58 protein-coding genes (2 of these 58 running past the window's edge) are annotated in these 53,789 nt (G+C 71.9%); 42 read left to right on the top strand and 16 right to left on the bottom strand.

Going from position 1 to position 53,789, the window contains the following annotated elements; genetic code table 11:
• The 6 genes in view from lnt to GON04_RS25075 are tightly spaced (at most 10 nt apart) and all read left to right on the top strand, a layout consistent with a single transcriptional unit that may run on beyond the window.
• Window positions 1-1,472, top strand: partial view of an apolipoprotein N-acyltransferase gene (lnt, locus tag GON04_RS25100; RefSeq protein WP_181653759.1) — the 3' portion only. 61 nt of this gene lie to the left of the window's left edge; 1,472 of the gene's 1,533 nt are visible here — the last part of the coding sequence; its start codon lies off the left edge, out of view; its stop codon occupies window positions 1,470-1,472.
• 10 nt (window positions 1,473-1,482) lie between these two features.
• The gene (gene glyQ / locus GON04_RS25095; protein ID WP_157400673.1) at window positions 1,483-2,412 is read left to right on the top strand and encodes a glycine--tRNA ligase subunit alpha; all 930 of its coding nucleotides are present in this window, start codon (window positions 1,483-1,485) and stop codon (window positions 2,410-2,412) included.
• Window positions 2,412-4,556, top strand: coding sequence for a glycine--tRNA ligase subunit beta (gene glyS, locus GON04_RS25090; RefSeq protein WP_157400672.1), 2,145 nt, complete (start codon window positions 2,412-2,414; stop codon window positions 4,554-4,556). Before glyQ ends, glyS begins: the two co-directional genes overlap by 1 nt.
• Window positions 4,553-5,119, top strand: coding sequence for a D-glycero-beta-D-manno-heptose 1,7-bisphosphate 7-phosphatase (gene gmhB, locus GON04_RS25085; protein ID WP_157400671.1), 567 nt, complete (start codon window positions 4,553-4,555; stop codon window positions 5,117-5,119). The genes glyS and gmhB overlap by 4 nt, the downstream gene beginning before the upstream one ends.
• Window positions 5,120-5,121: 2 nt before the next feature.
• Complete coding sequence (locus tag GON04_RS25080; protein WP_157400670.1) at window positions 5,122-5,856, top strand: lysophospholipid acyltransferase family protein; 735 nt, start codon at window positions 5,122-5,124, stop codon at window positions 5,854-5,856.
• 10 nt (window positions 5,857-5,866) lie between these two features.
• Complete coding sequence (locus tag GON04_RS25075; RefSeq protein WP_157400669.1) at window positions 5,867-6,778, top strand: M48 family metallopeptidase; 912 nt, start codon at window positions 5,867-5,869, stop codon at window positions 6,776-6,778.
• A 1-nt stretch (window position 6,779) separates the two neighbouring features.
• Here GON04_RS25075 and GON04_RS25070 read toward each other — a convergent pair whose 3' ends face one another.
• Window positions 6,780-7,850: an MBL fold metallo-hydrolase gene (locus GON04_RS25070; RefSeq protein ID WP_157400668.1), complete on the bottom strand. Its 1,071-nt coding sequence runs from the start codon at window positions 7,848-7,850 to the stop codon at window positions 6,780-6,782.
• 142 nt (window positions 7,851-7,992) lie between these two features.
• On the opposite strand from GON04_RS25070, the gene GON04_RS25065 reads away from it, so the two are divergent.
• The 10 genes from GON04_RS25065 (at window position 7,993) to GON04_RS25020 (ending at window position 15,992) form a co-directional block, all read left to right on the top strand.
• Window positions 7,993-8,418 carry a MerR family transcriptional regulator gene (locus tag GON04_RS25065; RefSeq protein ID WP_157400667.1) on the top strand — a complete coding sequence of 142 codons (426 nt, stop codon included), beginning with the start codon at window positions 7,993-7,995 and terminating at the stop codon, window positions 8,416-8,418.
• A 46-nt stretch (window positions 8,419-8,464) separates the two neighbouring features.
• The gene (locus GON04_RS25060) at window positions 8,465-8,926 is read left to right on the top strand and encodes a PaaI family thioesterase (RefSeq protein WP_157400666.1); all 462 of its coding nucleotides are present in this window, start codon (window positions 8,465-8,467) and stop codon (window positions 8,924-8,926) included.
• Between the two features lie 8 nt (window positions 8,927-8,934).
• Window positions 8,935-10,113: an isovaleryl-CoA dehydrogenase gene (locus GON04_RS25055; protein WP_157400665.1), complete on the top strand. Its 1,179-nt coding sequence runs from the start codon at window positions 8,935-8,937 to the stop codon at window positions 10,111-10,113.
• A 38-nt stretch (window positions 10,114-10,151) separates the two neighbouring features.
• The gene (gene can, locus GON04_RS25050; RefSeq protein WP_157400664.1) at window positions 10,152-10,808 is read left to right on the top strand and encodes a carbonate dehydratase; all 657 of its coding nucleotides are present in this window, start codon (window positions 10,152-10,154) and stop codon (window positions 10,806-10,808) included.
• Between the two features lie 88 nt (window positions 10,809-10,896).
• A complete protein-coding gene (locus GON04_RS25045) occupies window positions 10,897-12,078 on the top strand; it encodes an acetyl-CoA C-acyltransferase (protein WP_157400663.1) in 1,182 nt (393 codons plus the stop codon).
• 125 nt (window positions 12,079-12,203) lie between these two features.
• Window positions 12,204-12,872, top strand: coding sequence for an SDR family oxidoreductase (locus GON04_RS25040; RefSeq protein WP_157400662.1), 669 nt, complete (start codon window positions 12,204-12,206; stop codon window positions 12,870-12,872).
• A gap of 44 nt (window positions 12,873-12,916) precedes the next feature.
• On the top strand, window positions 12,917-14,047 hold the full coding sequence (locus GON04_RS25035) for an acyl-CoA dehydrogenase family protein (protein ID WP_157400661.1): 1,131 nt from the start codon (window positions 12,917-12,919) through the stop codon (window positions 14,045-14,047).
• Entirely contained in the window at window positions 14,044-14,445 is a 402-nt protein-coding gene (locus GON04_RS25030; RefSeq protein ID WP_181653758.1) for a YchJ family metal-binding protein, read from the top strand. The genes GON04_RS25035 and GON04_RS25030 overlap by 4 nt, the downstream gene beginning before the upstream one ends.
• The gene (locus GON04_RS25025; RefSeq protein ID WP_157400660.1) at window positions 14,423-15,283 is read left to right on the top strand and encodes a metallophosphoesterase; all 861 of its coding nucleotides are present in this window, start codon (window positions 14,423-14,425) and stop codon (window positions 15,281-15,283) included. Before GON04_RS25030 ends, GON04_RS25025 begins: the two co-directional genes overlap by 23 nt.
• A 34-nt stretch (window positions 15,284-15,317) precedes the next feature.
• Window positions 15,318-15,992, top strand: coding sequence for an HAD family hydrolase (locus GON04_RS25020; RefSeq protein ID WP_157400659.1), 675 nt, complete (start codon window positions 15,318-15,320; stop codon window positions 15,990-15,992).
• A gap of 4 nt (window positions 15,993-15,996) precedes the next feature.
• Here the strand turns inward: GON04_RS25020 and GON04_RS25015 are convergent, their stop codons facing one another.
• Window positions 15,997-17,394 carry a sensor histidine kinase gene (locus tag GON04_RS25015; protein ID WP_157400658.1) on the bottom strand — a complete coding sequence of 466 codons (1,398 nt, stop codon included), beginning with the start codon at window positions 17,392-17,394 and terminating at the stop codon, window positions 15,997-15,999.
• Window positions 17,391-18,080 (bottom strand): response regulator transcription factor, encoded by a 690-nt coding sequence (locus GON04_RS25010; RefSeq protein ID WP_157400657.1) that lies wholly within the window; start codon window positions 18,078-18,080, stop codon window positions 17,391-17,393. Before GON04_RS25010 ends, GON04_RS25015 begins: the two co-directional genes overlap by 4 nt.
• Before the next feature lie 144 nt (window positions 18,081-18,224).
• Between GON04_RS25010 and GON04_RS25005 the strand changes: the two genes are divergently transcribed.
• The 6 genes from GON04_RS25005 (at window position 18,225) to GON04_RS24980 (ending at window position 23,675) form a co-directional block, all read left to right on the top strand.
• Entirely contained in the window at window positions 18,225-18,713 is a 489-nt protein-coding gene (locus GON04_RS25005) for a tripartite tricarboxylate transporter TctB family protein (protein ID WP_157400881.1), read from the top strand.
• A gap of 19 nt (window positions 18,714-18,732) precedes the next feature.
• On the top strand, window positions 18,733-20,244 hold the full coding sequence (locus GON04_RS25000; RefSeq protein WP_157400656.1) for a tripartite tricarboxylate transporter permease: 1,512 nt from the start codon (window positions 18,733-18,735) through the stop codon (window positions 20,242-20,244).
• 81 nt (window positions 20,245-20,325) lie between these two features.
• Window positions 20,326-21,003: a response regulator gene (locus tag GON04_RS24995; protein ID WP_157400655.1), complete on the top strand. Its 678-nt coding sequence runs from the start codon at window positions 20,326-20,328 to the stop codon at window positions 21,001-21,003.
• Window positions 20,990-22,402 (top strand): sensor histidine kinase, encoded by a 1,413-nt coding sequence (locus GON04_RS24990; RefSeq protein ID WP_157400654.1) that lies wholly within the window; start codon window positions 20,990-20,992, stop codon window positions 22,400-22,402. Before GON04_RS24995 ends, GON04_RS24990 begins: the two co-directional genes overlap by 14 nt.
• Before the next feature lie 119 nt (window positions 22,403-22,521).
• Window positions 22,522-23,226, top strand: coding sequence for a TerC family protein (locus tag GON04_RS24985; protein ID WP_157400653.1), 705 nt, complete (start codon window positions 22,522-22,524; stop codon window positions 23,224-23,226).
• A gap of 20 nt (window positions 23,227-23,246) precedes the next feature.
• Window positions 23,247-23,675, top strand: a complete 429-nt coding sequence (locus GON04_RS24980) for a universal stress protein (protein WP_157400652.1) — start codon at window positions 23,247-23,249, stop codon at window positions 23,673-23,675.
• A 66-nt stretch (window positions 23,676-23,741) separates the two neighbouring features.
• Here the strand turns inward: GON04_RS24980 and GON04_RS24975 are convergent, their stop codons facing one another.
• From GON04_RS24975 to GON04_RS24960, 4 genes are all read right to left on the bottom strand, one after another.
• Window positions 23,742-24,998, bottom strand: a complete 1,257-nt coding sequence (locus GON04_RS24975; protein ID WP_157400651.1) for a hypothetical protein — start codon at window positions 24,996-24,998, stop codon at window positions 23,742-23,744.
• 92 nt (window positions 24,999-25,090) lie between these two features.
• Complete coding sequence (locus tag GON04_RS24970; RefSeq protein WP_157400650.1) at window positions 25,091-25,600, bottom strand: Mut7-C RNAse domain-containing protein; 510 nt, start codon at window positions 25,598-25,600, stop codon at window positions 25,091-25,093.
• Window positions 25,601-25,612: 12 nt separating this feature from the next.
• Window positions 25,613-26,560, bottom strand: a complete 948-nt coding sequence (locus tag GON04_RS24965; RefSeq protein WP_157400649.1) for a tripartite tricarboxylate transporter substrate binding protein — start codon at window positions 26,558-26,560, stop codon at window positions 25,613-25,615.
• Between the two features lie 115 nt (window positions 26,561-26,675).
• A complete protein-coding gene (locus GON04_RS24960) occupies window positions 26,676-27,815 on the bottom strand; it encodes a TIR domain-containing protein (RefSeq protein ID WP_157400648.1) in 1,140 nt (379 codons plus the stop codon).
• A 100-nt stretch (window positions 27,816-27,915) separates the two neighbouring features.
• Between GON04_RS24960 and GON04_RS24955 the strand changes: the two genes are divergently transcribed.
• The 12 genes from GON04_RS24955 to GON04_RS24900 all read left to right on the top strand — a co-directional run bounded on the left by GON04_RS24955 (window position 27,916) and on the right by GON04_RS24900 (window position 39,134).
• Entirely contained in the window at window positions 27,916-29,082 is a 1,167-nt protein-coding gene (locus GON04_RS24955) for a mandelate racemase/muconate lactonizing enzyme family protein (protein ID WP_157400647.1), read from the top strand.
• The gene (locus tag GON04_RS24950; protein ID WP_157400646.1) at window positions 29,079-29,471 is read left to right on the top strand and encodes a hypothetical protein; all 393 of its coding nucleotides are present in this window, start codon (window positions 29,079-29,081) and stop codon (window positions 29,469-29,471) included. Before GON04_RS24955 ends, GON04_RS24950 begins: the two co-directional genes overlap by 4 nt.
• Window positions 29,472-29,497: 26 nt before the next feature.
• Window positions 29,498-29,785, top strand: coding sequence for a hypothetical protein (locus GON04_RS24945; RefSeq protein ID WP_181653757.1), 288 nt, complete (start codon window positions 29,498-29,500; stop codon window positions 29,783-29,785).
• Between the two features lie 144 nt (window positions 29,786-29,929).
• Window positions 29,930-31,489, top strand: a complete 1,560-nt coding sequence (locus GON04_RS24940; protein WP_157400645.1) for an acyl-CoA synthetase — start codon at window positions 29,930-29,932, stop codon at window positions 31,487-31,489.
• A gap of 198 nt (window positions 31,490-31,687) precedes the next feature.
• A complete protein-coding gene (locus GON04_RS24935; RefSeq protein ID WP_157400644.1) occupies window positions 31,688-33,208 on the top strand; it encodes an AMP-binding protein in 1,521 nt (506 codons plus the stop codon).
• A gap of 18 nt (window positions 33,209-33,226) precedes the next feature.
• Entirely contained in the window at window positions 33,227-34,159 is a 933-nt protein-coding gene (locus tag GON04_RS24930) for a fumarylacetoacetate hydrolase family protein (RefSeq protein WP_157400643.1), read from the top strand.
• A gap of 32 nt (window positions 34,160-34,191) precedes the next feature.
• Complete coding sequence (locus GON04_RS24925; protein WP_157400642.1) at window positions 34,192-35,154, top strand: ABC transporter substrate-binding protein; 963 nt, start codon at window positions 34,192-34,194, stop codon at window positions 35,152-35,154.
• Between the two features lie 4 nt (window positions 35,155-35,158).
• Complete coding sequence (locus GON04_RS24920) at window positions 35,159-35,965, top strand: ABC transporter ATP-binding protein (RefSeq protein ID WP_370530025.1); 807 nt, start codon at window positions 35,159-35,161, stop codon at window positions 35,963-35,965.
• A 1-nt stretch (window position 35,966) separates the two neighbouring features.
• Complete coding sequence (locus GON04_RS24915) at window positions 35,967-36,806, top strand: ABC transporter permease (RefSeq protein WP_157400641.1); 840 nt, start codon at window positions 35,967-35,969, stop codon at window positions 36,804-36,806.
• Window positions 36,803-37,564, top strand: a complete 762-nt coding sequence (locus GON04_RS24910; RefSeq protein WP_157400640.1) for an ABC transporter permease — start codon at window positions 36,803-36,805, stop codon at window positions 37,562-37,564. The genes GON04_RS24915 and GON04_RS24910 overlap by 4 nt, the downstream gene beginning before the upstream one ends.
• A 23-nt stretch (window positions 37,565-37,587) precedes the next feature.
• Entirely contained in the window at window positions 37,588-38,586 is a 999-nt protein-coding gene (locus tag GON04_RS24905) for an MBL fold metallo-hydrolase (protein ID WP_157400639.1), read from the top strand.
• Window positions 38,587-38,603: 17 nt separating this feature from the next.
• A complete protein-coding gene (locus GON04_RS24900; protein ID WP_157400638.1) occupies window positions 38,604-39,134 on the top strand; it encodes a cupin domain-containing protein in 531 nt (176 codons plus the stop codon).
• A 48-nt stretch (window positions 39,135-39,182) separates the two neighbouring features.
• On the opposite strand, the gene GON04_RS24895 is transcribed toward GON04_RS24900, so the two are convergent.
• Window positions 39,183-39,752 (bottom strand): LuxR C-terminal-related transcriptional regulator, encoded by a 570-nt coding sequence (locus tag GON04_RS24895; RefSeq protein ID WP_157400637.1) that lies wholly within the window; start codon window positions 39,750-39,752, stop codon window positions 39,183-39,185.
• Between the two features lie 67 nt (window positions 39,753-39,819).
• Window positions 39,820-40,656 carry an LOG family protein gene (locus GON04_RS24890; RefSeq protein WP_157400636.1) on the bottom strand — a complete coding sequence of 279 codons (837 nt, stop codon included), beginning with the start codon at window positions 40,654-40,656 and terminating at the stop codon, window positions 39,820-39,822.
• Between the two features lie 148 nt (window positions 40,657-40,804).
• On the opposite strand from GON04_RS24890, the gene GON04_RS24885 reads away from it, so the two are divergent.
• Window positions 40,805-41,773, top strand: a complete 969-nt coding sequence (locus GON04_RS24885; RefSeq protein ID WP_157400635.1) for a Bug family tripartite tricarboxylate transporter substrate binding protein — start codon at window positions 40,805-40,807, stop codon at window positions 41,771-41,773.
• A gap of 18 nt (window positions 41,774-41,791) precedes the next feature.
• Here GON04_RS24885 and GON04_RS24880 read toward each other — a convergent pair whose 3' ends face one another.
• On the bottom strand, window positions 41,792-42,298 hold the full coding sequence (locus GON04_RS24880; RefSeq protein WP_157400634.1) for a hypothetical protein: 507 nt from the start codon (window positions 42,296-42,298) through the stop codon (window positions 41,792-41,794).
• Window positions 42,299-42,404: 106 nt separating this feature from the next.
• On the opposite strand from GON04_RS24880, the gene GON04_RS24875 reads away from it, so the two are divergent.
• The 4 genes from GON04_RS24875 (at window position 42,405) to GON04_RS24860 (ending at window position 46,675) form a co-directional block, all read left to right on the top strand.
• Window positions 42,405-43,985, top strand: a complete 1,581-nt coding sequence (locus GON04_RS24875) for an FAD-dependent monooxygenase (protein WP_157400633.1) — start codon at window positions 42,405-42,407, stop codon at window positions 43,983-43,985.
• Window positions 43,982-44,164, top strand: a complete 183-nt coding sequence (locus tag GON04_RS24870) for a hypothetical protein (RefSeq protein ID WP_157400632.1) — start codon at window positions 43,982-43,984, stop codon at window positions 44,162-44,164. The genes GON04_RS24875 and GON04_RS24870 overlap by 4 nt, the downstream gene beginning before the upstream one ends.
• 81 nt (window positions 44,165-44,245) lie before the next feature.
• Window positions 44,246-45,331, top strand: coding sequence for a flavodoxin family protein (locus GON04_RS24865; RefSeq protein WP_181653756.1), 1,086 nt, complete (start codon window positions 44,246-44,248; stop codon window positions 45,329-45,331).
• A gap of 210 nt (window positions 45,332-45,541) precedes the next feature.
• The gene (locus GON04_RS24860; RefSeq protein WP_157400631.1) at window positions 45,542-46,675 is read left to right on the top strand and encodes a DSD1 family PLP-dependent enzyme; all 1,134 of its coding nucleotides are present in this window, start codon (window positions 45,542-45,544) and stop codon (window positions 46,673-46,675) included.
• A 31-nt stretch (window positions 46,676-46,706) separates the two neighbouring features.
• On the opposite strand, the gene GON04_RS24855 is transcribed toward GON04_RS24860, so the two are convergent.
• Entirely contained in the window at window positions 46,707-47,366 is a 660-nt protein-coding gene (locus tag GON04_RS24855) for a hypothetical protein (RefSeq protein ID WP_232533180.1), read from the bottom strand.
• A 213-nt stretch (window positions 47,367-47,579) separates the two neighbouring features.
• On the opposite strand from GON04_RS24855, the gene GON04_RS24850 reads away from it, so the two are divergent.
• Entirely contained in the window at window positions 47,580-47,957 is a 378-nt protein-coding gene (locus GON04_RS24850) for a DUF192 domain-containing protein (protein ID WP_157400630.1), read from the top strand.
• A 6-nt stretch (window positions 47,958-47,963) separates the two neighbouring features.
• On the opposite strand, the gene GON04_RS24845 is transcribed toward GON04_RS24850, so the two are convergent.
• On the bottom strand, window positions 47,964-48,926 hold the full coding sequence (locus GON04_RS24845) for an MBL fold metallo-hydrolase (RefSeq protein ID WP_157400629.1): 963 nt from the start codon (window positions 48,924-48,926) through the stop codon (window positions 47,964-47,966).
• Window positions 48,927-49,201: 275 nt separating this feature from the next.
• Here GON04_RS24845 and GON04_RS24840 point away from each other — a divergent pair, with 275 nt between their 5' ends.
• Both GON04_RS24840 and GON04_RS24835 read left to right on the top strand, forming a co-directional pair.
• Window positions 49,202-49,981, top strand: a complete 780-nt coding sequence (locus GON04_RS24840; RefSeq protein WP_157400628.1) for a glycine zipper 2TM domain-containing protein — start codon at window positions 49,202-49,204, stop codon at window positions 49,979-49,981.
• A 34-nt stretch (window positions 49,982-50,015) separates the two neighbouring features.
• Entirely contained in the window at window positions 50,016-50,324 is a 309-nt protein-coding gene (locus GON04_RS24835) for a hypothetical protein (protein ID WP_157400627.1), read from the top strand.
• Between the two features lie 10 nt (window positions 50,325-50,334).
• On the opposite strand, the gene GON04_RS24830 is transcribed toward GON04_RS24835, so the two are convergent.
• The 4 genes from GON04_RS24830 to GON04_RS24815 all read right to left on the bottom strand — a co-directional run.
• On the bottom strand, window positions 50,335-51,213 hold the full coding sequence (locus GON04_RS24830) for a class I SAM-dependent methyltransferase (protein ID WP_157400626.1): 879 nt from the start codon (window positions 51,211-51,213) through the stop codon (window positions 50,335-50,337).
• A 106-nt stretch (window positions 51,214-51,319) separates the two neighbouring features.
• Window positions 51,320-52,102 carry a GntR family transcriptional regulator gene (locus tag GON04_RS24825; RefSeq protein WP_157400625.1) on the bottom strand — a complete coding sequence of 261 codons (783 nt, stop codon included), beginning with the start codon at window positions 52,100-52,102 and terminating at the stop codon, window positions 51,320-51,322.
• A gap of 11 nt (window positions 52,103-52,113) precedes the next feature.
• Complete coding sequence (locus GON04_RS24820; RefSeq protein WP_157400624.1) at window positions 52,114-53,340, bottom strand: amidase; 1,227 nt, start codon at window positions 53,338-53,340, stop codon at window positions 52,114-52,116.
• On the bottom strand, window positions 53,337-53,789 hold the final stretch of the coding sequence (locus GON04_RS24815; protein WP_157400623.1) for a polysaccharide deacetylase family protein. Its footprint extends 489 nt past the window's final position; 453 of the gene's 942 nt are visible here — the last part of the coding sequence; its start codon lies beyond the right edge, outside the window; its stop codon occupies window positions 53,337-53,339. The genes GON04_RS24820 and GON04_RS24815 overlap by 4 nt, the downstream gene beginning before the upstream one ends.

Genomic DNA, 53,789 nt, shown 5'->3' with positions numbered 1-53,789 from the left:
TGCAGGCCGCATCGGTGGCCTGGCCCGGCACGGGGCAGCCGCTGTGGTGGCTGCAGCTCGCCTCGCTGACCGGGCTGGCGGCGCTGGCGCACCGGGCCGACGGCTGGCGCCGGGCGGCCGGCCTGGCCTGGCTGTTCGCGACCGCGTGGCTGGCCGGCACCTTCTGGTGGCTGTTCATCTCCATGCATGTCTACGGCGGGCTGGCCGCGCCGCTGGCGATGGCGGCGGTGCTTGGCCTGTCGGCGTTCCTGGGCGCGTACTACGCGCTGGCCGTCGGGGTCTGGCGCGCGCTGCGGCCCGGCCCGGCCAGCGCGCCGGTCCTGTTCGCGGCCCTGTGGCTGACGGCCGAACTGTTGCGCGGCACCTGGTTCACCGGCTTCCCCTGGGGCGCTTCCGGCTATGCGCATGTCGACGGGCCGCTGCGGCTGCTGGCGCCGTGGATCGGGGCGTACGGCATCGCCGCGGTCGCTGCCGGCATCGCGGCGGCGCTCGGCGTGGCCGTGGGCGGCACACGCTCGCCGCGTCTGCTGGGCGCCCCGGCGGCGGCGGCGCTGCTGGCCGGGATCGCCGCCGTGGTGCCGGTGGCGGGCGGCGACGCCGGCCGGCCGCTGTCCGTGGCGCTGCTGCAGGGCAACATCCCGCAGGACGAGAAGTTCGAGGGCCGCACCGGCGTGCCGCTGGCGCTGGCCTGGTACGGCGAGCAGCTGGCGGCCAGCAGCGCCTCGCTGGTGGTGGCGCCCGAGACCGCCATCCCGCTGCTGCCCCAGCAGTTGCCCGAGGGCTACTTCGAGGCGATGGCCGACCATTTCCTGCAGGGCCGGCAGGCGGCGCTGGTGGGCATGCCACTGGGCAGCTACGAGGAGGGCTACACCAACTCGGTGGTGGGCCTGCAGCCGCGCGCGGCGGTCTACCGCTTCGACAAGCACCACCTGGTGCCGTTCGGCGAGTTCATTCCGCCGCTGTTCCGCTGGTTCACCGACCTGATGAACATCCCGCTGGGCGACTTCAACCGCGGCGCGGTCGGGCAGGACTCGTTCCCCTGGCAGGGACAGCGGCTGGCGCCCAACGTCTGTTACGAAGACCTGTTCGGCGAGGAACTGGCGGCCCGCTTCGCCGACCCGGCCGCCGCGCCGACCATCTTCGTGAACGTCAGCAACATCGGCTGGTTCGGCGACAGCGTGGCGATCGACCAGCACCTGCAGATCAGCCGCATGCGGGCGCTGGAGTTCGACCGCCCGGTGATCCGCGCCACCAACACCGGCGCCACCGCCATCATCGACCACCGGGCCGACGTCGCGAAGTCGCTGCCGCGCTTCACGCGCGGGGTGCTCACCGGCGAGGTGCAGGGACGCACCGGCCTGACGCCCTTCGCCTGGTGGGCGTCGCGCTGGGGCCTGTGGCCGCTGTGGCTGCTCGGCCTTGCTCCTGTTTTGGGAGCGCTGGTGCGCGGCCGAAGGCGTGCGCCCACTTAAAATCGCACCGATGCTCACGTTCCAGCAAATCATCCTGAAGCTGCAGTCGTACTGGGATGCCCAGGGCTGCGCGCTGCTGCAGCCCTACGACATGGAAGTCGGGGCTGGCACCTCCCACACGGCCACCTTCCTGCGCGCCCTCGGCCCCGAGCCCTGGAAGGCGGCCTACGTGCAGCCCAGCCGGCGGCCCAAGGACGGCCGCTACGGCGAGAACCCGAACCGCCTGCAGCACTACTACCAGTACCAGGTGGTGCTCAAGCCGGCGCCGGCCAACATCCTGGAGCTGTATCTCGGCTCCCTGCAGGCGCTGGGCTTCGACCTGAAGAAGAACGACATCCGCTTCGTCGAGGACGACTGGGAGAACCCCACGCTGGGCGCCTGGGGCCTGGGCTGGGAGGTCTGGCTCAATGGCATGGAGGTGACCCAGTTCACCTATTTCCAGCAGGTCGGCGGCATCGACTGCAAGCCGATCACCGGCGAGATCACCTACGGCCTGGAACGGCTGGCGATGTACCTGCAGGGCGTGGACAACGTCTACGACCTGACCTGGACGGAAGGCCTATCGTACGGCGACGTGTACCTGCAGAACGAGAAGGAACAGTCGGCCTACAACTTCGAGCACAGCGACGCCGAGTTCCTGTTCACCGCCTTCGGCGCCCACGAGAAGCAGGCCAAGTACCTGATGGAACAACAGCTGGCGCTGCCGGCCTACGAGCAGGTGCTCAAGGCGGCGCACACCTTCAACCTGCTGGATGCGCGCGGCGCCATCAGCGTGACCGAACGCGCGGCGTACATCGGCCGCATCCGCAACCTCGCGCGCAGCGTCGCCCAGGCGTACCTGCTCAGCCGCCAGCGGCTGGGCTTCCCGATGGCGCCGCGGCCCTGGGCCGAGGCCGCGACGGCGAAGATGGTGGCCGACAAGCTGGTGGAGGCCGCGTGATGGCCCACCCCAACCTGCTGGTCGAACTGTTCGTCGAGGAACTGCCGCCCAAGGCGCTGAGGAAGCTGGGCGAGGCGTTCGGCAGCGTGCTGCTGGAGCAGCTGCGGGCACAGGGGCTCGCCACCGCCGACTCGGCCCTCACGACCTTCGCCTCGCCGCGCCGGCTGGCCGCTCATGTCACCAACGTGGCTTCCCAAGCGCCAGATCAGGAAGTCATTGAAAAACTGGTGCCCATGTCTGTCGGCGTGAAAGATGGGAAGCCGACGGAGGCTCTCCGGAAGCGGCTTGGGAAGATCGGACGCGAACGGCTTGCCGACCTGTGGCCGAACTCCGTCGATGGACCGGACAGCTTGTTCACACAATCGGATGGAAAGGTCGAATCCATCTACTTGCGCGGACTTGCGATTGGCACAAGTCTGCAAGTTGGCTTGCTGAACTCCATTGAACGGGCCGTGACCCAGCTGCCGATTCCCAAGGTCATGACCTACCAGCTGGCCGACGGCTGGACCGACGTCAAGTTCGTCCGCCCGGCGCACGGACTGGTCGCCCTGCACGGCGCCGAGGTCGTGCCGCTCGAGCTGCTCGGGCTGGCCGCCGGCCGCGTGACGCACGGCCACCGCTTCGAGGCCGCCGCCGAGATGGTCACCATCCCGGATGCGGACAGCTATGCGCAAGTGCTGGCGGAGCAGGGCGCGGTGATCGCCGGCTTCGAGGCGCGCCGGGCCGAGATCGTGCGGCAGCTGCAGGCCGCCGCGCAGCAGGTCGGCGCCGGTGCCCGGCCGATCGAGGACGATGCCCTGCTCGACGAGGTGACGGCGCTGGTCGAACGGCCCAACGTGCTGGTCTGCCAGTTCGAGCCGGCCTTCCTCGACGTGCCGCAGGAGTGCCTCATCCTCACGATGAAGGCCAACCAGAAGTACTTCCCGCTGCTCGATGCCCAGGGCCGGCTGACCAACCGCTTCCTGGTGGTGAGCAACATCCGCCCGCAGGACCCCGGCGCCGTGGTCGGCGGCAACGAGCGCGTCGTGCGCCCGCGCCTGGCCGATGCCAAGTTCTTCTTCGACCAGGACCGCAAGAAGACGCTGGCGTCGCGGGTCGAGGGGCTGGCCAGGGTCGTCTACCACAACAAGCTGGGCACGCAGGGCGAGCGCACCGAGCGCGTGCGCCGGCTGGCGCAGTCGATCGCCCGCACGCTGGCCACGAACGGCGTCGCCGACGCCGCGGCCGACCGGGCCGACACCGCCGCACAGCTGGCCAAGGCCGACCTGCTGACCGACATGGTGGGCGAGTTCCCCGAGCTGCAGGGCACCATGGGCCGCTACTACGCGCTGCACGACGGCCTGCCGCAGGACATCGCCGACGCCGTCGAGGACCACTACAAGCCGCGCTTCGCCGGCGACCAGCTGCCGCGCGGCACCACCGGCCTGGTGGTCGCGCTGGCCGACAAGCTCGAGACGCTGGCCGGCCTGTTCGCCATCGGCCAGCTGCCCACCGGCGACAAGGACCCGTTCGCGCTGCGCCGCCATGCGCTGGGCATCGTGCGCATGCTGATCGAGAAGGACCTGCCGCTGGACCTCGGGCAGCTGCTGGCCGAGGCGCTCGCACTGTTCCCGCAGGCCGCTGCCGCGACGCGCGAGCAGCTGGCCGAGTTCATCTTCGACCGCCTGGCCGGCGCGCTGCGCGAGCAGGGCTACAGCGCCCAGGAAGTCGACGCCGTGCTGGCCCTGCGGCCGCAGCGGCTGGGCGACGTCGCCAAGCGCCTGCAGGCGGTGCGTGCCTTCGCCGCGCTGCCCGAGGCGCCGGCGCTGGCGGCCGCCAACAAGCGCATCGGCAACATCCTGAAGAAGGCCGACGGCAGCGTCGACGCGCAGGTCAGCGAAGGCCTGCTGCACGAGGCCGCCGAGAAGGCGCTCTATGCCGCCACCCGCCAGCTGGCGCCCGCGGCGCAGGCCCAGTTCGACGCCGGCGACTACACCGCCTCGCTGCAGACCCTGGCCGCGCTGCGTGCACCGGTCGACGCCTTCTTCGACGACGTGATGGTCAACGCCGAGCAGGCGGACCTGCGCCGCAACCGCCTGGGGCTGCTGGCCACGCTGCACGGCGCGATGAACCGGGTGGCCGACCTGTCCCGCCTCGCCACATGAAGCTCGTCATCCTCGACCGCGACGGCACCATCAATGCCGACAGCGACGAATTCATCAAGTCGCCGCAGGAGTGGCAGCCGCTGCCCGGCGCGCTCGAGGCCATCGCGCGGATGAACCACGCCGGCTGGCACGTGACCATCGCCTCCAACCAGTCGGGGCTGGGCCGCGGCCTGTTCGACGTCGGCTCGCTCAACGCCATGCACGCCAAGATGCACAAGCTGCTGGCCGCGCACGGCGGCCGGGTCGATGCCATCTTCTACTGCCCGCACAGCCCCGACGAGGGCTGCACCTGCCGCAAGCCGCTGCCGGGCCTGTTCGAGCAGATCGGCGACCGCTTCGGCATCGAGCTCAAGGGCTGCCCGGTGGTCGGCGACGGCCTGCGCGACCTGCAGGCCGGCGTGGCCGTGGGCTGCGAGCCGCACCTGGTGCTCACCGGCAAGGGCGCGCAGTACCGCGGCCGCCCGCTGCCCGAGACCTTTCCCGCCGGCACCCGCGTGCACGAGGACCTGGCCGCCTTCGCCGACTGGCTGGTGGCGCGCAGCGCCGCGAAGGCCGCGGGCTGACGATGGCGCTGCTGCGATCGATCCTGCACGCGCTGTGGATGCTGGTCACCGTGGTGCCCTGGGGCATCTGGATGGTGACGGCGTCGCTATGGGCCAACGGCGAGCAGATGTACTGGAAGGCGGCCCGCTGGCTGGGCTGGCAGATCGGCGCCGCCCGCGTGCTGTGCGGCATCCAGGTGCGCGTGACCGGCATGGAGAACCTGCCGCAGGGCAAGACCAGCCCGGCGATCCTGCTGGTCAAGCACCAGTCGACGTTCGAGACCTTCCTCATGCCGACGCTGATGCCGCACCCGCTGGCCTACGTGTTCAAGCGCGAGCTGATCTACATCCCGTTCTTCGGCTGGGCCATGGGCCGCATGGACATGATCCACATCGACCGCAGCCTGCGCGCGCAGGCGTTCAACCGCGTCGTCGAGCAGGGCAAGCGGCTGCTGGCGCAGGGCATCTGGGTCATCATGTTTCCCGAGGGCACGCGCATCCCGCGCGGCCAGGCCGGCAACTACAAGACCGGCGGCACGCGGCTGGCGGTCGAGACCGGCGCGCCGGTCATCCCGATCGCGGTGAGCTCGGCCAAGGTCTGGCCGCGCAAGGCCTTCGTCAAGCGCCCGGGCGTGGTCGACGTGGTGATCGGCAAGCCGATCCCCAGCCAGGGCCGCCAGGCCGACGAGCTGATGCGCGAGGTCCAGGCCTGGATCGAGGCCGAAATGCACCGCATCGATCCCGAGGCCTACCGCTAGACTCGGGGCCATGCGCAACCCGCTCCAGCTCACGCTGGACCTGTTCGAGTCGCTGGTCCCCGCGCCGCGGCCGGCCCCGGCTCCGGCCCCGGTGGTCGCGGCCCCGGTCGCACCGTCCGTCGCCGCCGCGCCGGCCGAACCGCTCGACGCGGTGCTCGCGCCGGCCACCTTCCACCATCCCAACGCCAACCGCCGCGCCCAGCTGGGCCACACCTTCGTGGCCTACGAATTCAAGCGCGCCCGGCGCAAGACCATCGGCTTCGTGGTCGGCGTCGAGGGGCTCACCGTCAGCGCGCCGCGCTGGGTGCCGCTGGCCGAGGTCGACGCCGCGGTGCAGGCCAAGTCGGCCTGGATCCTGGCCAAGCTCGATGGCGCGCGCCAGCGCCACGACCGCATCGAGGCGGCCCGCATCCAGTGGAAGGACGGCGCCGTGTTCCCCTTCCTGGGCGAACCGGTCATCGTGGTGCTCGACTCGCGCGGCGCCGGCGGCGCGACGCTGAACACCGACGCCCAGGCCCTGCCCGGCGTTCCGCGCCTGACGCTGCACGTGGCCCTGCCGCAGCACGCGAACGCCGAGCAGATCCGCGACGCCGTGCAGGCCTGGCTGATGCGGCAGGCCAAGCGCCTGTTCACCGAGCGCCTGGACCACTACGCGCCCCGGCTCGGCGTGCAGTGGCGCAAGCTGGTCCTGAGCAATGCCGGCACGCGCTGGGGCACGGCGCATTCGGACGGCACCATCCGCCTGAACTGGCGGCTGGTCCACTTCCGCCTGCCGGTCATCGACTACGTGGTCGCGCACGAACTGTCGCACCTGCGCGTGATGGACCACAGCCCCCGCTTCTGGGACACGGTGGCGACGGTGGTGCCCGACTACGCCCGGCTGCGCGGCCAGCTGCGCGACGAGCCGCTGCCGGCCTGGTGAGTCAGGCCGCCGCGAAGCGGTAGGTCCCGTCGCTGCCGCGCTGGCGCCGCAGCTGGCCCGCGAACCACAGCGCATGCAGATGCGCCACCGACTCGCCCATGGCGAAGGTGGTCTGGTGCAGGTCCAGCGGACGCTTGAACAGCACCGGCAGCATCTCGGCCGCCGTCGAGGGCCTGGCCGTGCAGGCCTCCAGCACCTCGGCCAGCCGCTCGCGGTGGTGGGCGTGCAGCTGGTCGATGCGCTGGTGCAGGCCGGTGAACGGCTTGCCGTGGGAGGGCAGCACCAGCGTGTCCGGCGGCAGGTGGCGGAACTTGTCGAGCGATGCGAGGAAGGCCCGCAGCGGATCGGACTCGGGCTCGACGTCGTGCACGCTGACGTTGGTCGAGATGCGCGGCAGCACCATGTCGCCGCTGATCAGGACCCGCAGCTCGCCGCAGGACAGCGCGATGTGCTCGGGTGCGTGGCCGTAGCCGCTGATGCAGGTCCAGTCGCGCCCGCCGATGCGCACCACGTCGCCGTCGGCCAGGCGCCGGAAGCTCCCCGGCACCGCCGGCACCATGCTGCGGTAGTAGTTGGCGCGGCCGCGGATCTGCTCCAGGTCGGCCGGCCCGGTCAGCCCGTGGGCGGCGAAGAAGCGCGCCGCCGACTCGCCGCCGAACCCGGTCGTGCTCTGCGAGCCGACCCGCGCCGCGTTGTAGTCGGTCGCGCTGATCCACAGCCGGCAGGGATGCTCGGGCGTCGACCAGCGCTCGCACAGCCAGTGCGCCAGGCCGATGTGGTCCGGGTGCATGTGGGTGACGAGCACGCGCAGGACGGGCAGACCGTCCAGAGAGGAGGCGAACACCTGCTCCCACTGCGCCTTGGACTCGTCGCGCGTGATGCAGCAGTCCACCACGGTCCAGCCCTCGCGGCCGTCGAGCCGGTCGCGCAGCAGCCAGAGGTTGATGTGGTCGAGCGCGAACGGCAGCGCCATCCGGATCCAGCGCACGCCGGGCGCGACCTCCAGGGTCTGGCCCGGCGACGGCAGCGCATCGCCCAGGGGATAGGTGAGCTGGGCTTCTAGGGAGTTCATGCGGGGGGAGGGCGTGAGCCAGGCAACTGCGGTTTGACGTTGACGTAAACGTCAGCTGTAATCGCGCCATTCTAGGCGTGCCCCGCGGCCGCGCCCGTTCCCGCTGTCCCGCACATCCATCCGCTTGCTCCTCCGGTCTTCCATGGCGACCACGACCTACACCATCAGCGACCTCGCGCGCGAATTCGACCTCACCACGCGCGCCATGCGCTTCTACGAGGACATGGGGCTGCTGCAGCCCGAGCGGTCCGGCCCGGGCGGCCGCAACCGCGTCTACAGCGCGCGCGACCGCACCCGGCTCAAGCTCACCCTGCGGGCCAAGCGGCTCGGGCTGTCGCTGTCGGAGGCGCGCGAGATCATCGACATGTACGACAGCCCGCGCGACACCGGGCCGCAGCTCAAGAAGTTCCTGGCCATCCTGGCGCAGCACCGCCACCAGCTAGAGGAACAGATGGCCGACCTGCAGGCCAACCTCGACGAGGTGAAGGTGCACGAGAAGGAGGCGCGCGCGCTGCTCAGCCGGCTGGAGAAGGCCCCGCGCGACAAGGCCGCGGCCCGGCAGGTATGATTGACGTTGACGTAAACGTCAATTCCCAACCCTCCCGCACGCGTCCATGCCGACCACCGATTTCCAGCCCGCCGACGCCGCCTTCGCCGAGCGCGTGCGCGCCAGCTTCGAGCGCCAGTCCGCCATGGCCACGCTGGGCGCCAGCCTGGCCCGCGTCGAGCCCGGCGAGGTCGAGGTCCAGCTGCCCTATGCGGCCCACCTGACCCAGCAGCACGGCTTCCTGCACGGCGGCATCGTCGGCGCGGCGCTCGACTCGGCCTGCGGCTATGCCGGCTCCACGCTGATGCCGGCCGACGTCGGCGTGCTGAGCATCGAATACAAGATCAACTTCGTCGCCCCCGCCCGCGGCCAGCGCTTCCGCATGGTCGGCACGGTGGTCAAGCCGGGGCGCACCATCACGGTGGTCGAAGGACGCGCCTACGCGATCGACGACGGCCGCGAGAAGCTGGTGGCCACCATGAGCACCACCCTCATGGCGATCGCCGGCCGCGACGACATCAAGCACTAGGAGACACCATGGACCTGCCAGGCCTGAACTTCCAGCTGGGCGAGGACATCGACGCGCTGCGCGATGCCGTGCGCTCCTTCGCCCAGGCCGAGATCGCGCCGCGGGCGGCCGCCATCGACAGCAGCGACCAGTTCCCGATGGACCTGTGGCGCAAGATGGGCGAGCTGGGCGTGCTGGGCATCACCGTGCCCGAGGAATACGGCGGCGCGAACATGGGCTACCTGGCCCACATGATCGCGATGGAGGAGATCTCGCGCGCCTCGGCCTCGGTGGGGCTGTCGTACGGCGCCCATTCCAACCTCTGCGTCAACCAGATCAAGCGCAACGGCACCGACGACCAGCGGCGCAAGTACCTGCCCCGGCTGATCTCCGGCGAGCATGTCGGTGCGCTGGCCATGAGCGAGCCGGGCGCCGGCAGCGACGTCATCTCGATGCAGCTCAAGGCCCAGGACAAGGGCGGCTACTACCTGCTCAACGGCAGCAAGATGTGGATCACCAACGGCCCCGACGCCGACACGCTGGTGGTCTACGCCAAGACCGAGCCCGAGCTGGGCGCGCGCGGCGTCACCGCCTTCCTGGTCGAGAAGGGCATGAAGGGCTTCTCGGTCGCGCAGAAGCTCGACAAGCTGGGCATGCGCGGCAGCCACACCGGCGAGCTGGTATTCCAGGACGTCGAGGTGCCGGCCGGGAACGTGCTGGGCACGCTCAACGGTGGCGCCAAGGTGCTGATGAGCGGCCTGGACTACGAGCGCGCGGTGCTCGCGGCCGGGCCGGTCGGCATCATGCAGGCGGTGATGGACAACGTGGTGCCCTACATCCACGAGCGCAAGCAGTTCGGCCAGAGCATCGGCGAGTTCCAGCTCATCCAGGGCAAGGTCGCCGACATGTACACCACGCTGCAGGCGGGACGCGCGTTCTGCTACACGGTGGGCAAGAACCTCGACCTGCTGGGCGCCGGGCACGTGCGCCAGGTGCGCAAGGACTGCGCCTCCGTCATCCTGTGGTGCGCCGAGAAGGCCACCTGGATGGCCGGCGAGGGCATCCAGATCCACGGCGGCAACGGCTACATCAACGACTACCCGCTGGGCCGGCTATGGCGCGACGCCAAGCTGTACGAGATCGGCGCCGGCACCAGCGAGGTGCGGCGCATGCTGATCGGCCGCGAACTGTTCGCCGAAACCCTGTAGGTGTTCGTGCGTAGCGCAGCCTGGACGAAAATCGGCTCATGACCGCCATCGCCGACCTGTTCTCGCACAACCGGGCCTGGGCCGCCGAGATGGAGCGCACCCGCCCCGGCTTCTTCAGCGGCCTGGTCAAGCAGCAGCAGCCCAAGTTCATGTGGATCGGCTGCAGCGACAGCCGGGTGCCCGCCAACCAGATCACCGGGCTGGAGCCGGGCGAGGTGTTCGTCCACCGCAACGTCGCCAACGTGGTGGTGCATTCCGACCTGAACGCGCTGTCGGCCATCCAGTTCGCGGTGGAGATGCTCAAGGTCGAGCACATCATGGTGGTGGGCCACTACGGCTGCGGCGGCGTACTGGCGGCGCTGCACGGCACCCGCATCGGCCTGGCCGACAACTGGATCCGCCACATCCAGGACGTGCGCGACCGTCACCGCGTGCTGCTGGAGAAGCTGGCGCCCGAGCGGCGCGGCGACGCCCTGGTCGACCTCAACGTGATCGAGCAGGTGGTCAACGTGAGTGTCAGCACCGTCATGGTCGACGCGTGGGCCAAGGGCCAGAAGGTCACCGTCCACGGCTGGGCGTTCGGCGTGCACGACGGCCTGCTGCAGGACCTGGGCATGTCGGTGTCCAGCACCGAGTCGCTCGACACGCTCTACCACGCCGCTGTCGCGCGGATCACCGCCGCGCGCAGCACCTAGGCGGACAACGTCCAAGCCGGCCACGTGCCCGACGTGTTCTCGTCCGAACGCTCATCATTCCATCCTGAATTCTCAAAGGAGCATCCCCATGGCTGAATCCGTCGTCATCGTCAGCGCCGCCCGCACCCCGATGGGGTCGTTCCAGGGCGACTTCTCCGCCCTGTCCGCCCACGACCTCGGCGGTGCCGCCATCAAGGCGGCCGTCGAGCGTGCCGGCATCCCCGGCGACGCCGTCGGCGAGGTGCTGTTCGGCAACTGCCTGATGGCCGGCCAGGGCCAGGCCCCGGCCCGCCAGGCCGCGTTCAAGGGCGGCCTGCCCAAGAGCGCCGGCGCCGTCACCCTGTCCAAGATGTGCGGCTCGGGCATGAAGGCCGCCATGTTCGCCCACGACATGCTGCTGGCCGGCAGCCACGAGGTCATGGTCGCCGGCGGCATGGAGAGCATGACCAATGCGCCCTACCTGCTGCTCAAGGGCCGCGGCGGCTACCGCATGGGCCACGACAAGGTCTACGACCACATGATGCTCGACGGCCTGGAGGACGCCTACGAGGCCGGCCGCTCCATGGGCACCTTCGGCGAGGAGTGCGCTGCCAAGTACAAGTTCTCGCGCGAGGCCCAGGACGCCTTCGCCACCGCCAGCGTGCAGCGGGCCAAGAAGGCCACCGAGTCGGGCGCCTTCGCCACTGAGATCACCCCGGTCACGGTCAAGAGCCGCACCGGCGAGTCGGTCATCGCGATCGACGAGGGCCCGGGCAAAGTCAAGCTCGACAAGATCCCGCAACTGAAGCCGGCCTTCAAGAAGGACGGCACCATCACCGCCGCCTCCAGCTCCAGCATCAACGACGGCGCCGCGGCGCTGGTGATGATGACCGAGAGCACCGCCAGGCGGCTGGGCTGCAAACCGCTGGCGCGCATCGTGGCCCACGCCATGCACGCGCAGGAGCCGAACTGGTTCACCACCGCACCGGTGGGCGCCACCCAGAAGCTGCTCGCCAAGACCGGCTGGAAAGTGGCCGACGTTGACCTGTGGGAAGTGAACGAGGCCTTCGCCGTCGTGCCCATGGCCCTGATGGAGGAGCTGAAGGTGTCGCACGACATCGTCAACGTGAACGGCGGCGCCTGCGCGCTCGGCCACCCCATCGGCGCGTCCGGCGCCCGCATCATGGTCACGCTGCTGCACGCGCTGAAGGCCCGTGGCGGCAAGCGCGGCGTCGCCACCCTCTGCATCGGCGGCGGCGAAGGCACGGCGGTCGCGCTCGAGCTGCTGTAAGGCGGACACCCGTCCACAGAAGGCGCAGAAGTTCCGCAGCAGACGCGCAAGGGATCCAATCGGATCCTTTCGTTCTGCGACTTCTGCGATGTTTCCGCGCCGTCTGCGTCCGGGAGGTTTCAGTCATGGGCACCACCCTCGTCATCGGCGCCTCGCGCGGCATCGGCCTGGAGTTCGTGCGCCAGTACCGGCAGGCCGGTGAACGCGTGATCGCCACGGCGCGCTCCGAGCAGGGCCTGCGGCTGCTGGAGAGCCTGGGGGCGCAGGCGCTGCCGCTCGACGTCGCCGATCCGGCCAGCACCGGCAAGCTGGGGCGGGCGCTCGATGGCGAGAAGCTCGACCTGGCGCTGTACGTGGCCGGTGTCTACAGCACCGCCGGCGCGGTCGAGCCGCCGACGCGGCAGGACTTCGACCGGCTGATGCACACCAACGTGCTGGGCGCGATGCAGGTCATCCCGCAGGTGGCGCCGCTGGTCGCGGCCGCGCGCGGCCGCTTGGTCTGCATCACCAGCGGCATGGGCCAGATCGCCGGCGCGTCATCCAGCTTCGGCTGGCTCTACCGGGTGAGCAAGGCGGCCCTCAACATGGCCGTGGCCGCGGCGCGGCACGACTACCCCGCCGCCACCCTTGTCGCCATGAGCCCGGGCTGGGTGCAGACCGACATGGGCGGCCCCGGCGCGCCGCTGACCGCGGCGCAGAGCGTCGCGGCCATGCGCAAGGCCATCACCGCCCTCACGCCGCGCCAGAGCGGCGCCTTCCTCGACCACGACGGCACGCCGTTCCAGGGCTGGTAGCCCGCCCAGCGCGGCACGGCCTTCCACCTCTCCCCACTGCCTCCATGCTGCTCACCCCCGACCAGGACATGATCCGCGACGCCGTCCGGGCGTTCGCGCGCGACCAGCTGTGGCCGCACGCGGCGCAATGGGACCGCGACCACACCTTCCCGCGCGAGGCGCACCGGGGACTGGCGGCGCTCGGCGCCTATGGCATCTGCGTGCCCGAGGCCTATGGTGGCGCCGGCCTCGATTACGTGACACTGGCCCTGGTGCTGGAGGAGATTGCGGCCGGTGACGGCGGCACCAGCACCGCGATCAGCGTCACCAACTGCCCGGTCAACGCCATCCTGCTGCGTTACGGCAGCGAGGCGCAGAAGCAGCGCTGGCTGGTGCCGCTGGCCCGTGGCGACCTGCTGGGCGCGTTCTGCCTGACCGAGCCGCACGTGGGCAGCGATGCCTCGGCCCTGCGCACCACGGCCCGGCGCGAGGGCGACAGCTACGTGCTCGACGGCGTCAAGCAGTTCATCACCAGTGGGCGCAACGGCCAGCTGGCCATCGTCATCGCCGTCACCGACAAGGGCGCCGGCAAGCGCGGCATGAGCGCCTTCGTGGTGCCGACCGACACGCCCGGCTACGTCGTGGCGCGGCTGGAGGACAAGGTCGGCCAGCACTCCAGCGACACGGCGCAGATCAACCTCGACGGCTGCCGCATCCCGGTCGACCACCGCATCGGCGAGGAGGGCGAGGGCTACCGCATCGCCCTGTCGGCGCTGGAAGGCGGGCGCATCGGCATCGCTGCGCAGAGTCTGGGCATGGCCCGCAGCGCGTTCGAGGTGGCCCTGGCCTACGCCAAGGAGCGGCAGAGCTTCGGCACGGCCATCTTCAACCACCAGGCGGTCGGCTTCCGGCTGGCCGACTGCGCCACCCGGCTGGAGGCGGCGCGGCAGCTGATCTGGCACGCGGCCAGCCTGCGCGACGCCGGCCGGCCCTGCCTGAAGGAGGCGGCCATGGCCAAGCTGTTCGCCAGCGAGATGGCCGAGGAGGTCTGCAGCGCAGCCATCCAGACCCTGGGCGGCTACGGCTACGTGAGCGACTTCCCGGTCGAGCGCATCTGGCGCGACGTGCGCGTGTGCCAGATCTACGAGGGCACGTCCGACGTGCAGAAGATCCTCATCCAGCGCGCCCTGGCGTGAGCACGCCGCCCGCCGCCTCCTGCCCCTGCGGCCGCACCGATGCCCGGGGCCGCCCGCTCGCGTTCGACCAGTGCTGCGGCCCCATCCTGGCCGGCCGCCCGGCGCCTGATGCGCAGGCGCTCATGCGCTCGCGCTACACCGCCTTCACGCGCGGCGACGACGCCTACCTGGCCGCCACTTGGCACCCGTCCACCCGGCCGGCCGAGGTCCGCTCCGGTGACGGCACCCGCTGGCTCGGGCTGGAGTTGCGCGAGCACCGGCTGCTGGATGCCGACCACGCCGAGGTGGAGTTCGTCGCCCGCTGGCGCGTCGCCGGGCGCGGCGGGCGCCTGCACGAGCGCAGCCGCTTCGTGCGCGAGGACGGCCGCTGGTTCTATGTCGACGGCGCCGTCCGCTGAGGCCGCGCGACCGCGCCGCCGGCTGCGCTGGGCCGCGCTGGCGGCCGTGCTGCTGCTGGCCGCCTGGTCGTTCGGCATCGAGCCGCGCTGGGTCGCGCAGCGCCAGGTCGAGGTGCACCTGCCCGGCTGGCAGCGGCCGCCGCTGAGGGTGGCCGTGGCCGGCGACTGGCACCTGGGCCGCGGCGGCGTGATGACGCCCGGGCATGCACGCGCCATCGTCGACGCCATCAACGCCGCCGCACCCGACCTGGTGCTGCTGGCGGGCGACTTCGTCGCCGGCGACGGCGACCCGGCCCGTGGCGCCCTCGCGCCCGAGGCCATCGCCGCCGCCCTCGGGCGCCTGCGTGCGCCGCTGGGCGTGCATGCCGTGCTGGGCAACCACGACTGGTATCACGACGGCCCGGCGGTCGCGGCGGCGCTGCGGCAGCGCGGCATCGTCGTGCTGGAGAACCAGGCGCGGGCGGTCGATGCCGGCCTCTGGGTGGCCGGCATCGGCGACCACAGCACCGGCCACTCGCAGCCGGCGCTGGCGCTGGCCGCGGTGCCGCCCGGCGCGCAGCTGCTGGTGCTGATGCACGACCCGGCCAGCCTGCTCGACATGAACGCGGTGCCCGGACTGGCCGTGGCCGCCCACACCCACGGCGGACAGGTCGCCCTGCCCGGCATCGGCGCGCTCATCGTCCCGGGCGCTGCGCCGCGCAGCTGGGCCTACGGCTGGATCGAGCACGCCGGCATGCACGCCTGGGTCACCAGCGGGCTGGGCACCAGCGTGCTGCCGCTGCGCTTCAACCGGCGCCCGGAGTGGGTGCTGTTCACGATCGACGGCGCGCTCGGCTGAGGCCGCCGTGGCCGCTTGGTACCATCGCCGCCCCATGCCCACCACCTCCCGCTTCCAGGCCGTCCTGTTCGATTGCGACGGCGTGCTGGTCGACAGCGAGCCCCTCACCAACGGCGTCCTGCGCGACATGCTCGAGGAGGCCGGCTGGTCGCTCTCGCGCGACGAGTGCATGCGCCTGTTCATCGGCAAGGCAGTGAAGGACGAGCGCGCCCTGATCGAGTCGCGCACCGGCCGGCCGCTCACCGACGACTGGCTGGTCGAGTTCCGGCGCCGCCGCAATGAGCGGCTGGAGGCGGCCCTGACGCCGATCGCCGGCGCGCCGGACGCGGTGGCCCGGGTGCACGCGGCGGTGCAGGGTCGCATCGCCTGTGCCAGCGGCGCCGACCGCTACAAGGTCGAGCTGCAGCTGGCCAAGTGCGGCCTGATGCCGTACTTCGAGGGCCGCATCTTCAGCGGCCACGAGATGCCGCGCTCCAAGCCGGCGCCCGACGTCTACCTGGCGGCCGCCGCCGCGCTGGGCGCCGACCCGCGCCACTGCCTGGTGGTGGAGGACACGGTGACCGGCGTCACGGCCGGGGTCGCTGCCGGCGCCACGGTGCTCGGCTACAGCCCGCCGGAAGCCGGCCACGATGCGCCCGGGGCCCTGCGCGCCGCCGGCGCCAGCGCGGTGTTCACCGCGATGCACGAGCTGCCCGGCCTGCTGGCCTGAGCCGTCAGGTGGACGGGCTCCAGGCCCGGAAGCGGATCTGGCACTGCCAGCCCTGGCCGCCGGGGCCGCTGCCCAGCGCCATCCCGGCATTCATCAGCGTCGCGTACTGCGACACCAGCGCCAGGCCGATGCCGGCGCCCTGGCCCAGCAGCTGGCCGATCTCGCCCTGCGCCCCGCGCTGCACCAGCTGCGCCTGCAGATCCTCCGGCAGCCCCGGCCCGTTGTCCTGCACCGCCAGCACCACCTGCTCGCCCTGGCGCTCGATCGAGACCGTGACCGTGGAGGGCTGGCCGTCGGTGGCGGCACCGTAGCGCAGCGCGTTGTCCAGCAGGTTGGTGAGGATGCCGTCGACCAGGGTGGCGTCGGCGCGGACGCGGCAGGGCGCATCGATGCCCAGCGCGCCCAGGTCCACGCCGGCCGCGTCGGCGCGCGGCAGGAAGCGCAGCACCGCGTCGCGCACCAGCTGGTCGAGCTCCACCGGCTCCAGCGTCAGGCCGGCCTCGGCCTCCAGCGCCAGCGCCAGGTCGAGCAGCTGGTCCACCAGCCGGCTGGCGCGCGCCTGGCTGGCCGCGATGCGCGCCAGCTGCTCGCGCCAGGCTGCCGGCTCATCCTGCGACAGCCCGTAGTCGGCCAGCGCCCGGATGCCGGCCAGCGGCGTGCGCAGCTCGTGGGCGACGTTGCCGGCGAATTCGCGCTGGGCCCGCACGCTGCGCTCGAGCCGCGCGAACAGCGCGTTGAGCGCGGCCGACAGCGTGGCCACGTCCAGCGTGCGCGCATCGACGTGGATGGGCGCCAGGTCGTTGGCACTGCGCCGCCCGAGCGCCTCCTGCAGCTGGGCCAGCGGCTGCAGGTCGTCGCGGATGGCGCGGCGCAGCCACAGGGCCAGCACGCCCAGCAGCAGGCCCTGGGGCAGCAGCGAGAACCAGGCCAGCCGTTGCAGCACGACATTGCGGCCGAGCGTGGTCTCGGCCACTACGACGTCGAACGGCAGCGGCTCGGTGCGGTGCAGGGTCACGGCGCGCAGGCTCTGGCCGCGCAGCTCGAGGTCCTCGAAGCGGTGCAGGGCGGGTGCCGGCGCGGGCGCCAGCCGCAGGTCCTGCACGCCGGCGACGACGCGGCCATCGGGCCGGATGACGCTGAAGTACATGGTCTCGACCTGGTCGAACAGGACCCGGTTGACTTCGCGCGTGGTCAGCGTGAGTTCCAGCTCGCCGCTTTGCAGCTGGACGTTGGTGGCCAGCAGGGCGGCATCGTCGAGCAGCGAGCGGTCGAACGCCTTCTGGGTGAAGTAGTAGGCGATGCCGGCCGACACCGCGGTGCCGGCCAGCCAGGTCAGCGCCAGCGGCACCAGCACGTGGCGCAGCAGGCGGGAGGAGAGCGAGGGCGGCCGGGCGGGCCTCAATGCTCGGCCTCGAGCAGGTAGCCCAGCCCGCGCAGGGTGCGGATGCGCACGCCGCTGCCGGCCAGCTTCTTGCGCAGGCGCGAGATGAAGGCCTCGAGCGCGTTGTCGCCCAGGTAGTCCTCGAGGTCGGACAGCTTCTCGGCCATCTCGCGCTTGCTCACCACCCGCCCGGCCGGCGTCATGAGCTCCCACAGCACCTCGAACTCGCGCGCCGGCAGCTCCAGCGGCTGGCCGTGGATGCCGAAGCGGCGGTTCTGGCGGTCCAGCGAGAGCCCGCCGACCTGCACCTGGTCCTGGGTGCCCATCGTGCGCCGCACCACGGCGCGCAGCCGAGCCTCGACCTCGGCCAGGTCGAACGGCTTGCCCAGGTAGTCGTCGGCGCCCGCGTTCAGCCCGGCAATGCGCTCGTCGGTGCGGTTGCGCGCCGTGAGCACCAGCACCGGCGTGCGGTCGCCGCGCGCGCGCGCCGCCTTCAGCGCCGTCAGGCCACTGCCCAGCCCGCTGCGCGGGTGCACGCTGTGCGGCAGGTTCAGGTCGAGCAGGACGGCGTCGAAGCCCGCCATCTGCCACAGCTGGTCGGCTTCCTCCAGGGTGCCGGCGATGTCGACGCGATGGCCGGCGTCGCGCAGGCTGCGCACCATCACGTCGCGCAGCACGACGTCGTCTTCGATCAGCAGGATCCGCATGCCAGAGGTGTAGCTCCGTTGTTGGGGGCGATGCTACGCACTTTTCCCAACGCGACTGGTCAGCCCCCGGTCAGGGGCGCGCGGCGGTAATCCCCGGTCCGGGCCCGCTTCCCACAGGGGCCTTGCATGGACCTGAGGAACAGCATGAGGATCAAGAGCCAGAAAGACTTCTTCGCGGGGTTGATGTTCACCATCGTGGGCGCCGCCTTCGGATTCGGCGCCAGCACCTATACCGTCGGCAACGGCGCCCGGATGGGCCCGGGCTATTTCCCGCTGATGCTGGGCATCGTGCTGGCGATTCTGGGGGCCTTCATCATCTTTGAATCGCTGGTGGTCGAGACCGAGGACGGCGAGAAGATCGGCTCCTGGGCCTGGCGACCGCTGGGCTTCATCATCGGCGCCAACATCCTGTTCGGCCTGCTGCTGGGCGGCGTCCCCAAGCTGGGCATCCCGCCCATGGGCCTGATCATCGGCATCTACGGCCTGACCTTCGTGGCCGCCCTGGCCGGCGACGAGTTCAAGGCCAAGGAAGTCGCGATCCTGGCCACCGTGCTGGCGATCGGCAGCTACTGCGCCTTCGTCCTGCTGCTCAAGCTGCAATTCCCCGTGTGGCCCTCCTTCATCGCGGGCTGACCCCAGAGAGACGAACGACATGGACCTGATTTCCAACCTGGCGATCGGCTTCGGCGTGGCCTTCACGCCGATCAACCTGCTGTACGCCTTCATCGGCTGCCTGCTGGGCACGCTGATCGGCGTGCTGCCCGGCATCGGCCCGGTGGCCACCATCGCGATGCTGCTGCCGGCCACCTACGCGCTGCCGCCGGTCTCGGCGCTGATCATGCTGGGCGGCATCTACTACGGCGCCCAGTACGGCGGCTCCACCACCGCCATCCTGGTCAACCTGCCGGGCGAATCGTCCTCGGTGGTGACCGTGATCGACGGCTACCAGATGGCGCGCAGGGGGCGGGCCGGCCCGGCCCTCGCGGCCGCCGGCCTGGGCTCGTTCTTCGCCGGCTGCGTCGGCACGCTGATCCTGGCGGCCTTCGCCGCGCCGCTGACCGAGGTGGCGTTCAAGTTCGGCCCGGCCGAATACTTCTCGCTGATGATCCTGGGCCTGATCGGCGCCGTGGTGCTGGCCTCCGGCTCGCTGGTCAAGGCGGTCGCGATGATCGTGCTGGGCCTGCTGCTCGGCCTGGTGGGCACCGACGTCAACTCCGGCGTGGCGCGCTTCTCGTTCGACATCCCGGAACTGACCGACGGCATCGGCTTCATCACCATTGCCATGGGCGTGTTCGGTTACGGCGAGATCATCCAGAACCTGTCGCACTCGTCCGAGCACCGCGAGGTGTTCACCGCCAAGGTCACGGGCCTGTTCCCGACCAAGGAAGACTTCCGCAACATGATCCCGGCCGTGCTGCGCGGCACGGCCCTGGGCTCGGTGCTGGGCATCCTGCCCGGCGGCGGTGCGCTGCTGGCTGCCTTCGCCGCCTACACGGTCGAGAAGAAGACCAAGCTGCGTCCGGGCGAAGTGCCGTTCGGCAAGGGCAACATCCGCGGCGTCGCGGCGCCCGAGTCGGCCAACAACGCCGGCGCGCAGACCTCCTTCATCCCGCTGCTGACGCTGGGCATCCCGCCCAACGCCGTGATGGCGCTGATGGTCGGTGCCATGACCATCCACAACATCCAGCCGGGCCCGCAGGTGATGACCAGCAACCCGCAGCTGTTCTGGGGCCTGATCGCCTCGATGTGGATCGGCAACGCGATGCTGGTGATCCTGAACCTGCCGCTGATCGGCATGTGGATCAAGCTGCTGACCGTGCCCTACCGCTGGCTGTTCCCGTCCATCGTGCTGTTCTGCGCGATCGGCGTGTACTCGACCAACAACAACGTGTTCGACATCTGGATGGTCGCCATCTTCGGCGTCATCGGCTACTCGTTCATCAAGCTCGGCTGTGAACCGGCGCCGCTGCTGCTCGGGTTCATCCTGGGCCCGATGATGGAAGAGAACCTGCGCCGGGCCCTGCTGCTGTCGCGCGGCGACTGGAGCGTGCTGGTCACCCGGCCGCTGTCGGCCGGTCTGCTGGCCGCCGCCCTGCTGCTGGTGGTGGTCGTGGCGCTGCCCTCGATCAAGGCCAAGCGCGAGGAAGCCTTCGTCGAAGAGTGACGGCCGCGAGGCCTGCAGCACAATGGCGGGCCGCGTGCCCGCCATTTGCTTTTCGGGGGCGCGCTTCCACCACCGCCGCCCATGCGCATCCTCCTGGCCGAAGACGACAAGGTGCTCGCCGACGCGTTGTCGCGTGCCCTGGCGCGCTCGGCCTATGCGGTCGACATCGCCTCCAGCGGCGACGAGGCCGACCGCTCGCTGCTGTCGGCCACCTACGATCTGGTGATCCTGGACATCGGCCTGCCCGGCCTGACGGGCCTGGAGGTGCTGCGGCGTCTGCGCGCGCGCCGCGCCACAACCCCGGTGCTGATCCTGACGGCGATGGACGCCCTGGCCGACCGCGTCGCCGGCCTGGACGCCGGTGCCGACGACTATCTGACCAAGCCGTTCGACCTGCCCGAGCTGGAGGCCCGGGTGCGGGCCCAGCTGCGGCGCGGCGCGGCGGCGGTGTCGCCGCTGCTGCACCACGGCGCGCTGACCTTCGACACCGTCGGCCGCCGGGTCTCGCACGAGGGCCGGCCGATCGAGCTGTCGGCGCGCGAGCTGGCGGTGCTGGAGCTGCTGCTGCTGCGCGCCGGCCGCGTGGTGAGCAAGGAGAACATCGTCAACCACCTGTACGGCTGGGGCGACGAGGTCGGCCTCAACGCGATCGAGGTGTACGTCTACCGCATCCGCAAGAAGCTGGAGCCGCTCGGCTGCGAGATCCGCACCGTGCGCGGCATGGGCTACCTGATGGAACGCAGCCATGGGGAGCCGTGAGCCGCGCCTGAAGCGCGCGCTGCTGGCTGGCCTGCTGGCGCCGCTGGTGGCGCTGCTGGTGCTGGACACCGCCATCGGCTGGTGGACGGCCTCGCGGCTGGCCGACCATGCCTACGACCGCGGCCTGCACGAGATCGCGCGCGAGGTGGCGCTGCACGTGCACGAGGGGCCGTCCGGCCCGCGGCTGGACCTGTCGCCGGCGGCCGCGCAGGCACTGCTGGTCGACCAGGACGACCGGCTCGCGTTCCGGGTCTGGACTTCCGCCGGCCAGGTGCTGGGCGGCGAGCCGGCGTTGCAGCGGCTGGAGCCGGCCGGCCGGCCCGGCGCGGCGGCGCGCTTCGCCTCCCAGGACCTGCACGGCGAGACGGTGCGCGTGGTCGCCTCCTGGCTGCCGTACGACGAGGCCGCGCCGGCGCGCCAGGTGCTGGTGCAGGTCGCCGAGACGCTGAACAAGCGCAACCGGCTCACCCGCGACATCGTCGCCAGCCTGCTGGCCGCGCAGCTGGTGCTGATCGCGATGGCCTGCGTGGCGGTGGTGTGGGCGGTGCGCCACGGGCTGCGGCCGCTGGAGGCCCTCGGCCGGGCGCTGGCGCGGCGCTCGCACCAGGACCTGAGCGCGCTCGACCTGGCCCACGTGCCGCTGGAGGTGCGGCCGCTGGCCGAGGAGGTCAACGCGCTGATGCTGCGCCTGGAGACCGCGCTGGACGTGCAGAACCGGTTCATCGCCGACGCCGCCCACCAGCTCAAGACCCCGGTGGCAGGGCTGAAGGCGCAGATCGAGCTGGCGCTGGGCGAGCCCGACCCGGCGCGGGTGCGGCACTCGCTCGCCCAGCTGTACGTCAGCGCCGAGCGCCTGTCGCGGCTGGTGCAGCAGCTGCTGGCGCTGGCCCGCAACGAGCCCGGCGCCGTCGCCGCGGTCAACCTGCAGGCGGTCGACCTGGAGGCGTTCGCGCTCGAGATCAGCATGGAATGGGCGCCGCAGGCGCTGCGCCGGGCGATCGACCTGGGCTTCGAGGGCGAGGGCCGGCCGTCGTCGATCGACGCCGACCCGGACCGGCTGCGCGACCTGATCAACAACCTGATCGACAACGCGGTGCGCTACTCGCATGAGGGCGGCCGGGTGACGGTCAAGGTGGCCAGCGCCGGCGGCGAGCGCATCCTGTCGATCAGCGACGACGGCCCCAGCATCCCGCCGGAGGAGCGCACCCGGGTGTTCGAGCGCTTCCACCGCCTGCTGGGCGGCAAGGCCGACGGCAGCGGGCTGGGGCTGGCCATCGTCAGCGAGATCGCGGCACTGCACGGCGCCCGCATCACGGTCGAGGACGACCACGACGGCACCGGCAACCGCTTCACGGTGCACTTCCCGCCCTCGGAGGCCGTCGCCCGGGGCGCCGCGTAAGCCTGGCGACAGCTGGGCGACAAGAAGACGACAGCTGGCCGACAAGGAGCCGACAGCGGCCCTCCCTATCCTCGTGGCCACCCGGGGGCATGGTGTCCCCGCCATGAGGAGACAACTGCATGGACTTCCTGTCCACCTCGACGTTCTGGATCGCCCTGGCCCAGATCATCATGATCAACATCGTGCTCAGCGGCGACAACGCCGTCGTCATCGCGCTGGCCAGCCGCTCGCTGCCGCCGGCCCAGCAGAAGAAGGCGATTCTCTTCGGCAGCGTCGGCGCCATCGTGCTGCGCCTGATCCTGACCTTCTTCGCGGTCTACCTGCTCACGCTGCCCTACCTGAAGCTGATCGGCGCGGTGCTGCTGCTGTGGATCGGCATCGGCCTGCTCAAGGGCGACGACGACGACGAGGAACTGGAAGGCAACTCCAGCCTGGCCGCCGCCATCAAGACCATCATCGTGGCCGACCTGGTCATGAGCCTGGACAACGTGATCGGTGTGGCCGCCGCCGCCAAGGGCGACGTGGTGCTGCTGGTCGTCGGCCTGGTCATCAGCATCCCGCTCATCATCTTCGGCAGCACGCTGATCCTGAAGCTGATGGAGCGCTTCCCCATCATCATCACCATCGGTGCCGGCCTGCTGGGCTGGGTGGCCGGCGAGATGGCCATCTCCGATCCCTCGGTCAAGGCCTGGACCGACCAGCAGCACCTGCTGCACTGGGTCGCCCCCGCGATCGGCGCCGTCGTCGTCGTTGCACTGGGCAAGTGGCTGGCCGCCAAGGCCGCCGCGGGCTCCAACGGCCCCGCCGACGAGAAGGCGGCCTGAGGGCCCACCGGCGGCCGGCCATGCGACAAGTGCTCGTCCCGCTCGAGGGCAACAGCGCGCAGCAGCAGCGCGCGCTGGCCGAGGCGATCCGCATCCACCGCCGCGAAGGCGTGCCGGTGTACCTGCTGAGCGTCCAGACGCCGGTCAACGGCCATGTCGCCGGCTACTTCCAGCCGGCCGAGCTCGAGCGCCTGCAGAACGAGACCGGCCTGGAGGAACTCGCGCCGGCCTGCGCCCTGCTCGAGGCGGCCGGCGTGCCGCACCGGGCCGTGGTGCGCAGCGGGCGCCGGGCCGAGACCATCGCGGGCACGGCCCAGGAACTGGGCTGCGACCGCATCGTGCTGGGCTCGGCCCAGCCGGGGCTGGGCAGCCAGCTGTTCGGCTCCATCCAGCAGCAGGTGAGCCACCTGCTCGAGGGCAGCCGGGGCTGCTACGTCATCACCGCCTGAGGCGGCGCCCCGCTTGCCGGGCTCCAATTTCAGCGTGCGGGGCTGCCGTTCAAGCGGGCGGGGCTCTCAGTTCCAGCGCGCCGCCAGCGAGTCGCTGGAAAAGCGCGCGTTGCCCGTCACGCTGCGCAGGTCGACGAATTCCATCTGCGCCATGCTGATGGCACCCAGCTGCCGGAACGTGTTCTCGTCCCAGGCCGCGCTGGGCTCGCCCTGCACGTAGAAATCCACCCCGATGTCGGCCACGTACAGGCCGTACTGCTTGGCGGCGGTGGCGATCGCCTTGGCCTGGGTGGTCCAGGTGTCCGGGATCACGAAATCCGACTTCAGGCGCAGCAGGGCGCCGAAGGGGATGCTGCCGGCCGTGCTGCCGGCGGCATGGCGGGCCGGCCAGACGAAGCTGTTGGCGATCACCGAGTCGCGCAGCGTCACCCGCAGCGCATGGCGGATCTCGCCGCTGGAGGCTTCGGCCGCCTTGGCCAGGAAGGGCGTGATCGGCAGGCCGGCGGCGTCGGCCGCGGTCCAGCCGGACGGGCGCAGCGCCAGCGACTTCAGGTCCCAGGCGGCGGTCGACAGCGCGTACCACTGGCCGCGCGAAGCGTACGCGTGGTACGCCTCCCAGAGCCGGCAGGCGCCTTGCTCGACCACCAGCACGTGGTGGTCGCCGCAGGTGGCCGGGTCGTTGCAGGTGCCGCCTTCGTTCTTCACCCCGCTGAGCGGAAACGGGAAGCGGCGCTGCGCCACCGGCACGGTGCCGCAGCCGCGCTGCAGGTTGTAGCCGCTGCCGTCAGCCACGGCGCAGTCGCTCTCGTGCGGCCAGCCCACCTCGGTGCTGCGCCCGGTGGGCGTGAAGTCGTACTGCACGCTCGGCCAGGCGGTGGTGGCGGCGCTGCCGTCGACCACGTTCCAGGGGATGCCGTAGTAGGCCGTCGGCTGGCTCGGGTCCTCGCCCAGCCACCAGTCGGCGTGGAAAGCCGTCCCGCTGCCCACCGCCGCCACCCAACCGGCGCTGCTGGCATGCACCGGGAAGGCGGCCGGATCGTCGATGCGGGTGTTGAACACGGCCTCGGGCGGGAACATGGTGCAGTCGCCCAGCACGGTGGGGGTGGTGGTGCCGGTCGTGGCGCCGGTCGTCGGACTGGCGGTGCCCAGCGTCGTGCTGGCGCTGGCGCCGTTCAGCGTGCTGGCCGTGTTGCCGGTCCCGCCGCTGCCCGGCACGGCGGCGCTGCCGCCGCCTTCGCCGCTGCCCCCGCAGGCTCCCAGGCCCGCGGCCACGATGCCGGTCCAGGCCAATGCGGCCACGAGGGCCCGTTGTCGGCTGCGCATGCAAACTCCTCTGCTCAGCTGTTGAAGCCGGCATTCTTGGCTGCCTCAGCCGTTACCGGACGTTGCGAGGTGCAAAGGCTGTGCGGGGCTTCTTACAGCTGAGCTAGCCAGCCGGGCAGGGTGCGGTCGATGGCCTCGCGCATGCGGCGCGCGTGCGAGCCGGGCCAGTACACCCGGCCGCAGCCGGGGCACTGGCGGGCCGGGCCGGCCAGCGCCCGCACGTCGGGCGGCAGCAGCTGCGCGCGCTGCGGCTCGTCCAGCGGCGCCGACAGTGGCGTGTTGCAGACGGTGCAGCGGGTGAAGAGTTCGACCGGCGGTGGCAACGCGAGGGTGGTAACCACCTGGTGCAACTGTGCCAAAGGGGCGTCGTGGGCGATCGCCAGCGCCTGCCGTGGCCGCAGGTCGCGCAGCAGCCGGCGGTCGCGCGTGAGCAGGATGCGCTGCTGCGCGTCGGCCTGGCGCACCAGCGCCGGATCGTCCAGCGCCGGATCGAGGCTGGTGTCGTAGCCCAGGGTGCGCAGCCAGCGCGCCAGCCGCGCCAGCATGGCGTCGGCGGCGAATCCGACGGGGGGCGCGGCGGGGACGGGCGCGGCGGGCGGCATCGCCGCCCCAGCTTACTTCTTGCCCAGGCCCAGCCGGGTCGCGCCCTCGGTGTACAGCTTGGTCTTCTCGGCCATGAAGCCGTCCATCTGCTCCAGCCCGATGTTGACCAGCTCGAAGCCGGCCTTGGCGGCCAGGTCCTTCATCTCGGCGTCGGTGTTCAGCGCCATCCACATGTCCGACAGGCGCTTGCGCTCGGCCGGCGGGGTGGACTTGGGCACGCCGATGCCGCGGTAGGCGCCGTCGACCCAGTCGATACCCAGTTCGCGGAACGTGGGAACGTCGGGCATGAGCGGATGGCGCTTGTCCATCGCCACCGCCAGCGGCCGGATGCGGCCCTTGTTGGCGATGGCGAACGGCGTATAGGTCATGGCGCCGTCGACCTGGGAGCCGATGACCGAGGTGGCCATGTCGCCGGTGCCCTTGAACGGCACGTAGATGGTCTTGACGCCGAAGGCGGCGTTCAGGCGCTCGTGGGCCGCGTGGTTGGCCGAGTTCAGGCCCGACCCGCCCAGGCTCAGCTTGCCGGGGCTGGCCTTGGCCGCCTGCAGGAAGTCCTGGAACGACTTGATCGGGCTGGACTCGGGCACCACCAGGATGTCGGGCGTGTAGTGGAACCAGAACACCGGCACGATGTCCTGGGTCTTGTACTGGACCTGCCCCTCGATCGGCTGGAACACGATGTGCGGCAGGTTGATGCCCACCACGTTGGCGCCGTCGCCGGGCAGCTGGTTGATCTGCGTCCACATCAGCGCCCCGCCGGCGCCGGCCTTGTACTGGATGATGGTCTCGACGGCCGGGCACTTCTTCTTCAGCAGCACCTGCTGGTGGCGCGCCGACAGGTCCGACTCGCCGCCCGGCGGGAACGCCTGCCAGTAGTTCACGTTCCGGTCGGGGCAGGCCTGGGCCAGTGCCAGCGGCGCCGCCAGGGCGAGGCCGAGGGCGGCGAGCAGTTGTCTCATCGGATGTCTCCTTGCGTTGGCATGCAACCAGGGACTTGTCGCAGAAATGGCCGGTGGGCGCAATCGGGCCCACCCGCGTGCGCCCGGCCCATCGGCAGCCGGGCCGCGAGGGCGCTCAGAGCGCGCGGTTCATGTCGACGTCGAGGCCGGCCTTGCGCATCTCGCGCGCGACCAGCAGGCGCCACAGGTCGCCCTCGTCGCGGGTGTGCACCAGCACCATGTCCTTGAGCTCGGCGGCGACCGACGGCTTGCCGTCGACCAGGAACAGCACCTTGCGGCGCCCCAGCACGCCGAACAGGAAACCGATCTCCAGCAGGGTCTCGGTGCGCGGGCCGGACGTGCCCGGTTCGGCGGCCAGACCGGCCGGCGTCACCAGCACGATGGCGTAGGCGGCGCCGCGCGTTCCCTCCAGGCGGTCGACGAAGGTGGTGTCGTCGCTGACCGGCCCATCGCCCACCAGCACCGGTTCCAGCCCGAGCTGCTCGACGAAGCCGGCGACCGACCGGGCCGCCGCATCACCGATGCTGCTGACGATGGCGACGCGGCGTGCGTCGGTGGCAGCGGCGGGCGTGGAAGGCTGGGACATGGGCATGGGGGCGGTCTTGGCGGTGGTGGGCGGGACTTCGGTCTCCAGCGTGGCGGACACGGTGGAATCGAAGAAGGAGTCGTCGTCGCGGCCGGACGCGACGGCGGATGCCGGCGTCGGTGCTGGCGTGGCGGCGGGTGTCGGCGTCGGCGCCGGTGTTGGTACCGGAGTGGGGACGGGTGTTGGCACCGGGGTCGGTGCGGGTGTCGGTCTGGGCGACGGCGCGGGAGCCGACGTCGGTGCGGGCGTGGCGGCCGGGGCCGGCTTGGGCGTGGCCGGCGGCGGCGGGGCCGCCTTGGTCGATGCTTGCTTGGCCGGACCCGCCTGCGCCAGCCGTTCGGCGAGCACCTTGCCGGCCGACTTCAGGTTGACGGCGGCGGCATCGAGCGCCTTGCGCAGGCTGTCCTGCAGTTCCTCGGTGGAGTAGCGGTCGCCGAAGCTGGTGTCCAGCGTCGCCTCCAGCGCCACCCGGTGCTCGCGGTACTCCGGCGTGCCGTGACCCAGCGCGTCGGCCAGGGCGTCGTTGATGCGCTTCTGCAGCGACTCCAGCCGCGTGTCCCAGCGGTCGCGCAGGATGCTCACGTCCAGCGTGCGCACCTCCTTGGCCAGCCGGCCCATGCGATCGATCGCGGCTTCGAGCGTGGCCTGGTCGTGGCGCGGGCTGGTCATGCGGGAGGTTTGGTCGGGCGGAGGCGCCACTGTAGCGCTTTCGACCGCGCGGCAACACCACCCGCGCGGCCGAGGCGGGCGGATCGGCGAAGATCGGTGCATGAAGATCGTCGCCCTGCACGAATCCACCCGCCCGATCGCCTCGCCGATCCGCAACGCCTACATCGACTTCAGCAAGATGACCCTCAGCTTGGTCGCCGTCGTCACCGACGTGGTGCGCGACGGCCGGCCGGTGGTGGGCTACGGCTTCAACTCCAACGGCCGCTACGGCCAGGGCGCGTTGATGCGCGAGCGCTTCTTCCCGCGCCTGCTCGAGGCCGACCCGGCCAGCCTGGTCGACGACGCCGGCACCAACCTGGACCCGCACCGCATCTGGGCCACGCTGTTCCGCAACGAGAAGCCGGGCGGCCACGGCGAGCGCTCGGTGGCCATCGGCACCATCGACATGGCGGTGTGGGACGCGGTCGCGAAGATCGCCGGCGTGCCGCTGTACCAGCTGCTGGCGCAGCGCTACGGAACCGGCACGCCCGACCGCAAGGTGTTCGTCTATGCCGCCGGCGGCTACTACTACCCGGGCAAGGACGACACGCAGCTGAAGGACGAGATGCGCCGCTATCTCGACCGCGGCTACTCGGTCGTCAAGATGAAGATCGGCGGCGCCTCGCTCGACGAGGACCTGCGCCGCATCGACTCGGTGCTGTCCATCCTGCAGGACGGCCAGCGGCTGGCGGTCGATGCCAACGGCCGCTTCGACCTCGACACCGCCATCGCCTATGCCAAGGCGCTGTCCCGCTACGACCTGTTCTGGTACGAGGAGGCCGGCGACCCGCTCGACTACGAACTGCAGGCCACGCTGCGCAACTACTACAAGAACCCGATGGCCACCGGCGAGAACCTGTTCTCCATGCAGGACGCGCGCAACCTGGTGCGCCACGGCGGCATGCGCCCCGACCGCGACTGGCTGCAGTTCGACTGCGCGCTCAGCTACGGACTGGTGGAGTACCTGCGCACGCTGGACATGCTGCGCCAGCACGGCTGGTCGCCCAGTCGCTGCATCCCGCACGGCGGCCACCAGATGTCGCTGGCCATCGCCGCCGGGCTGGGGCTGGGCGGCAACGAGTCCTATCCCGACCTGTTCCAGCCGTACGGGGGCTTTCCCGACGGCGTGAAGGTGGAGAACAGTTACGTCACGCTGCCCGAGTTGCCCGGCATCGGCTTCGAGGGCAAGGCCGACCTGATCCGCGAGATGCGGGCGCTGGCCTCGTGAGCAGCGCGCTGCTCACGGCCGCCGACCTGGTGCGCCTGGCCGGCGCGCGCCGCCCGGACGGACGCTGCCCGGCCTGCGGCGGCCTGCACTGCCCCGGCTGGGAGGCCCTGCCCGGCGGCTTCGACGCCAGCGTGCTGCGCCAGGTCGGCACCCTGCGCGACCCGGAGGTCTACGAGCCCACCGTGGAGGAATGGCACCCGGGCGGCACCCGCACCTGGTCGGCCGACGCGCCGATCGCGCCGGCCTTCCATCCCTACAACAAGAGCGACGTCCTGCAGTGCAGCGCCTGCGGCCGCGCCTTCCTGCGCTGGACCGAGTACGGCGGCTACTACCGCGAGGACCGCATCCGCGAGTTGGACGCGGCGCTCGTGGTCGACCCGCGCGGCTGAGGGTGGCGCCGAGCCACAATGGCAGCGTGATCGTCGTCTACTGGCTCGAAACCCCGGCGTCCGGCGCGCCGGTGGCGCAGCACGCGGTGTTCGGCGCCGACCAGCTCAACGAGGCGCTGCGCTGTGCCGAGGCGCAGCGCCAGCGCCGCCGCGCCGGCGAGCGCGTGAGCCACGTCAGCCTGCAGTCCGAGCTGCCCGATGCCGTGGGGCAGGCCGGCGTGGCCGATGCGCCGGCGGACTATGCGCACTACAAGCGGCGCATCGACCCGGCCATTCCGCTCGGCCGGCCCTCGGGCCCGCTCGGCGACGGCTGAGCAGCCAGCTCCGGCCCCCCGTCAGGTCTCCCTGTTCCCGTCATGTCGGTCCAACCCGGCATGACGGCTTCCATGCGCTCCGTGTTTTCCCCGCGCCGCACGCGCCACGGCCGGCGGGATACTGGGCCGCACTGGGAGACCCGCATGCATCCTGCCGTCCGCCGCCAGACCCTGGCCGACCTGCTGCGCCGCACCGCGCATCGCCTGCCGGACAAGACCGGGCTGGTCTGCGGCGCCACCAGCTGGACCTTCCGTGAGTTCGACGCGGTGGTCGACCGCGTCGCCGCCGGCCTGGCCGGCATCGGCGTGGCCGACGGCAGCCGGGTCGCGGTGCTGGCGCGCAACTCGCACGGGTTCGCCGCGCTGCGCTTCGCCCTCGCCCGGCTGGGTGCCGTGCTGGTGCCGATCAACTTCATGCTGCAGGCCGAGGAGGTCGCGTACATCCTGCGCCATGCCCAGGCCGGCGTGCTGGCCACCGACAGCGGCCTGGCCGAGGTGGCGCGGCAGGCGGCCGCGCGCGACACCGTGGTGCGCCAGTTCATCTGGCTGCCGTCCGAGGAGGCCACCGACCCGGTGGCCGGCATGGTGTCGTTCGACGAGCTGGCGCGCAGCGCCGGCACGCCGCTCGAGTGCCCGGTGCAGGCCGGCGACCTGGCCCAGATCGTCTACACCAGCGGCACCGAGTCCAGCCCCAAGGGCGCCATGCTCACGCACGATGCGGTGATCTGGCAGTACGCCAGCTGCGCGGTCGACGCCAGCATCGCCACCGGCGACGTGATGCTGCACGCGCTGCCGCTGTACCACTGCGCCCAGCTCGACGCCTTCCTCGGCCCCTGCGTCTACGTCGGCGCCACCAGCATCGTCACCGCGAAGCCGACGCCCGACAACCTGCTGCCGCTGCTGCAGCGGCACCGCATCACCTCGTTCTTCGCCCCGCCGACGGTGTGGATCGCGCTGCTGCGCGCGCCGGCGTTCGACGCCACCGACCTGTCGGCGCTGCGCAAGGGCTACTACGGGGCCTCGATCATGCCGGTGGAGGTGCTGCGCGAGATGGCGCGCCGGCTGCCGCAGGTGGGCTTCTGGAACCTGTACGGCCAGACCGAGATCGCGCCGCTGGCCACCATGCTGGGCCCCGAGGATCAGCTGCGCAAGCCCGGCTCCTGCGGCCGCGCCGTGCTCAACGTCGAGACCCGGGTGGTCGACGAGGCGCTGCGCGACGTCGCCCCGGGCGAGGTGGGCGAGATCGTGCACCGCTCGCCGCACCTGATGCTGGGCTACTTCCACGACGACGAGCGCACGGCCGCCGCCTTCCAGGACGGCTGGTTCCACTCGGGCGACCTGGCCACCATCGACGCCGAGGGCTACATCACGGTGGTCGACCGCAAGAAGGACATGATCAAGACCGGCGGCGAGAACGTCGCCAGCCGCGAGGTCGAGGAGTGCATCTACGGCCACCCGGCGGTGTCCGAAGTGGCGGTGATCGGCGTGCCGCACCCGCGCTGGGTCGAGGCCGTGATCGCCGTCATCGTGCCCAAGGCCGGCCAGGCGCTGACCGAGGCCGACGTGCTGGCGCACTGCGAGGAGCGGCTGGCCGGCTTCAAGCGCCCCAAGGCGGTGGTGCTGGCAGCGTCGCTGCCCAAGAACCCGAGCGGCAAGCTCCTCAAGCGCGACCTGCGCCTGGCGCACCAGCGGCACTTCGCCTGAGGCCGGGTGCGGCGCGCGGCCCTCGGTACAAACCCCATAGGGTAGTCCTACGACTATCCACGCCCGGCGGCGGACGCGATCATTTTCGGCACCACGGACCCGCCGCGCACGACGGCGGGCCAGCAGGAGACAACGCATGGTCGGTGCTGCGCGCAGGATCGTTCGCCGGTCGGTCCCCCAGGGGCCGCGAGGCCGCGCATGAACGTCGCGCAGCTGCTGGTGCGCGCGGCCCGGGTTGCCCCGGGCGACCCGGCGGTGCTGCTGGGCGAGCGCGTGCTGCTCGACTACGCCGGCTTCGCGCGCCGGGCGGCGCAACTCGGTGCCGGCCTGCAGGGTGCCCTGGCCCTGGCGCCGGGTGAGCGGGTCGCCATCCTGCTGCGCAATCGCCCGGAGTACCTCGACCTGCTGTGGGGCGCCTGGATGGCCGGCCTGGCCGTCGTGCCCGTCAACGCCAAGCTGCACCCGCGCGAGGTCGAGTTCATCCTGGCCGACAGCGGGGCCCGGGTGCTGTTCACCGATGCCGACGCTGCCGGCGCGCTGCGCGCGGCGGCGCCGCGCCTGCCTGCCTTGCGGACCGTCGTCGACGTCGACGGCGCCGACTACCCGCGCCTGTTCGGCGACGCGGCGTGCGAGCCAGCCGGGCGCGAGCCGCAGGACACGGCCTGGCTGTTCTACACCTCGGGCACCACCGGCCGGCCCAAGGGCGTGATGATCACGCACCGCAACCTGCTGGCCATGGCCCTGTGCTATCTGGCCGACGTCGACCCGATCGCGCGCCAGGACGCCAGCCTGTATGCGGCCCCGATGTCGCACGGCGCCGGCCTGTACTGCGTGCCGCACGTGCTGGCCGGGGCGCGCCACGTGGTGCCCGCCTCCGGCGGCTTCGATCCGGCCGAGGTGCTGCGGCTGGCGGCGCGGCTGCGCCACGTGTCGCTGTTCGCCGCGCCGACCATGGTCAAGCGGCTGGTGGAGGGCGCGCAGGCGCAGGGCAGCGGCGGCGACGGCATCAAGACCATCGTCTACGGCGGCGCCCCCATGTACGCCGCCGACATCGAGCAGGCGCTGGCCGTGCTGGGGCCGCGCTTCGTCCAGATCTACGGCCAGGGCGAGTGCCCGATGGGCATCACCGTGCTGGCGCGCTCGCAGCTGACCGACACCGCGCACCCGCGCCATGCACAGCGGCTCGCCTCGGTCGGCGTGGCCCAGAGCGCGGTCGAGGTACGGGTGGCGGCGCCGCCCGGCGATGCCGGCGAGGTGCTGGTGCGCGGCGACACCGTGATGGCCGGTTACTGGGGCAACCCCGAGGCGACGGCGCAGGCGCTGCAGGGCGGGTGGCTGCACACCGGCGACGTCGGCGCGCTCGATGGCGACGGCTTCCTGACCCTGATGGATCGCTCCAAGGACCTGATCATCAGCGGCGGCTCCAACATCTACCCCCGCGAGGTCGAGGAGGTGCTGCTGCGCCACCCGGCGGTGCGCGAGGTGGCGGTGGTCGGCCGCCCGCATGCCGAGTGGGGCGAGGAGGTGGTGGCCTTCGTGGTGCCGCGCCCGGGGGCCGCCCTCGACACCGCCGAACTCGACGCCCTCTGCCTGGACAGCATCGCCCGCTTCAAGCGCCCGCGCCACTACCGGCTGATGGACGAGCTGCCCAAGAACAACTACGGCAAGGTCCTCAAGACCGCGCTGCGCACCCTCGACCAGGCCGGCGTCGCCGCCTGACCCCCAGGAGACCCCCGCATGAAACTCGTCACCTTCGACCTGCCCGGTGGCCAGCGCCACATCGGCGCACTGCAACCCGGCGAGCAGCAGCTCGTCGACTTCACCGCGTCCGGCTCGCCGGCGATGCGCGACATGCTGGCGCTGATCGACGGCGGGCCGGCGGCGCTGCAGGAGGCGCGCGGCCTGCTCGCGGCGGCGAAGGTCACGCTGCCGCTGGCCGGGGTGACGCTGCAGGCGCCCCTGCCCGAGCCGCGCCAGATGCGCGACTTCCTGTGCTTCGAGAAGCATTTCCGCCAGGCGCGCGCCAACAGCCACCTGTTCGGCATTCCAGGTGAGCGCGACCCGGCCAAGGTGGAGATCCCGCCCGTGTGGTACCAGGAGCCGATCTACTACAAGTGCAACCGCTTCTCGGTGGTGGGCACCGGCGCCGACGTCATCGTGCCGCGCTACTCGAAGATGATCGACTACGAGCTGGAGTTCGCGGCCATCACCGGCAAGTGCGGCAAGAACATTGCCAAGGACCAGGCTCGGTCCCACGTCTTCGGCTACCTGATCTTCAACGACGTCAGCGCCCGCGACCAGCAGCGGCGCGAGATGGGCGGCACCCTCGGGCCCACCAAGGGCAAGGACTTCGACACCGGCAACGTGCTGGGGCCCTGGCTGGTCACGGCCGACGAGGTGGCCGACCCCTACGACCTCACCATGGTGGCGCGCGTCAACGGCGAGGAATGGTCGCGCGGCAACAGCGGCTCCATGCACCACCGCTTCGAGGACATCATCGCCCACGTCTCGCAGGATGAGACCCTGCACCCCGGGGAGTTCCTCGGCTCGGGCACCGTCGGCGGCGGCTGCGGCCTGGAGCTCGGCCGCTTCCTCAAGCACGGCGATGTCGTCGAGCTCGAGATCCAGGGCCTGGGGATGCTGCGCAACCGCATCGTGTTCCAGCAGTAGCCGTCCCGCCAACCACCACAGGAGACTCCGCCATGTCCTTTCTCATCTCGCTGCCCGGCCTGCTGCGCAGGCTGGCCGCCGGCCTCGTGCTGGGCGCGCTCGCCGCGCTGCCGGCCGCCGCCCAGCCGGCCGCTCCGCAGAAGATCGTGTTCGGCTTCTCGGCCTCGACGGCGTTCGCCAATGCCTTCGTCGCCGCCAATGAGGGCATCTTCAAGAAGCATGGCCTGGACGTCGAGATGAAGCTGGTGCCCAACTCGGCCACCACGCCGGCGGCGCTGATGGCCGGCAGCCTGCAGGTGGCGACGCCCACCGCGCCCAACACCATGCAGGCGGTGGAGCAGGGGCTGGACCTGGTGGTGATCGCCGGCGGCGGCTACTACACCAAGGGCATGGAGGACGTGGCCATCATGGTGCGGCCCGACAGCCCGATCAAGACCGCCAAGGACTTCGAGGGCAAGCGCGTGTCCACACCCGGCCTGAACGCCTTCCTGCATGTGCTGTTCCGCAAGTGGATGAGCGAGAACGGCGGCGACTGGCGCAAGGTGACTTTCACCGAGAACGCGTTCGCGCAGTCCATCGACGTGCTGCGCGCCGGCCAGGTCGACGGCATCCTGGCGGTGCAGCCCTTCCTGTCGCGCGCGCTGGAGACCAACACCGGCCGGGTGGTGGCCTACTACATCGCCGCGCTCGATGGCGAGATCCAGTCGGGCTGGCATGTGGCCAGCCGCAAGTGGGCCGAGGCCAACCCGAAGGCGGTGGCGGCGTTCAAGGCCTCGATCGAGGAAGCCTCGGCGCTGGCGGCCAAGGACCCCTCGGTGGTGCGCAAGGCCAACCTGGTCTACATCCCGTTCCCCGCCGACGTGCAAGCCAAGTTCCCCGATCCCAAGTTCAAGCCGGTGATCACGCCCGACGTGGTGGACCGCTGGAACAAGATCATGGCCGAGCAGGGCATGCTGAAGAAGCCCGTCGAGCCGGCGAAGTTGCTGGTCAAGTAAGGCCGTGCGCAGCTTCCCATCGTCCGGCGGGCCGACGACGCTCGAGCCGACCGGCGCGCCGGTGCTGGCCATCAGCGGGCTCGACTTCACCGTCGGCTCGCTGGACATCCTGCAGGGCATCGAGCTGGCGGTGCACGAGCACGAGTTCGTCTGCATCGTCGGCGCCTCCGGCTGCGGCAAGACCACGCTGCTGCGGATGATGGCCGGGCTGCTCACGCCCACCCGCGGCGAGGTGATGTTCCGCGGCGCCCCGGTCAGCGGCCCGCGCCCGGAGATCGCGGTGGTGTTCCAGGACTACGGCCGTGCGCTGCTGCCGTGGCGCACGGTGGCAGGCAACGTGGAACTGGCGCTGGAGGCGCGGCGCGTCCCGCGCTCCGAGCGGGCCGGCATCGTCGACGAGATGCTGGCGCGCGTCGGCCTGGCCGATCGCAAGGATGCCTTTCCCACCCAGCTGTCGGGTGGCATGCAGCAGCGGCTGCAGATCGCGCGCTGCATGGCGCAGTCGCCGCAGGTGCTGCTGATGGACGAGCCGTTCGGCGCGCTCGACGCCATGACGCGCCAGGGCCTGCAGGACGAGGTGGCGCGGCTGTGCTCCGAGTCGGGCGTGACGGTGGTCTTCATCACCCACGACCTGGAGGAGGCGATCTACCTGGGCGACCGCGTGGTTGCCATGGACCGCCACCCGGGCCGGCTGGCCGAGACCATCGCCATCGACCTGGAGCGGCCGCGCAACCAGCTCACCACGCGCGAGGATGCGCGCTTCCTGGCCTACCGCCACCAGCTGTTCCACCTGCTGCCGCCGGGGCATTGACATGAAGCCCAGCTCCCTTGTGCTGCCCCTGGTGGCGCCACCCGCCGCCACCGTGCGGGTGGCCGGCGAGGGCCGCCTGCTGCGCCTGGTCAAGGGGCTGCTGCTGCCGGTCGCCGTGCTGGCGTTCTGGGAATTCGCCGCCCGCACCGGGCTGCTCAAGGCCGAGAGCCTGTCGCTGCCCAGCGCAATCTTCCGTGCCGCCGTCGCAGTGGTGGCCGACGACTCGCTGTTCACCGCCGCCGCCCAGACCTTCGGCGGTGCGCTGTACGGCCTGGCCGTGGGCGCCAGCGCCGGCACGCTGGCGGGCATCGGCTTCGGGCTGTCGCGCGTCCTCGCGCAGCTGCTGCGCGTGGTCACCGAATCGCTGCGCCCGATCCCCTCGGTGGCGCTGATCCCGCTGGCGCTGCTGATCCACGGCTACGGTTTCAAGATGGAAGGCAGCATCGTGGCCTTTTCCTGCTTCTGGCCCATGCTCATCGTCACCGAGGCCGCCGTGCGCGGCATCGAGCCGCGCCTGCTGGAGGTGGCGCGTGTGCTGGGCTTCAATCTGCCGCAGCGGGTGCTCAAGATCGTGCTGCCGGCCGCGCTGCCGCGCATCTTCGTCGGCCTGCGCCTGGCGGCCGCCGTCGCCCTGGTGGTCTCGGTCACGGTGGAGATCACCGCCAACCCCATGGGACTGGGTTACGCACTCATCGTGGCCCAGGAGGGCATGCGGCCGGATCGCGTGTTCGCCTTCATCTTCTGGATCGGCCTGATCGGCTGGGCACTCAACGCGCTGCTGCTGCGCGCCCAGCGCGGCTGGTTCGGCCGCATGGGCAACTGGGCGGAGTCGCCGACATGAGCCGTCGCGGCGTCCTGATGTGGCTCGCCAGCCTGGGCGTGCTGGCGCTGCTGGTCGGGCTGTGGCAGCTGGCGGCGCTGCGCGAGCTGGTCTCGCCGGTGTTCTTCCCGGCGCCGGCCCGCACCTTCGAGGCCCTGGCCGACCAGGCCGGGAGCGCCGACTTCTGGTTCGCCTTCCGCGAGACCCTGCGCCGCATGGCGTTGGGCTTCGTCACGGCCTCGGTGGCCGGCATCGCGCTGGGCTCGCTGATCGGCCTGTCGCCGCGGGTGCGGCCCTACGTCGAGCCGACGCTGGAGATCATCCGGCCGCTGCCGGCCTCGGCGGTGATCCCGGTGTTCGTGCTGCTGATCGGCCTGAACGACCGCATGATCGTGGTCGCCATCGCCTTCTCGGCGCTCTGGCCCGTGCTGCTCAACACCGTGCACGGCTTCAAGACCGTGGAACCACGCTTGCTGGAAGTGGCGCGCATCCTGCAGATGTCGCGGTGGGAGCTGCTGCGCAAGATCGCGCTGCCCAACGCCCTGCCCGACATCTTCGCCGGGCTGCGGCTGTCGCTCACCGTCTCGCTGATCCTGGCGGTGGTGGCCGAGATGCTGGCCGGCACCGCCGGCCTGGGCCAGAACATCACCCTGGCCGCGCGCTCGTTCCGCAGCGCCGACCTGTACGCCGGCATCGTGGTGCTCGGCGCCATCGGCTACGCCACCAACGTCGCACTCGAACGCGCCGAGCGCTACATGCTGCGCTGGCGCGCCCCCTGAACTACCACCGAAGGAGACAAGCCATGCGCTGGCAATACACCAAGGGACTGCACGACATCGGCAACGGCAACTACGCCTGGCTGCTGCCCGACGGAACCTGGGGCTGGAGCAACGCCGGCCTGGTGACCGACAGCGGCGAGTCGCTGCTGGTGGACACCCTGTTCGACCTCAAGCTCACGCGCGAGATGCTGCATGCGATGCGCAATGCGGTGCCCGAGGCGCTGCAGATCGGCCAGGTGGTCAACACCCATGCCAACGGCGACCATTACTTCGGCAACCAGCTGGTGGCCGACTCCGAGATCATCGTCTCCAAGGCCTGCGCCGAGGAGATGGCCGAGCGCCCGCCGCAGACCCTGATCGACCGCTTCCGCAACTACAAGGCGATGGGCGAGGGCGGCGAGTTCCTGATGCGCCACATGGGCCGGGTGTTCGACTTCAAGGGCATCGTCTACACGCCGCCCACCCAGACCTTCGAGGGCGAGCTCGACCTCAAGGTCGGCAACAAGACAGTCCGGCTCGTGGAGGTGGGGCCGGCCCACACCGCCGGCGACGTGCTGGCCTACGTGCCCGAGGACAAGGTGGTCTACACCGGCGACATCCTGTTCAACGGCGGCCATCCCATTGTCTGGGCCGGGCCGGTCGACAACTGGATCAAGGCCTGCGACCTGATGCTGTCCTGGGACGTCGAGGTGGTGGTGCCGGGCCACGGACCGATCACCGACAAGGGGGGCGTGCGCCAGCTCAAGCACTACCTGGAGTACGTGAAGGCCGAGGCGCGCAAGCGCTATGACATGGGCATGACCCTGGAGCAGGCGGTGTACGACATCTCGCTCAAGGAGTTCGGCTCCTGGACCGATTCGGAGCGCATCGTGGTCACGGTCAACAACCTGTACCAGCAGTTCAGCGGCGACACCTCGCCGCCCGACTCGGTGCGCCTGTTCACCCTGATGTCGCAGTACGAGCAGCGCCAGCGCGCCCTGCACGGCGGCTGCGGCCCCAACTGCGGCCACGCCCACCACTGACACCGACAGGAGACCACATGGCCTGGAGAATCCGCCGCGTCGTGACCGGGCACGATGCCCACAATCGGTCCGCCTTCCTCATGGACGGGCTGGCGCCCAACATCAAGGAGATGGCCTCGATGCCCGGGGTCGCGCTCACCGACCTGTGGGAGACCACCAGTGCTCCGGCCGACAACACCGGCAGCGAGGATGCGGCGGCGCGGCCGGTGAAGCTGGAGCCGCCGTCGGTTGGCAGCATCCTGCGCATCGTCGAGTTCCCGCCCGACACCATGTGGAAGGGCGCCGACGCCGCCAAGGCCTTCGAATCCATCGGGGCCGGCCACGCGCCCGACAAGCACTCGGACGACCCGATGCGGCACAAGACCAGCACGATCGACTACATCATCGTGCTCAAGGGCGAGATCCACGCCATCCTGGACACCGGCGAGACCCTGCTGAAGGCCGGCGACGTGCTGGTGCAGCGCGGCACCATGCACTCCTGGAGCGTGCGCGGCGCCGAGCCTTGCATCGTGGCGGCGATCCTGATCGGGGCGAAGCCGCATCCTTGAGCGGGTGAAGGCGGATGCGCCGGTGCGAAGGCCGTCCGATCCCGCCTCTCAAGGACGAGGCATGCCGAGGATGCGTGCGATCAGTTCGCCCGGGGTGGTGACGCCCAGCTTGTGCATCAGGCGCGAGCGGTGCGCCTCCACCGTGCGATGGCTGACGGCCAGTTCCTTGCCGATCTGCTTGCTGGTCATGCCCGCTACCAGCCGCGCCGCGATTTCGCGTTCGCGGGTGGTGAGATCGGCACTCAGAGGCCGCTGGGCGCTGATGTCCTCGAACACCCAGATCACCGAGGCATAGGGCTTCTCGGGCGTGAAGGAGCGGCCCGCCACGGCGCACCAGAACATGTGGCCCTTGCTGTGCCGCATGATGCGCTGGTCGCGGTAGCTGCCGGTGCGCTGCATGCTCACCGCGCCACGGTCGCCGATCAGCTCGAACTCCTCGTGCGAGGGATAGAGCATCTCGGTCGACTGGCCGGCCAGCTGCTGCGGGCTGTAGCCGAACATCTCGGCCAGCGCCAGATTGCAGCGCTCGATGATGCGATCGTGCGTGACCATCAGGCCGACGGGGGCGTGCTCGAAGATCAGGCCGGGTTCGGCGATCGAGTCGGCGAGGGTGCGCATCGGCTCACGGGTTGACCGAGGGAGGCCCGATCATAGGCACGGCCCGGCAGAGGCCGATACCCGGGATTCACCGCAGGCGCAGGTCGGCCTCGAGCTGGCGCACCAGGGCGTCGGCGTCGTCGGCGAAGCGCAGGAACGCGACCTCCTCGCGGCGGATGGTGCCGCGCGACACCATGTCGTCCAGCCGCACCTGCAGGCTGGCCCAGTGCCGGGCGCGGTCGCCCAGCAGGTAGACCGGCACTGGCGCCAGCTGCCGGCTCTTGATCATCTCCACCAGCTGGAACAGCTCCCACTCGGTGCCGGTTCCGCCGGGGGCGACCAGCACGGCCGCGGAGTGGCGCAGCATCGCCAGCTCGCGCGCGGTGACGCTGGTGAAGATGAGGCCGTGGGTCACGTGGCCGTTGAGCGCCTGGCGCGGGTCGCCGCCGTAGGGCCGCAGCGGGTCGGGTGCCGTGGGGCGGTCGTAGTAGGTCGTGTAGCCCACGCTGGGGCCGCCGGCCTCGCGCGCGCCGCGGTTGGCGGCTTCCATCAGGCCCGGCCCGGCGCCGGTCATGACCGGGACCCGGGCGCCATGGCGGCGGGTCCATTCGGCGGCGACGCGGCGCACCAGCGCGTAGGCCGGATCGTCCTCGCGGATGCGCGAGCTGCCGAACACGGTGACGAAGCCGGCCGGGAAGCGGGCCGCCTTGAAGCGGTCGGCGCAGTGCAGGTCCTGCGCGAACTCGCGCGCGCCGACGGCGTTCTCCAGGCCGGCGTAGCGCCCGATGTAGTCGGCATTGGGCACCTCGGCGCGCGCCGTCGGGCAGTCCGGCGGCGGGGCACCGTCGGCGGCCGGGGGAGGGGCCGCGCAGGCGGCCAGCAGGAGGGCGGCGCCGGCGAGGGCGGCGGGCAGGCGCAGGGTCATGGGCGGGTCCTCGGAGAAGCAGCGCTTGGGCTATGCAGGAAGCCTACCCGAGCCGGGTTTGCGCGGGTCCGGCCGCGCCGGTCCGTCGCTAGACTCGCTGGCTCACCGGCCTGCTGCCCTTCAGACCGATCCCACCCAGGAGACAACGATGCGCTTTCCCACCCGCTGGCTGGCCGTGCTGGCTGCGACCCTCGTCCCGCTCGGCGCCGCGCTGGCGCAGGCCTACCCGAACAAGCCGGTCAAGGTCATCGTGCCGTTCGCGCCCGGCAGCGCCACCGACCAGATCGCACGGGCGTTCAGCGCCAAGGTGGCCGATGCGCTCGGCCAGACGCTGGTGGTCGACAACAAGCCGGGCGTGAACGGCATGCTGGGCGCCGACGCGGTGGCCAAGGCGCCCGCCGACGGCTACACGATCCTGGTCGGCACCAACAGCACCAACGCGGCGCTCAAGAGCCTGATGAAGAAGCTGCCGTACGACCAGGACACGGCCTTCGCGCCGGTCGCCTACCTGGGCCAGGTGCCGCTGATCGTGGCGGTGAACAACGACCTGCCGGCGCGCACGCTGCGCGAGCTGGTCGACATGGCCAAGGCCAAGCCGGGCGGCGTCACCTTCGCCAGCGCCAGCACCTCGCAGCTGGTGTCCACCGAGATGCTGGCCAGCATGGCCGGGGTGCAGATGACCAACGTGCCCTACAAGAGCGGCCCGGCGGCCATGACCGACCTGATCGGCGGCCAGGTGAACCTGTTCACGGCCGACTTCGCGGTGATGCTGCCGCAGGTGCAGGGCGGCAAGGTGCGCGGGCTGGCGGTGACCTCGTCCAAGCGCTCGCCCGCCGTGCCCAACCTGCCGACGGTCAACGAGGCGCTGGGCCTGAAGGACTATGAGCTGATCGCGTACTTCGCCGTGTTCGCGCCGGCGGGCACGCCGGCCGACGTGGTGAAGAGGCTCAACGAGGCTTTCAACGCCGCGGCCAGCAGCAAGGACATCCAGGAGAAATTCGCGCCGATCGGCTTCGTGGTCGAACCCGGCACCCCCGACGCGCTGGCCCAGCGCACGCGCGCCGAGACCGCCAAGTGGGCCAAGGCGATCCGCGACGCGAAGATCGAGCCGCAGTGAAGCGGCGCGAGCGGCGCATCAGTGCGGCCGCTCGCCATCCTGCGGCGGCGTGAACAGCTGCTGCCAGGCCTGCACCATGGGCCCGGCGGCCGACAGGGCGGCGTTGGTCGCTGCCTGCGCCGCCGCCGCCGCCGGGTTGTCGGCCGCATTGTCGACGTCCGGCAGCTCGCCCTCGCGGCCGGCGCTGGCGCCCACCACCATCAGCTCCTGCAGGAAGCGCGCGCCCTCCTGCCACTGGTAGACCAGCAGCGTGCCCTGGATCGACGCCAGCTCCATCGGGCTGGTCGCCTTGCGCAGGTTGTCGGCCGCCTGGCTGTGCAGCAGCGAGGCGCGCTGCGCCAGATGCTGCTGCGCCTGCTGGAAGCGTTCCACGGTGCGGCACCAGTGCGCCATCGACTGGGCTGCCAGCACCAGCTGCTGGCGCGCCAGTTCGGCCCCCGCCAGCGGCGGCCCGGTGCCGTTCTCGGCAGCCGAGGCGGCGCTGGTGGCGTGTTCATTGGACGATCGGGTGGTTCGTGTTGCCATGTACTTTCCTTGAGGGCCGGGAAGGCCGGTGCGGGCACCTTACGGCCACGATGGTGGCGTCGTGGCTAAGCAATCAACTGTTTCCTCGCCCTTTACAGTGGCGTCCATGGATCGTCCCGGCCCGCCGCTGCCCTCGCGCGTCCCCGTCCTGATCGCCGGCGGTGGTCCGGTGGGCCTGACCTGCGCCGCGCTGCTGGCGCGCCACGGCATCGCCACGCTGGTGATGGAGGCCGATGCCGGCTACTGCAGCGGCAGCCGCGCGATCTGCATCTCGCGCCGCTCGCAGGAGATCCTGCACTGGGCCGGCGCCGGGGCGGCACTGCAGGCCAAGGCGCTGCCCTGGACCGGCGGGCGCAGCTACTTCCGCGACCGCGAGGTGCTGCGCTTCGAGATGCCGCACGAACCGGCGCAGCGGTTCGCGCCCATGGTCAACATCCAGCAGTACCACGTCGAGCAGTTCGTGCACCAGGCGCTGGCGGGCATGCCGGCGCAGGTCGCGTGGTCGCACCGGGTCAGCGCGGTGCGGCAGGACGATGACGGCGTGGTGGTGCAGGCGGCCGGGCCGGACGGCGAGCAGGAGCTGCGGGCCGACTGGCTGGTGGCCTGCGACGGCGGCCGCAGCACGGTGCGCGAGCAGCTCGGGCTGGCGCTGGAGGGCACGCAGTACGAGGGCCGCTACGTCATCGCCGACATCGTGCAGGCGACGCAGCGGCCGGTGGAGCGGCTGGCCTGGTTCGACCCGCCGTCCAATCCCGGCTCCACGCTGCTGATGCACCGCCAGCCCGACGACGTCTGGCGCATCGACTACCAGCTGCGCGACGACGAGGACGCGCAGGCGGCGCTGGCGCCTGCGGCCATCGAGCCGCGCATCCAGAGCCACCTGACCATGATCGGCGAGCACGCGCCGTGGCGCATGCTGTGGTCGTCGATGTACAACGCCAAGTGCCTGACGCTGCGCGACTACCGGCACGGCCGCGTGCTGTTCGCCGGCGACGCCGCCCACCTGGTGCCGATCTTCGGCGTGCGCGGCCTGAACTCCGGGCTGGACGACGCCGGCAACCTGGCCTGGAAGCTGGCCGCCGTGCTGCAGGGGCGGGCGCACGAGCGCCTGCTCGACTCGTACTCGGTCGAGCGGGTGCAGGCGACGCGCGAGAACCTGGCCTACGGCGCCAAGAGCACCGAGTTCATGGCGCCGCCCAACTTCGCCTTCACCCTGATGCGCGACGCGGCGCTGCGCCTGGCGCTCGACGAGCCGCGCGTGCGCGCGCTGATCAACCCGCGCCAGTCGGCGCCGATCGCCTACGCCGCGTCGCCGCTGAACGGCCCGGAAGTCGGCGCCTGGACCTCGGCGGCAGCAGCGCCCGGCGCGCCGGCGCCCGAGGCCCTGCTGCTGGGCGAGGGCGGCGAGTTCCACCTCAGCACCTGCTTCGGTGCCGGCTGGGTCGCGCTCGTGCTCGGCGGTGCCGGTGCCGTCGCGCGCAGCGAGGTCCAGGGCGGCTGGACGCTGCTGCAGGTGCCCGACGCCGCCGACCACCTGGGCCAGGCGCGCCAGCGCTACGGGCTGCCGGGCGGCGCCGGCGCGCGGCTGGTGCTGGTGCGGCCGGACGGCTACGTGTGCGGCCGCTGGGACCACGTCGACCTCGATGCGGCGCGCCGCGAACTGGCCAGCCGGGGAGTGCAGCCATGACCGACCAGGATCTCGACCTTGCCTACACGGCCGTGTGCCACGCGCTGGCCGAGGCGGGCCCGCAGCAGGCGCAGCGCCTGCTCGCCATGCTGTGCCTGGCGCTGCTGGTGCGCTTCGACCGCGCTGAGGACGTGCTGCCGGTGATCGAGTCGGTGCGGCAGCGCGCGGCCGAGCCCTGAGGGCGGCGCCGGCCAACCCGGCCATGGGCTAGGGCGGTGCGCCTACAGCCCATCGGCGTGGCGCTTCCTAGACTGGCCGGCATGACCACGCCCACCGTCCGCACCGGCCAGGCGCCGCCGTTCCCGATGCCGCGCGCCGAATTCCGCGTCCGCTTCCTGCAGGATTTCTACGACCCGGCCTACCGGGCCGAGGCGGCCGCCATCGACCGGCTGGAGGCGATCGCCTGGGACGCCTACCAGCAGGGCCGCAAGGCGCCGATCACGCAGAAGGCCGGGCCCGGCTATGCCGACCCCGACTACGACCTGTCGGTCGAATGGCGGGCCGCCAGCGAACGGCTGAAGGCGGCGCAGGCGCGCTGGGCCGAGCCCGCGACGCCCACCCGCCTCCTGCTGGTGTGCTGCTCGTCGCGCAACGACGGCACCTGCCCGGGCGAGATGTCCAAGACCTTCCGCCTCACCCAGCTGGCGCGCGAGGCGATCGACAAGGAAGGGCCGGGCACCGAGATCGACCTGCTGGACCTGAGCCTGCTGGTGTCCGACTACGACCGCCACATCCATCCCTGCAAGGGCTGCGCGTCGACCGCCATGCCGCTGTGCCACTGGCCGTGCAGCTGCTACCCGAACCACGCCGAGCGCCAGACCGGCGACTGGATGAACGAGATCTACGAGCGCTGGGTCAGCGCCCACGGTGTCATCCTGCTCACCCCGGTGTACTGGTACCAGGCGGCCAGCCCGCTCAAGCTGATGATGGACCGCATGGTGTGCGCCGACGGCGGCAACCCCGACCCGACCACCACCCACGGCAAGAAGGCGGCCGAGGCCAAGGCGCTGGAGCTGGCCGGCTGGGAGTACCCCAAGCACCTGGCCGGCCGCTTGTACGGCGTGGTGGTGCACGGCGACGTCGCCGGCATCGAGGGCGTGCGGCGCTCGCTGTCCGACTGGCTCGACTGGATGGGGCTGCACGATGCCGGCGTGCACGCGCGGCTGGACCGCTACATCGGCTACTACGAGCCCTACGCCGACAGCCACGACACCCTGGACCGCGACCTGGCCGTGCAGGAGGAGGTGCGCAACGTCGCCCGCGCCGTGCTGCGCGGCGTGCAGGAACTGCGCAGCGGCCGCTTCCACCCACCCGGTTGCCACCTGCAGCGGCCGCGGCCGAAGTGAATCCGGGAGCGGGGCGGGAGCGGGGGCGGACTGCCGTCCGCAGCAGGCGCACAAGTGCGCAGAAGACGCAGACGACATTTCCAGACGAGGGTGGATTCCGCGACGCCGCCAGCGCTGGCGCCTTGCGTCCCGGGGTTTATCCTTCTGCGTCCTTCGGCGCTATTTTTTCTGCGTCTTCCGCGTCCGGGAGTCCGCATTCCCGCCTTCACCATGACCTCGCTCCACAACCTCCCCACGCCCGCCGCCATCGTCGACATCGCGCAGATGCAGCGCAACATCGACCGCATGCAGGCACGCATGGACGGCCTCGGCGTGCGGTTGCGGCCGCACGTGAAGACCACCAAGTGCCTGCCCGTCGTGCGCGCCCAGCAGGCCGCCGGCGCCCAGGGCATCACGGTGTCGACGCTCAAGGAGGCCGAGCAGTTCTTCGCTGCCGGCATCACCGACATCCTGTACGCGGTCGGCATCGTGCCGGACAAGCTGGAGCAGGTGCTGGCCCTGCGCCGGCGCGGCTGCGACCTGAAGCTGATCACCGACAACGCCCAGGTGGCACAGGCGGTCGGCCGCTTCGGCCGCGACCACGGGCACGCGCTCGAGGTCTGGATCGAGATCGACTGCGATGGCCACCGCTCCGGCGTGCCGCCCGAGTCGACCACCCTGCTGGAGGTGGGGCGGGCGCTCGCCGAGGGCGGCAGCGTGCTGGGCGGCGTGATGACGCATGCGGGCTCGAGCTACGACCTCGATGACCCGGTGGCGCTGGAAGCGCTGGCGGAGCAGGAGCGCGCCGCCTGCGTGCGCGCCGCCGAACGCCTGCGCGCGGCCGGCTTCGACTGCCCGGTGGTCAGCGTCGGCTCCACGCCCACCGCGCTGTCGGCGCGCGCGCTGCCCGGCGTGACCGAGGTGCGCGCCGGCGTCTACGTGTTCTTCGACCTGGTGATGGCCAACGTGGGCGTGTGCCGGCCGCAGGACATCGCGCTCAGCGTGCTCACCACCGTCATCGGCCACCAGCCGGCCAAGGGCTGGGCGATCGTCGACGCCGGCTGGATGGCCATGAGCCGCGACCGCGGCACCCAGCGCCAGCGCACCGACTACGGCTACGGCCAGGCCTGCATGCCCGACGGCGTGCTGCTGGACGGCTACGTGCTGAGCGGTGCCAACCAGGAGCACGGCATCCTGTCGCGCGCCGGCGCGCCCGACCCCGACATCGTCACCCGGCTGCCGGTGGGCACGCGCCTGCGCATCCTGCCCAACCACGCCTGCGCCACCGGGGCCCAGTTCCCGCGCTACGAGGCGCTGGACGCCGCCGGCGCCAGCGTCGCCTGGGAGCGATTCTCCGGCTGGTGAGGCTGCGCGCGGCGGCGGGCCGCCGCGGCGGTCAGTACGGCGGCGAGAAGCCGTTGCGGCCGGCCGTGATGCGGGTCGCGGTCGGCTTGCCGGCCACCTCCTGCGCGGTGACCGAGACGCCGCCGCCGGCCACCAGCAGGTCGCGTGCGCCGGGGCGCAGGCTGACGATGGGCGTGCCGGGCGCCACCACGATGGTCTGCTGGCCGCCGGGGTAGGTCAGCTGCAGGCGCTCGCCGTCGCTGGCGCCGGCACGGCCGGCGACGGTGGCGTTGGTCATCGTGCTCTGGGGCAGGAAGTCGAACGGCCGGTGGCCTTCGCCGGTGCCGCGCATGGCCTCGGGGAACACCAGCACCGCGATCGCCTTCTGGGTGCCGTCGGCCTGCGGCATGGCACCCACGCCGACGAAGCTGTTGGGCTTCACCTCGGCCATCGTCACCGGGAACATCTCGGTGACCACCAGGTTGGCGGGCAGCGCCAGTTCGATGCGCTGGCCGCTGCGCTCGCGCAGCACCAGGGCATCGGCCGTGACGCTCTCGATGGTGCCGCGCAGGCGCGCGGTCGGTGTCGCTGGCGTGCCCTGGGCGGCAGCCAGCAGGGGCGCCGCAGCCGCGGCCAGGACCACGGCGGCCTGCAGCCAGCTGCGGCGCGAGGAGGAGAGGGGGACGGCAAGCGGACGGCCAATGGGTGGCATGCAAACCTCCGGGCTGGAAACGCCGCGCAGCATACGCCGAAGTGGCGCGGCGCGCCGGCCGGCGATTCGGGCGCCGATCCGGCCGGCAGCGGGCGGGCTGCGGCGTGGCCCTACAGGCGGATGCGGCGGCCGCTGCTGGGCACGTGCACCAGCCCGGGGCAGGATGGCCGTTGTTTCCCCCACCACCGACTCACGCACCGACTTCACGCCGCCATGAACCTCGTCCGCATGCAACTCGCCGCCGGCGACCACGCCATCGATGCCCGTGTCGCCCGCACCGACGAACAGCGCGCCCTGGGCCTGATGCACCGGGTGGAACTCGGGCCCAACGAGGGGATGCTCTTCATGTGCGACGAGGCGGCGGTGCAGAACTTCTGGATGAAGGACACCCCGGTGGCGCTGTCGATCGCCTTCCTGGAGGAAGACGGCACCATCCTGCACCTGGACGACCTGGAGCCGTTCTCGCTGGAATCCTGCAGCAGCGAGCACGCGGTGCGCTACATCCTCGAAGTGCCGCACGGCTGGTTCGCCGAACACGGCATCCGCAAGGGCGACCGCATCACCGGACCGGTGTTCGCGGTCACGGCCTGAGCCGCGCTACTTGAGCGTGGAGTAGTTCAGCGGCAGGAAGGTGTAGCCCTTGCCGGCCGCGCGCAGGTAGCCCAGGCCGGGGAACGAGAGGTGGGAGGCGCCCACCAGGTCGCCGGTCTTCGCTGCCTCGGCGTAGGCCTTCTGCCGCGCCGGCATCGCCTTCCTGGCATCGCTGTCGAACGCGATCGTCACGGTGGGGTCCTCGAACTGCACCGCCGCCACGTGCATCAGGTCGCCCCACAGCACCAGCTTGCGGCCCTTGCTCTCGACCGTGTAGATCGTGTGGCCCGGGGTGTGGCCGTAGGCCGGCTGGGCGCGGACGCCCGGCACGAGCTCGGTGGCGCCCTCGAACGGCTTGAGCTTGCCGGCCTGCTGGTAGGGGCCGGCCATCAGCATCGCGCCCTTGAAGAAGTCCTTGGCGGAATCGGGGGCCGCGTTCATGTTGGCCTCGCTCAGCCAGTAGTCGACGTCGCGCTTGTCGATGCGCAGCACGGCGTTCGCAAACACGCGCTGGTTGTTGGCCACCAGCCCGCCGACGTGGTCGCCGTGCATGTGGGTGATGTAGATCTCGTCGACCTGCTCGGGCTGGTAGCCGGCCGCCTTCAGGTTGGCGACCAGCCCGCCCAGCGTGGGGCCGAACAGGCTGCCGGCGCCGGTGTCGATGAGCACCAGCTTGCTGCCGGTGTTCACCAGGTAGCCGTTGACCGAGGTCTCGACCTGCTCGCCCAGGTGGTTGCGGCGCAGGGCGGCGACCATCTTCTTCGGATCGCCCTTGAGCAGCTTGGTCACCGGCAGTGCCAGCGTGCCGTCGGACAGGGCGGTCACCTCGACGTCGCCGACCAGGGTGCGGTACCAGCCCGGTGCCTGGGTCTTGGCCAGCGGCGCTTCGGCGTGCGCGGCCGGGGGCAGGGCGGCGGTGCCGGCCAGGCAGGCCAGGACCAGGGCGGGAAGCAAGCGGCGCATGGGCATCTCCTGCGTGGTGGACGCGGCGCGGATGGTAAGCCCAGCGCTCGGGTGCAGCCAAGCCGTGGCGGCATCACGCGCCGCGCGGTCGGGCCGCCTCGCCGAAGCCATCCGTGGCGCAGGGCGCGGGGCTGCGATCGCTGCAAACCGCCAAAGCGAGCAATAGCCCCGTGAAGTTGTGCCGGGTCGACACAGACCGCTACAAATCGGACAAACCAGACGTCTGCCCGCTTCAGCTCGGCCGTTATAAACCCGTCATCGACAACAGCAGACCGATCCAGATGTCCACCGTTCTCTCGCAAGAAGCTCCTCCGTCCTCGCTACGCTCCGTCCCGGTCGCGGTCTGGGGCGTGGTGGGCGCGCTGGCGCTGGCCTCCGCCGGCCTGGCCGGCGCCCTGGTGATGCGTTCGGTCGACAGCGACAAGGTGGCTGCGCAGGCCGAGCCCAGCAGCAGCGTCACCGCGCAGCAGTCACCCACCGCCACGGCAGGCACCAGCCAAGCCGCGCTGCAAGCCCAGCCGGCGCAGCTGGCGGCGGCACCGCAAGCGGCACCCAAGCCGGTGCACAAGCCCGTCCAGAAGCCGGCCCAGCCCGCGCAGTCGGCGCCGCAGGTCGTCGCCCAGGGCCAGCCGCAGTCCAGCCCGCCGACCCACCTCGAGACCACCCGCGCCGCCGTGTGCGGCACCTGCGGCACGGTCGAGGCGGTGCACGCCATCCAGCAGAAGGGCGAAGGCAGCGGCCTGGGCGCCGTGGCCGGTGGCGTGCTCGGCGGCGTGCTCGGCAACCAGGTCGGCGGCGGCACCGGCAAGGCCGCGATGACCGTGCTGGGCGCCGTCGGCGGCGGCCTGGCCGGCAACGAAGCCGAGAAGCGCTACAAGGCCACCACCGTCTACGACGTGCAGGTCCGCATGGAGGACGGCAGCGTCCGCAGCTTCCGTCGCAACGACGCCGTCGCGGTCGGCACCCGTGTCACGGTCGACGGCAGCACGATGCGCGTGGGCAGCGGCGCCGCCAGCAACGCCGAGCCGCGCACCCTGCGCACGTCGGCCACCGGCGCCTGACGCGGCCGGTTCGCGCCGGCCCGACCTGCCTGACGTGACCACCGCGGTCCCGCCCCTGCCGCCGATCTGCGTGGTGCCGGCCCCCGCTGCGGGCGGCTTCGGGCCGGCCACACCGTTGTCGGCCGACAAGCGCCGGGCGCTGGTGCGGGCGCGGCTGGAGGCCTGGCAGGCCGCCGACGGTGCGGCCCGCAACGCCGAGCGGCGGGTCGACGAGGACACTCGCACCTCGCTGCTGATCGGCGGCCCGGGGCCGTCGCCGGACCTGCTGCGCGCCGCGATCAAGCTGCGCAGCATCGCGATCGAGCGGATGGAACGGCTGCGCAACGCGCTGGCCGTCCAGTGAGCGTCCCGGCTCAGCCTCCTGCCGACACCGGCGCCACCTTGCGCGCCACGTAGTGGAACCAGGCGGCGTCGTCCGGCGCTGCATTGCCGGCCACCTCGGCACCGCGCACGTTGTCGAGCACGGCCTCGACGATGAAGCCGGCGTCGGCCAGCTGCCGCCTCTGCTCGGCCAATGGCATGTGGACCATCGGTGCGGCGGCGCCCATCGGGCTGCCGCTGCGCACCAGCGTGTCGTCGCCCCGGTCGCCGGCGCGCTGCCAGCCCGGATACGGCCCCGCCGACCGGGGCAAGCCACGCAATTGCTGCGCAAGCCGCCGGCCCAGGAGCAGCGCCTGGGTGCGGGCCGGCAGCGGCAGCCCGGGGCGCGCCCGCGTGCCGGGGCCGGGCCGGTGGTGCGCCGAGACGATGAACAGCCCGCCGGGGCGCAGCACCCGGTGCACTTCGGCCAGCACGTGCGCGCGGTCGGCCGCCGGCAGGGCGTCGATGCCGCGCGAGGCGAACACCGCCAGCGCGAAATGCCCCGCCGGCAGGCGTTGCAGGTCGCGCGGATCCATCTGCTCGAAGCGCAGGTCGGGGTGGGCGCTCCGGCAGGCCTCCACCGCCGGCGCCGTGGCCGCGAGCCCGACGTACTCGCCGCCCAGCCGCCGCAGCAGGGCGGTGGTGCGGCCGCCCCCGATGCCGATGTCCAGGATGGGCTGGCCCGCCACCTCGGGCGTGACGCTGGCCACGGCCGCCCGTTCGCCCGGATCGCTCCAGCCCTGCTGGCGCGGGTCGCCGGGTGCTGCCGCCGCCCGCGGCCAGGCCGACGGCCCGCTGCGTGCGGGCTCGGCGGTCGAAGACAGGCGTCCGCGCGCGCTGGCAGCGCCCGCGAACGCGGCAGGTCCGGGCATCGTGTCTCCTTGCAGCGGCTTGCAGGCCGCCCCTGGGATGAACGATGGCGGCGGCCGACTTGTTCCCGGTTGGGCTGGAGGTCTTGTGTCCGGACGTGGCCGGCCTTCAGGCCAGGCCGAGCATGCGGCCCAGGCTGGGCGAGGCGGTGTGCTGGCGCAGCTCGACGTGGCGCTCCAGCGTGGTGAGGTGGTCGCCCATCAGCCGCACCGCGCCCTCGGCGTCGCCGCGCGCGATGCAATCGACCAGGGCGCCGTGCTCGTCGTGCTCGCAGGAGGCGTTGCCCGGCGCCTCGTACAGGGCCACGATGAGCGAGCAGCGCGACACCAGCTCGACGAGGTAACGCTCCAGGATGGGGTTGCGCGCCAGCTGCGCCAGGCGCAGGTGGAAGGTGCTGGCCAGGCGCGACCAGGCCGGCTGGTCGAAGCGGTGCACCGCCTCGTGTTCGCGGGCCAGCTGGCGCCGCAGGTCGGCCACGTCCTCGCGGGTGGCATGGCGCGCGGCCAGCCGCACGATGGCGGCCTCGACGGCGCGCCGGGCCTCGAAGATCTGGCGCGTCTCCTCCGGCGTGGGGCTGGCGACGATGGCGCCCTTGTTGGGCCGCAGCTCGACGATGTGGTCGTGCGCCAGCCGCTGCAGCACCTTGCGCACCGTCGAGCGGCTGGCCTCGAACAGTGCGCACAGCGCCTGCTCGGGCAGCTTGGTGCCGGGCGGCAGCCGGTGCCCCATCACGCCCTCGAACACCGAGTCGTAGATGCGCTGCTCGACGTCCCCCGGCGGCGCCGCGGCGGCCACCGGTGCGCGCGCGGCGCGCGGCGACCGCACCGCCGTCGTCTTGCCGGCGGGGGTGGCGCGGGCCGCGGCAGCGCGGCGGACGGCGGGGCGGGCCATGGAGGGCGCGATTATCCGGCGCCGCCGGTGAGCGCGGCCGGCAGGCGGGCATGCAGGCGCTGGGCCAGCGCGATCAGCGCGGCATCGCTGCCGGCCGGGCCGACCAGCGACAGGCCGATCGGCAGCCCGTCCGGCGTGCGGCACGGCAGGCTGACCTGCGGCAGCCCGGCCAGGCCGGCCAGGCAGGTGATGCGCAGGGTGCGCAGCCGTACCGCGTCGACCTCGGCCGGGTCGGCCGTGCGCAGCGGCGCGACGCTGGCGGCCGAGGGCACCAGGGCCACGCCGTCGCTGCCGAGCAGGTCGCGCAACTGGCCGCGCACCGCGGTCTGCGTGCTGCGGCCGGCCTGGGCCTGCGCCTCGGTCACGCCGCTGGCGAACTGGAAGCGCTGCGCCACCGCCGGCGCGAAGCCGGGATCTGCGCCCGTGATCCAGGCGCCGTGCGCCTGCCAGGCCTCGCGGGCGCCGGCGGCGACGTAGGCCTGGCGCCAGGCATCGGGCGCGAAGGCGTCGGCCGGCACCGTGTCGCGCTCCAGGCCCAGGTCCTGCAGGGCCTGCCAGGCGGCCTGCAGCGGCGCCTGGAACACCGCGTCGGCCTGCTCCCAGGCGGCCTGCCAGCGCTGGGCGCGCCGCCAGGCGCGCGGCGGCGCCGGCGGCAGCAGCACGGCACCGACGCGGGCGAAGGTGGGCGCCGCATGCGCCAGCCAGGTCGGCGTGTCGAAGCCCGGGTGCAGCGGCACCAGCCCCTGCTGCGACAGCAGGCCGTGCGTGGGCCGCAGGCCCCACAGCCCGCAGTAGCTGGCCGGCACGCGGGTGGAGCCGCCGGTGTCGGTGCCGAGCGCGAAGTCGACCAGCCGCGCCGCCACCGCCGCCGCCGATCCGCTCGACGAGCCGCCCGGCACCCGGCCCGGCGCGGCCAGGTTGAGCGGCGTGCCGTAGTGGGCGTTGTCGCCGTGGATGCTGTAGGCCAGTTCGTCGGTGAGCAGCTTGCCGACGCAGGTGGCGCCCGCGGCGAGCAGCTGCTCCACCAGCGGGCTGCTGCGCCCGGGCACCGGGTGGGTGGCGAGCCAGCGCGGGTTGCCGGCCCCGGTGGGCCAGCCGGCGACGTCGAACAGGTCCTTGACGCCGAAGCGCAGGCCGGCCAGCGGGCCGGTGGCGGCGCCGGCGCGCAGGTGGCGGCCGTGCGGCACCCAGGCGCCGACGCGGTCGTCGATCGGGAAGGCGTCGCTGGTCGTCGTCATGCGAACTCTCCCGGGCGCTCGGCCGCCAGCGCCTGCATGTGCGCGGCGATGGCGCCGGGCGTGGTGAACCAGATCCGGCCGGCGTCGCGGGCGCGGGCGAAGGCCTCCAGCGCGCCGCGCAGGTGCCGCAGCCGGTGCGGCTGGCCGACGATGTAGGGATGCAGGGCCAGCCCCATCACCAGCGGCTGCGCGCGCGCCTGCAGCAGCATCTCGTCGAAGTGGTCCTGCACCAGGGCGAAGAAGTCGCGCGTGTCCATCTGGCGCGCCACCAGCATCGGGATGTCGTTCAGTTCCTGCGGGTAGGGGACCGACCAGAGCGCCGTGCCGGACCGGGTGCGCAGGGGCACCGGCTGGTCGTCGTGGCACCAGTTGAGCGTGTAGGCGTAGCCGGTCTCGGCCAGCAGGTCGGGCGTGCGCGGGCTCTCCGAGATCCAGGGCGACAGCCAGCC

Source organism: Ramlibacter pinisoli, from assembly GCF_009758015.1.
In the GTDB taxonomy this organism is placed as follows: domain Bacteria; phylum Pseudomonadota; class Gammaproteobacteria; order Burkholderiales; family Burkholderiaceae_C; genus Ramlibacter; species Ramlibacter pinisoli.
The sequence above is the reverse complement of the archived record's forward strand: the minus strand, read 5'-3'. Positions and strand labels throughout refer to the sequence as shown.

What these genes read in the sequence shown, in the direction of transcription:
- GON04_RS24825 (WP_157400625.1), bottom strand. Translation starts at nt 52,102, where the DNA reads ATGGCCCGCCCCGCCGTCCGCCGCGCTGCCGCGGCCCGCGCCACCCCC.
- GON04_RS24995 (WP_157400655.1), top strand. Translation starts at nt 20,326, where the DNA reads ATGCGCATCCTCCTGGCCGAAGACGACAAGGTGCTCGCCGACGCGTTG.
- GON04_RS25065 (WP_157400667.1), top strand. Translation starts at nt 7,993, where the DNA reads ATGGCGACCACGACCTACACCATCAGCGACCTCGCGCGCGAATTCGAC.
- GON04_RS24985 (WP_157400653.1), top strand. Translation starts at nt 22,522, where the DNA reads ATGGACTTCCTGTCCACCTCGACGTTCTGGATCGCCCTGGCCCAGATC.
- GON04_RS24930 (WP_157400643.1), top strand. Translation starts at nt 33,227, where the DNA reads ATGAAACTCGTCACCTTCGACCTGCCCGGTGGCCAGCGCCACATCGGC.
- GON04_RS24865 (WP_181653756.1), top strand. Translation starts at nt 44,246, where the DNA reads ATGACCACGCCCACCGTCCGCACCGGCCAGGCGCCGCCGTTCCCGATG.
- GON04_RS24925 (WP_157400642.1), top strand. Translation starts at nt 34,192, where the DNA reads ATGTCCTTTCTCATCTCGCTGCCCGGCCTGCTGCGCAGGCTGGCCGCC.
- GON04_RS24960 (WP_157400648.1), bottom strand. Translation starts at nt 27,815, where the DNA reads ATGACCAGCCCGCGCCACGACCAGGCCACGCTCGAAGCCGCGATCGAT.
- GON04_RS25040 (WP_157400662.1), top strand. Translation starts at nt 12,204, where the DNA reads ATGGGCACCACCCTCGTCATCGGCGCCTCGCGCGGCATCGGCCTGGAG.
- GON04_RS24975 (WP_157400651.1), bottom strand. Translation starts at nt 24,998, where the DNA reads ATGCGCAGCCGACAACGGGCCCTCGTGGCCGCATTGGCCTGGACCGGC.
- glyQ (WP_157400673.1), top strand. Translation starts at nt 1,483, where the DNA reads ATGCTCACGTTCCAGCAAATCATCCTGAAGCTGCAGTCGTACTGGGAT.
- GON04_RS25055 (WP_157400665.1), top strand. Translation starts at nt 8,935, where the DNA reads ATGGACCTGCCAGGCCTGAACTTCCAGCTGGGCGAGGACATCGACGCG.
- GON04_RS25045 (WP_157400663.1), top strand. Translation starts at nt 10,897, where the DNA reads ATGGCTGAATCCGTCGTCATCGTCAGCGCCGCCCGCACCCCGATGGGG.
- can (WP_157400664.1), top strand. Translation starts at nt 10,152, where the DNA reads ATGACCGCCATCGCCGACCTGTTCTCGCACAACCGGGCCTGGGCCGCC.
- GON04_RS24855 (WP_232533180.1), bottom strand. Translation starts at nt 47,366, where the DNA reads ATGCCACCCATTGGCCGTCCGCTTGCCGTCCCCCTCTCCTCCTCGCGC.
- GON04_RS24955 (WP_157400647.1), top strand. Translation starts at nt 27,916, where the DNA reads ATGAAGATCGTCGCCCTGCACGAATCCACCCGCCCGATCGCCTCGCCG.
- GON04_RS24820 (WP_157400624.1), bottom strand. Translation starts at nt 53,340, where the DNA reads ATGACGACGACCAGCGACGCCTTCCCGATCGACGACCGCGTCGGCGCC.
- GON04_RS24990 (WP_157400654.1), top strand. Translation starts at nt 20,990, where the DNA reads ATGGGGAGCCGTGAGCCGCGCCTGAAGCGCGCGCTGCTGGCTGGCCTG.
- GON04_RS25010 (WP_157400657.1), bottom strand. Translation starts at nt 18,080, where the DNA reads ATGCGGATCCTGCTGATCGAAGACGACGTCGTGCTGCGCGACGTGATG.
- GON04_RS24915 (WP_157400641.1), top strand. Translation starts at nt 35,967, where the DNA reads ATGAAGCCCAGCTCCCTTGTGCTGCCCCTGGTGGCGCCACCCGCCGCC.
- GON04_RS25035 (WP_157400661.1), top strand. Translation starts at nt 12,917, where the DNA reads ATGCTGCTCACCCCCGACCAGGACATGATCCGCGACGCCGTCCGGGCG.
- GON04_RS24875 (WP_157400633.1), top strand. Translation starts at nt 42,405, where the DNA reads ATGGATCGTCCCGGCCCGCCGCTGCCCTCGCGCGTCCCCGTCCTGATC.
- GON04_RS25080 (WP_157400670.1), top strand. Translation starts at nt 5,122, where the DNA reads ATGGCGCTGCTGCGATCGATCCTGCACGCGCTGTGGATGCTGGTCACC.
- GON04_RS24910 (WP_157400640.1), top strand. Translation starts at nt 36,803, where the DNA reads ATGAGCCGTCGCGGCGTCCTGATGTGGCTCGCCAGCCTGGGCGTGCTG.
- GON04_RS25075 (WP_157400669.1), top strand. Translation starts at nt 5,867, where the DNA reads ATGCGCAACCCGCTCCAGCTCACGCTGGACCTGTTCGAGTCGCTGGTC.
- gmhB (WP_157400671.1), top strand. Translation starts at nt 4,553, where the DNA reads ATGAAGCTCGTCATCCTCGACCGCGACGGCACCATCAATGCCGACAGC.
- GON04_RS24905 (WP_157400639.1), top strand. Translation starts at nt 37,588, where the DNA reads ATGCGCTGGCAATACACCAAGGGACTGCACGACATCGGCAACGGCAAC.
- GON04_RS24845 (WP_157400629.1), bottom strand. Translation starts at nt 48,926, where the DNA reads ATGCCCATGCGCCGCTTGCTTCCCGCCCTGGTCCTGGCCTGCCTGGCC.
- GON04_RS24885 (WP_157400635.1), top strand. Translation starts at nt 40,805, where the DNA reads ATGCGCTTTCCCACCCGCTGGCTGGCCGTGCTGGCTGCGACCCTCGTC.
- GON04_RS24935 (WP_157400644.1), top strand. Translation starts at nt 31,688, where the DNA reads ATGAACGTCGCGCAGCTGCTGGTGCGCGCGGCCCGGGTTGCCCCGGGC.
- GON04_RS24850 (WP_157400630.1), top strand. Translation starts at nt 47,580, where the DNA reads ATGAACCTCGTCCGCATGCAACTCGCCGCCGGCGACCACGCCATCGAT.
- GON04_RS25020 (WP_157400659.1), top strand. Translation starts at nt 15,318, where the DNA reads ATGCCCACCACCTCCCGCTTCCAGGCCGTCCTGTTCGATTGCGACGGC.
- GON04_RS24970 (WP_157400650.1), bottom strand. Translation starts at nt 25,600, where the DNA reads ATGCCGCCCGCCGCGCCCGTCCCCGCCGCGCCCCCCGTCGGATTCGCC.
- GON04_RS25060 (WP_157400666.1), top strand. Translation starts at nt 8,465, where the DNA reads ATGCCGACCACCGATTTCCAGCCCGCCGACGCCGCCTTCGCCGAGCGC.
- GON04_RS25000 (WP_157400656.1), top strand. Translation starts at nt 18,733, where the DNA reads ATGGACCTGATTTCCAACCTGGCGATCGGCTTCGGCGTGGCCTTCACG.
- GON04_RS24880 (WP_157400634.1), bottom strand. Translation starts at nt 42,298, where the DNA reads ATGGCAACACGAACCACCCGATCGTCCAATGAACACGCCACCAGCGCC.
- GON04_RS24860 (WP_157400631.1), top strand. Translation starts at nt 45,542, where the DNA reads ATGACCTCGCTCCACAACCTCCCCACGCCCGCCGCCATCGTCGACATC.
- GON04_RS24870 (WP_157400632.1), top strand. Translation starts at nt 43,982, where the DNA reads ATGACCGACCAGGATCTCGACCTTGCCTACACGGCCGTGTGCCACGCG.
- GON04_RS24840 (WP_157400628.1), top strand. Translation starts at nt 49,202, where the DNA reads ATGTCCACCGTTCTCTCGCAAGAAGCTCCTCCGTCCTCGCTACGCTCC.
- glyS (WP_157400672.1), top strand. Translation starts at nt 2,412, where the DNA reads ATGGCCCACCCCAACCTGCTGGTCGAACTGTTCGTCGAGGAACTGCCG.
- GON04_RS25070 (WP_157400668.1), bottom strand. Translation starts at nt 7,850, where the DNA reads ATGAACTCCCTAGAAGCCCAGCTCACCTATCCCCTGGGCGATGCGCTG.
- GON04_RS24830 (WP_157400626.1), bottom strand. Translation starts at nt 51,213, where the DNA reads ATGCCCGGACCTGCCGCGTTCGCGGGCGCTGCCAGCGCGCGCGGACGC.
- GON04_RS24980 (WP_157400652.1), top strand. Translation starts at nt 23,247, where the DNA reads ATGCGACAAGTGCTCGTCCCGCTCGAGGGCAACAGCGCGCAGCAGCAG.
- GON04_RS24900 (WP_157400638.1), top strand. Translation starts at nt 38,604, where the DNA reads ATGGCCTGGAGAATCCGCCGCGTCGTGACCGGGCACGATGCCCACAAT.
- GON04_RS24940 (WP_157400645.1), top strand. Translation starts at nt 29,930, where the DNA reads ATGCATCCTGCCGTCCGCCGCCAGACCCTGGCCGACCTGCTGCGCCGC.
- GON04_RS25005 (WP_157400881.1), top strand. Translation starts at nt 18,225, where the DNA reads ATGAGGATCAAGAGCCAGAAAGACTTCTTCGCGGGGTTGATGTTCACC.
- GON04_RS24895 (WP_157400637.1), bottom strand. Translation starts at nt 39,752, where the DNA reads ATGCGCACCCTCGCCGACTCGATCGCCGAACCCGGCCTGATCTTCGAG.
- GON04_RS24890 (WP_157400636.1), bottom strand. Translation starts at nt 40,656, where the DNA reads ATGACCCTGCGCCTGCCCGCCGCCCTCGCCGGCGCCGCCCTCCTGCTG.
- GON04_RS25025 (WP_157400660.1), top strand. Translation starts at nt 14,423, where the DNA reads ATGTCGACGGCGCCGTCCGCTGAGGCCGCGCGACCGCGCCGCCGGCTG.
- GON04_RS24965 (WP_157400649.1), bottom strand. Translation starts at nt 26,560, where the DNA reads ATGAGACAACTGCTCGCCGCCCTCGGCCTCGCCCTGGCGGCGCCGCTG.